Raw genomic sequence first — 54,030 nt, 5'->3', positions numbered from 1 at the left:
CGTGTCCTCCCCGCGCCCGCGGGGGTCAGCCGATCGCGGAGCGGCAGGCGCCGGCGTGGTTGCTGTCCTCCCCGCGCCCGCGGGGGTCAGCCGATCCTGACCAGGTTGTGGCCGGAGAGAATGACGTCCTCCCCGCGCCCGCGGGGGTCAGCCGGCCGCACTGAACGCGTCGTCGGGCGGGGGGCGGTCCTCCCCGCGCCCGCGGGGGTCAGCCGACGAGATGAGACAGATCGTCTCCCCGGACGGCGTCCTCCCCGCGCCCGCGGGGGTCAGCCGGTGCTCGTCACGCCGTGGTTGGGGCAGGGAGAGTCCTCCCCGCGCCCGCGGGGGTCAGCCGTTGTGCCGGGACTACGGATGCGACCACCCGCAGTCCTCCCCGCGCCCGCGGGGGTCAGCCGGTCAGCCCGGAGTAGATCTGCGCGGCGTCGGGGTCCTCCCCGCGCCCGCGGGGGTCAGCCGCTCGGCGGCGTCGGCCGCGCGGCCGTCTCGCAGTCCTCCCCGCGCCCGCGGGGGTCAGCCGGTCACCTTGGCCGAACACATGCCTGGGCTCGCGGTCCTCCCCGCGCCCGCGGGGGTCAGCCGGACAGCATCACCGACGCGGTGATCGTGGAGGAGTCCTCCCCGCGCCCGCGGGGGTCAGCCGAAGCCACCCAGGCGTAGCCATCCGTGACCACCGTCCTCCCCGCGCCCGCGGGGGTCAGCCGCCGTACTCCGGGGCAAGCGTGCCGGTAAGTGGGTCCTCCCCGCGCCCGCGGGGGTCAGCCGGCCGGCGGCGGGACCGGCCGCTGCCCGGGGACGTCCTCCCCGCGCCCGCGGGGGTCAGCCGTTGGTGAGCACGTAGAAGGTGTGGGTTCCCGAGTCCTCCCCGCGCCCGCGGGGGTCAGCCGGCGCGGACGCCGGGGGTGGTGAACAGGGTCGGGTCCTCCCCGCGCCCGCGGGGGTCAGCCGAATGTCGACGCCAGCAACCGCAGTCTTGGGCGGTCCTCCCCGCGCCCGCGGGGGTCAGCCGAGGCCGTACAGACCCAGGCACACGCGCGTGGCGTCCTCCCCGCGCCCGCGGGGGTCAGCCGAGGCGGGAGTGTGCTGTCAGCGGGTGTCGAGCGTCCTCCCCGCGCCCGCGGGGGTCAGCCGATGATCCAGCAGTCCAGCAGGTATTTGGCGTTGGTCCTCCCCGCGCCCGCGGGGGTCAGCCGGCAGAGGCCACCGACCAGCCGACGACTTTCGCGTCCTCCCCGCGCCCGCGGGGGTCAGCCGGGATGGGGCGAGGCGTGGCCCGTCCTCCGCGAGTCCTCCCCGCGGAGGCGGGGGTCAGCCGGCGGCGTGAGTGCGGCAGAAGGACGTGCGCACGTCCTCCCCGTCGGCCGCAGGAGTCAGCCGCCACAGGACCAGGGCCACCGCGTGGTGTGCGGGTCCTCCCTGCACCCGCAGGGCTGCTGCCTCGACGGCACCAGCCGGATCCGGGATCCTTCCAGGAGCACGGTCGCGTCGGGTCACTCGCGGAACCTCACTCTCTTGGGGAATGATGAGTCCTGGCCCGCTGCAGTCCACGTACAAGTCCTTCGAACAAACCGGGCCGCTAGTAGAAGGAAGAACAGCAATGCCAACCACTAGCCCCGGCCAGGGACATCTTCCGGACGATCTCAGTAGTGATCATCTGGACCTCTTGGCGCTATGCGCGCTGCGTTCGGAGAACACCTCGGTCGACTGGAACCTGATCGCGCGGACCTGCCAGAGCCCGGTCGGTGTCCAGGCACTTCTCGCAGGTGACATCCCCGAGGACTCCGTCGTCGCTCGTAAGAGCCTGCTCGTCCTGCGGGCCGCGCTGCCCGACCTCCACGACGCCCGAGGGCGCGTCGAGCTCGAGCTGAAGGCCGCCGCAGCCGCAGACGCCCGCCTCGTCACGGTCCTGGACGCCGCGTATCCCGCGAACCTGCGCCTGGTGCCCAACCTCCCGCCGTTCCTGTTCCACCGAGGACGGCTTTCCACCGACGATGCCCGCTCTGTCGCGGTCGTCGGGACCCGGGGCCCCACCGAGGACGGGCTGCGCCGCGCCGCCCGCATGGCACGGGAACTGGTCCAACACGATGTCGCCGTCTACTCAGGCCTGGCGAAGGGCATCGACACGGCCGCCCACACCGCTACCCTCGACGCCGGCGGCCGCACCGTCGCCGTCATGGGAACCGGCATCGCGGCAAAGGTCTACCCGGCCGAGAACCGGCCCCTGGCCGAGAACATCGTCCAGAGCGGCGGGGCGCTCCTGTCCCAGTTCTGGCCGACCTCGTCCCCCACGACCTGGACCTTCCCGAGGCGCAATGTGGTGACCTCCGGCTCCACCATGGGCAGCATCGTCATCGAGGCGTCCAGCACCTCCGGGGCGAAGATGCAGGCCCGCATTGCCGCCGAACACGGCAAGCAGGTCTTCCTCATCAAGTCACTCGCGACCAGGGAGGCATGGGCCGCCAAGATGATCGCCGACGGACGGGCGGTCGAGGTGACGGAACTGGACGACATCCTGCGGCGGCTCGCCACCGCGCAGCGGGCACAGCGCGCAGGTCAGCAGAGGCTCCAGCTCGCGCTGGCCGGCCTGTGACACATACCTCCGACCTGCCTGAACCGCTTGGCTTCCCCGCATGCCGCGAGTGCGCCTACCGCCTCGTCGGCACGGCGGAAGTGTGCGCGGCGTGCGCGACCAGGACGATCCGGCCGATCGCGGACGCGCACTGCCTCATATGCAGCCAGTCGCTGCGCGAACCGGGCGCGGTCTGTGGCAACCCGATCTGCACCTGGTCGCCCGAGGCACGAGCGTTCTCCCGTGTGAACGCGGTCGCCCTCCACACCGACCACCTCCGAACGAGCCTCGCCGCCCTCAAGTACAACGGCAGGACCGGCTGGGCCCTCATCTTCGGGAGGCTCATCGTCGGCTGGTTAGGCAACCACGCCGACGAGGTCGCTGACATCGACGTCATCATGGCCAACCCCAGCGCCCCCGACCGACAGCCTGTCCAGCATGTCGAAACCATCCTGAAAGCCGCCCGTACCGAGGACACGCTCGCCCGCTGGCCCTTCAACGACCCGGACGACCCCGGCCACCCCGTCCTGGTGAAGGCCCACCCGACGGCCAAGTCCGCCGGCCACAACTGGCAGGCGAAGATGACCGCGGCTCAGGAACACGCCGACGCCATCGAACTGCGGGGCGACGTCAAAGGGAAGCGGATCCTGCTCATCGACGACGTCCTCACCACCGGTTCCCAGTTTCACACCGTCGCCCGGTATCTCAGGAACAACTGCGGTGCCGAGGAAGTCCGCGGCCTCGTCCTCGCCCGGGTCCCCTACCGGACCTGACCCAGAAAGAGGTAGTCCTCCCCGAGCGGATCCACGCCGCACGGCCGAATTCCAGCCTCTCGAAACCCGGCCGACCACCAAACCGACCCACCGCGTCGGCCCATGTCTGCCACGATGAACGCTGCTCCTTGACACCTCAACAGGCCAGCTCGAATGTGCTCCTCGAAGACTGGTCAAGAAATGGCAAAACCCCGAGAATGCCGCAGGTCGCGAAGGGGTCCTCCCCGCAAGCGCGGGGGTCAGCCGGGACTGTCCGTGGCCAAGAAGCGGAGCACAACGTCCTCCCCGCAAGCGCGGGGGTCAGCCGACGGTGATTACGGGCCAGGTCGGTACGGTGCCGTCCTCCCCGCAAGCGCGGGGGTCAGCCGCCCACGCATATCCCGCTGTGGGCCTACTCGAAGTCCTCCCCGCAAGCGCGGGGGTCAGCCGCTCTCGAACAGGTCTTGGGCGAGGACGTGACTGTCCTCCCCGCAAGCGCGGGGGTCAGCCGCAGCGCGGAACGTCCTCCTGGTCGTTGAGCGAGTCCTCCCCGCAAGCGCGGGGGTCAGCCGTAGCCTGCGGCCGCCGTCAGCGCGCCGCCGGCGTCCTCCCCGCAAGCGCGGGGGTCAGCCGGCGCGGGCCACCGACATTTCCGCAGGTCAGAAGTCCTCCCCGCAAGCGCGGGGGTCAGCCGCCCCGAACCGCGACCGTCACCCTCTACCTCGTGTCCTCCCCGCAAGCGCGGGGGTCAGCCGCCCCGGCCGGTCCGGCACGGGGCGGGGTGGTCGTCCTCCCCGCAAGCGCGGGGTCAGCCGGTGAGGCCCCCGACGGCGGCCGTGATGGTGGCGTCCTCCCCGCAAGCGCGGGGGTCAGCCGGTCGACGGGGTAGGCGGCGCTGCTTGAGTAGTGTCCTCCCCGCAAGCGCGGGGGTCAGCCGTCCTGGTTGGTGGCGGCGGTCGCCCTGAGACGGTCCTCCCCGCGCAGGCGGGGGTCAGCCGTCCCACTGCGTCGTCCCGCACTCACGGAACCGGTCCTCCCCGCGCAGGCGGGGGTCAGCCCGTCAGCAGACTCTCCTCGCCGTCCTCCAACCCGTCCTCCCCGCGCAGGCGGGGGTCAGCCGGTGGTCGGGTCCGGAGCGGCCGAAGGTACCGGGTCCTCCCCGCGCAGGCGGGGGTCAGCCGTTGTAGCGGGTGCCGGCCGCGTTGTACAGCTCGTCCTCCCCGCGCAGGCGGGGGTCAGCCGCTCGCCACGTCGGACAAGAGCCGCAATGGTGGGTCCTCCCCGCGCAGGCGGGGGTCAGCCGGTAGCGGCCAGTGCTGTTCCGCAGCACCTTGCGTCCTCCCCGCGCAGGCGGGGGTCAGCCGGGACGGTTCACCGGCTGGCGCGCCGCCCCGCCGTCCTCCCCGCGCAGGCGGGGGTCAGCCGTTCACCGTGAACCAGGAGATGGACCTCGACCAGTCCTCCCCGCGAGCGCGGGGGTCAGCCGCGGCATCGGGGCCCGACCGTGTTCCCTGGGGCGTCGGGCGTCCGGGGCGGCTCAGAATTCGTCCGGGTCAAGGTCGGCCGGGTCAAGCCACCGCACGATCGGGGTGCTGCCGCCCTGGATGGTCAGGGTCTTCCCGATGGGCGTGCCGTCGGCCCGGACGGTGGTGCGCACCGACTGGGTGACGATGACGTCGCCGGTGTAGCCGAGGGCGTCCAGCTCTGCCTGCGTGGCGAAGCGGGAGGTGATCTCGGTGTTCTCCCGGACCGCGTCACCGGGCCGGGGCTGCCGGCCCTCGGCGGCGGCGCGGATCCGGGCGAAGGCCTCGCCAGCCGGGGTCCACTGCTGCTCGCCGATGGGGGCGGCGAGGGCGGCCATGGCTTCGGGGTTGTTGTGCGGGGTGAGGCGGTCGCGGTAGGTGGCGATTACCTCGGTGACGGCGTCGAGGGCGGCGGCGAGGTCCTGCTCGAACCGCTCGCGGTCGCCGGGCAGGCCGTACCTGCTGAGCCCGGTCCGGAGATCGTTCAGGGCGGCCGGCCGGGATGGGGTCGGGGCCTGGCGGTCGGGCTGGGTGGTCACCTGAGCCTCTTCCTGGGTGGCGGCCGCCGTGGCGGCGGGCTGCGGGTTCGACGGTAGCGGTCGGCGGGCTGCGAGGGGGTGGCCTGGGCGGTGGGGCGGTTTCGTGGGCGAGTTCGGCCTCGGCGTCGGCGAGCGGGCCAACGCGGTGAGGGCGGTGGTGCGGTAGGTGTCGAGGGCGTCCCGGGCGGTCTGCAGGTCGGATCCGAGGACGGCGGCCGGCTCCGACGGGGCGGGCGGCGGAGAGAAGTCGGTGCCGCGTAGCAGCTCGCGTTCGCCGGGCCCGAGCTCACCTGTGCCGGCGCTGCTGACGCAGTTCCTGCCACATGCGGGCAGTTGGGCTGTCTCTTGGTATGCGGCCTTCTCGCCATGCCTGTTCGAAGGCCTCCTCGACGGGGTCGCCGATGGGGTCGTCGACCGGCTCATGGCTGGAAGGGCTGTGGTACTCGCTTGGCGCGTACTCCAGGCCGTATCCGTAGTCGTTCTCGGGGCGCCATCCGATTTCGAGGGTGGTGAGTCTCTCTGGAGGCCAGCAGTCGTCGCAGACGATCAGGTCGGGGTTGTGGTTCCGGCCTTTCGCTGTCCCTGTCGAGCCGCACTCGTCGCACCGCTGCTTCCTGTGCATGCCTGGTCCTCCTGCTGTCGACGAGAGGGTGGTGGTTCTACCAGTCCGTCGTGAACCGGTGGGGTGCGGGGCCGGTTCGGTTCTTGGCCACGTGGACATCGACCCGTCGGTCGTCCGCGCGGCGGAGAAGGAGCACGGCGTCGGCGTCGTACTCAAGGGAGGCGGCCAGGCCGAGGTGGTCGACGGTCAGCGCCTCGGTCCTGCTGACGGGGTGCGTGACGTGGGCCATGACGACGACCGCCAGGTCGTGGCGGGTGGCGAGGAGCTTCAGCTGGCGGCCGATCTCGTCGGCCTCCTGAACGGCCGGGTCGCGCTTGTCCTCCGCGGGATCGTCCCAAGGGTCGTAGGAGTCCGGCTCGTATGCCGGCGGGTCCGGACGCAGGAGCGCGAAGTGGTCGACGACGACGACGTCCGGGCGCTGCCGAAGAGCGATGCGGGTGGTGACGATCTCGCGGATCCGCTCGGGCGTCATCACCGTCGGACGTTCGATGCGCAGGTTCGGGACGGCGTTGCGGGCGGGCAGTTCAGGGGCGAAAAGCAGGGTGCTGTGTCCGCTGCCGGCGGTGTGCAGCGCGAGCGCGATGCCTGCTGCCGCTTCCCGGTGCCCGCGGTGGGCGCCGATGCCCACCATCCGGCCGGGCCCGAGTTGTAGAACAGGGTCGAGGTGCGGCCACGGGGAGTGGAACCGGCGTTCGTCGAGTAGTTCGAAGGGGCTCCCAGCGAATCCTCGCTGCGTTGGTAGCCCTGCCACTGCCTCGTCGGTGCCCTGACGCTCGCTCACTGCTGTCTCCCAGCCCCTCACCCGCCCGATGACGGCACGTTATCCGAATCGTCATGTCCCGCGTTTGGGAACGGCTCGAGCTGCGTGCCACTCTGGTTCGATGAGCGAGAATCAGCGGTCCCAGAGCTACTCCGTCCCCACGGGGCGGCCGTTCCTGCTGAACGAGCTCAGGTCGAAGCTTGCGTCCATCGGCGACGCCGTAAGGGGCCTGTGGGTGGACGCGTACCCGGCGGAGTACGAGGTCGTCACCGACGACCTGTACGTTGCGTTCCGGGTCGCCAGCAACCTCGCCCCGCCCCGCAGCCGCACCGGCTGTCCTGTCCACCCCGACGGTGCCGTCGACCCCGAAGCACCGCAGGGCTGGACCCGCTGCCTGCTGTGCAACAGCGCCCGCCGCCGCGGCACACACCCGGCCAACGTTCCTCCGCCCGCACGCACCACCGGCCTCGGCTACCCTGTCCCCGACGGCCCCTACGACCTCACCCGCCTCCGCGAACAGATGAACACCGTCAACGACCTGTCCTACTCGCTGTCGCTGCGCTCCGCCGACACGGAGTTCGCCGAGGTCGCCGACGCCCTCCACGAGGCCTTCTGCATCGCCCGGGAGCTGTCCCGCCCGCGGAACACCTCGGGCTGCGAGATCCACCCCGGTGCGCCGACCGACCCCACCGCCGACAACGCCTGCGTGTTCTGCGCGGGCGCTGCACGCCGCCGGGCCGCCGAGCGGGACGGGATTCCTGTCATCGTGCCGCGGCCAGCCAGCCCGGTCCGGCGCGGACGCGGGCGGCCCGGGGCCCGCCGCCCGGTCTGAGGGACGCTGCCGGGGCCGGGGGGTCGCGTTTGAGTCCCCGCTCGGTGGGCCGGGCTGCAGCAAGCGGGCCGGGCTGCAGCGGTCCGGCGCCCGGCCGATTCGCGCGGGCGGCGGCCAGGCCCCGCTCAGGCCTCGCGGTCACTGGGCAGACCGTGCCTGCGGAGGCGGTGCGCAGTTCGTCGTTCTCAGCCGAGGTCGGCGGGAAGGTGGTCGTCGTCGGGACGGCGGGCGGCGGGAATGTGGAGACAGCGACTTGCAACCTCGCGGCCGTCGACCTCCAGCGAGAAGAAGCCGTTGACGTCGCATTGGCCGCACGCCGCGATCCGATCCCGTCGACGGGGTCCTTCCACCGCCTCCAGGACCCGACGGGCCGCACCAAGGGCTGCCGGCACGGCCATCCAGCGCGGCGGTTCGTACTCCGGGACGGGCTGGCGGCGCTCACGGGCGTCGTCCAGCTTCTTGCGGACCATGGTCACCGTCGCCGACGAGGCCTCTGCCGGCCCCATCCGTGCGTTGCGCTCCTTCCACCCCGCGGCCGAGTCCGCGGCGCGCCAGACGATCGCGATCATCTGCCCTGCGGTGTATCCGCCGGTGATCCCGTCGACGATCGTGTCGAAGAGCTCCACCTCGCGAGCTTCCGGTGCTGGCGGATAGCCGTACTTCTTCGTCAGCAGGGAGTTCAGGTAGTCGATGACGTGGGTGGCCTCGAGGGTGGTGACGAGTCGGGCAAGGGCGGCGATCTCAGTCGCCGACTGCTGTTGAGTGCCACTCAAGGTGAGCATCGGCTTGCCGCTCGGGATGAGCATGTGGGGTGACGAGAATGCCCGGTCGGTGGGATTCCGGCCGGGCGTTTGGTGTTCACGGTGTCACTGGGATGTTCATGGTGCCGTGCGCGGGGGTGGTTATTCGGCGGTGACTTCGGCGACGGCGGCTCTGGCGCTGGACTCGTCGACGATGGACTTCCCGTCGGCGTAGGCGGAGAGCAAGGCTTGAACGGCGAGGTTGTTGACCGCGCGGGGATAGCCGCGCGAGGTGTCGTGGATCAGGGTGATCGCGTCGTCGGAGAAGAGGGTGTCGGAGCGTCCGGCCAGGGCGAGGTGGTGGGCGAGGTAGGAGGGTGTCTCCTCGCTGGTCATCGGGGGCATGTTGTAGCGGATCGCGATGCGCTGGTCGAGGGCGGCGAGCATCCCGAGTTTGATCTTCCGGCGGAGGGTGGGCTGCCCGATGAGGAGGCAGGCCAGCGGGCTGGTGGAGTCCATGTCGTGGTTGGTCAGCATCCGCACCGCCTCCAGTTGCTCGTGGTCGAGGAGGTGGGCCTCGTCGATGATCAGGACGGGGACGCGGCCCCGTTCGGCGTGTTCGGTGGCCAGGGCGTCTGCGGCCTGCGGGATGAGCGTGGACTTGTGCGGGCGGGGAACGCCGCCGAGCGAGGTAACGATGGCGTGGTGGATACCGGCGACGCCGATGGCGGGGTTGGGCAGGTAGATGACGGTGTGTCTGGGGTGGTCCAGGCCGGCGAGGGCGGCGTGGATGGCGACGGTCTTCCCGGCGCCGACCTCGCCGGTGATCACTCCGAGGGCGCGTTCGCCGATGCACCAGGTGATGCGGGCGGCGGCCTGGGCGTGGGAGGAGTGGCGGTGCAGCATGCCCGGGGCCAGGTCCCGGCGGAACGGCATCTTGGTGAAACCGTAGAAGCCCTGGATCTTGTCTATCAACGTCCGTCCCTCTCCAGGTGGTTGATGAAGTCGTCCAGTTCCGCGGCCGCGGCCTGGGCCCGGTGGTGGAAGGTCACGGCCAGACGGAGCGCGCGGCTCTGCAGGGCTTTGGCCAGGTCCTGCTCGGTCTCGAGTTCGTCGATGCGGTCCTGGACCGGGTCGGCGTTGGTCACCGGTCCTCGCCGGGCCGGTCGGGCAGCAGGGCGGTGTAGTTGATCTCGCGGCCGAGTTCGGCGGTGCGGGCGGTGTCGATGAGGCGGAGGTAGTCGATGCCGGTCGTGGGTGCGGGCTCGGTTTCGGGGGTTTCGGGGCGAGCCTTGGGGTGCGCGTGCCGCGCGATGGTGTGCGGGATGGCCAGGCCGAAGGGCCGGCTCTGGAAGCGGACCTCGATCTCGGTCAGGTCGAACGGGTCGAAGACCAGCTCGACCCTGCGGCTCACCAGCGCCGCGTCGACGTTGTAGGTGTTGCCCAGCAGGGAGACGGTCGCGGTCTTGGTCACGGTGCGGTGCTCAGCCCAGCGGAACGCCTCCCGCAGCTGGGCGGGGGTGGGCTGGGGGAACGGAGCGCCGGCCGCGACCAGCGGGACCACGGCGACGGCGAGAGCGACCAGCACAAGGCGTTGAAGGAGCGGTTCGCGCGGGCGGCCGAACTCGGCGGCTTCCATGCCGAGCTGGAGGTGCGTGCCCCGGACGGCCGGCGCCGCACCGACGTCCTGGTCACCGGCGCGGACGGCAGGCAGATCGGCTTCGAGCCCCAGCTCTCCTACTCGACCGCCCCGGCGGTCCGCCGGCGCGACCTCGCCTCCCGCGACCAGGGCGTCACCCCGGTCTGGCATGTCCTCGACCCCAAAGCGCCGCTGATCGACTACGTGCACTGGAGCCGCACCGACAACCTGCCGCCCGAGGCGATCCTGAACGACCGCGACATGCTCGTGCGCGGAGGCGTTCGCGGCCTCGAGCTCGACAAGTGCGACCTCACCAACCCGTACCCGTGCCCGGTCCGCCGCCACGGACGCTGCGGCAACTGGCACCCGCGATGGGAACCGCGCGCCCGTCAGCTGGACGACCTGGTCCGCGACATCGCCGCCGGCGACTACGTTCCCCTCACCATCAAACAGAGCCAGCGCACCCTGCGGTTCTGGATATCGAACACCGACTTCGACCTCTTCACCGACAACGGCGGCCAGGAGGACCGGCCCGATCCCGCACCGAAGAAGAAGCGGATCCGGATTCCAGAACAACGGGACGCCGAATGCTCCAGGATCCGCGAGGAATCCGACGTCCGCTCCGCACCACAGCCACCCCGCGACTCGGGCGAGACCATCCGCTCGGCCGTCACCATCACCCGGACCACACCCCCGCCCCGCCCGGCCGCCGCGCGCCCGCCCAGCGAGTGCCCGACCATCGACATCACCTGGGACCAGGGTCAGGCCGCCGCTGCCCAGGCGGGCTGCAACCCCTGGGAACTGGGACCGTGCGCGGGCTGCGGAACACCCATCAACCGCTACGGACCCCGTCCCGCCCACGCCTGCGCCCCGTGCCGAGCCCGCTACGGTAGTCGCTGAACCCGAGCGCGATTCCTCGAGCGGCCCAGCGCCCGGCGAAGGGCCGGCCCGGGGACCGGAGGGCAGACGGTCGACGCCGGGCTATGCGCCTTCCGGCAGGGCCAGCGGGGTGGGCGTGGCACTGGGAGCACCGTTCGGTGCGGGCGTGATGGTCTCGCCGGTGTGGGCGTCGCGGATCGTCCAGATGTCCGGGTTGAGGCGGATCTCCTTGTGATTGCGGGCGTTGAAGAGCTTCAGGACGGGCGGAGGGCCGCCGTGCGCGTCGAGGACGACACCTCGGTAGGCGACACGGCGGTCTCGGTAGTCGCCGAGTTCCCAGGGGGTCTGCTCGTCGTCGTCGAGGGTGATCTCGCGACCGATCAGATCCTGCAGATGCAGTTCCACGTGGTCCGTCCTCCCGGGTTTCAGAGCGCTCCACCGGATCCGGCTCGCCGCGCCCGGACTCAATGTAGCGAGCCGATGACGCTCGGGTACACCGCATCCGGTTCCCGGTACTTCGCCTACAGCTCTGCGCGCGACGGATCGCCCGATGCAGCTGCCTCGGACGCCACCTGGTCACATCCAGATGTCGTTCTCGTCGTCGCCCAGTCTGCATCCGTGGAAGCAGTGCCAGCAGTCGCAGACGTGCTGGGCGTGCGCGGCCGCGAGCTGGTCGTGCTCGGCGCCCGGGTGTGCACGGAGTGCGGGCCACTCGCCGCTGGCACGCTCGGTGTCCACGGCGGCCTGGACTGCGGTGAGCATCTCGACCACCAGGCCGATGCGGTGGTCGACCAGGTCCGGGTGCTCGGGAAACCAGGGATCACGCGGTGCCAGCACGTGGCGCGGGCCGACGGGCCGGGTACGGCGGGACGGCGCCGGCCTTGGCCGCCCGGGCTGCGGCGAGGGCCGCGCGGTGGGATTCGCGGGAGCGGCGTGCTTGGTCTTCGTGGGCTGCTGCTTCTTCGGCTGCCCTGGCGTCGTTTCCCGGCCCGTGGACGTGTTCGGGTTCCTTCTGCCAGCCGTCGAAGCGCCGGTGGCTCATCATCTGTGCGTGTTCCTCCTCGCGGGCGGCTTCTCGGGCGAGGAGCTGGTCGCGCATCTGCTGGCGCAGTTGCCGGTAGGCGGTGTTGTCAGCGAGGGGGCGGGGCCGGTCGTCGGTGGGAGCGGTCTGGGCCGGGGTTCGCGGGCGGTCGTCGTCGGGGCCGGCCTGGTGGTGACCGACCCGGATGTCGATGGCCCGCACGCTGCCGGGCGGGAGGTGCTTGTCGAGGTCGGCGAGCACCTTCCGGGTGGTCAGGCGGAGTTTGGTGGCCCAGGCCGGGGAGTCGGCGACGACGCGCAGGGTGCGGGTGTCGGCGTTGAAGCCTGCAGGGGCCCAGTGGAGGGCGTTCTCGGTGCCGACGATGGCGGCCCAGCGGTCGCGCAGGGTGCCCCGTGCGGTGCCGAGGTCCCAGCCGTGGGCGCTGGCCATGGCCGGGATGATCGCGCCGAGGCTGGTGGCTTCGCGGGCGGCTCGGCCCTGGCGGGCGATTTCGCCGAGGGTGGGCTGCCTCCCTTTGACGGTGGCGTTTCCGTTCGCTCGGGCGGTGCGGCGGGCGGACTGCAGCACGATTCGGGCGAGGTCGGCTCCGCTGAGTCGCGGCTCCTGTTCGTGCTCCTGCTGGAGGTCGGGGGCCGAGTGGTCGGTGGTGAGGGTGCGGTCGGTCATCGGCCCCGCCCTCCGAGCTGGACGGTCGGGCTGGCCGCCAGGTAGGTGAACCGGCCGACCAGGTCGGCGCCGTAGCGGTCGATGGCGGTGTCGGGGTCGGCCTCCATCAGGGCGGCAGCGGCCTGCGGGTAGAAGCAGGCCTCACCGATGCTGGTCCCGGCCCTCTCGACCACCGGCTCGGCGTTCGGCTGCGGCATGAGGTCGAACAGGGCGGTGAGCTCCCGGAACTCCCGCAGCTCGGCGTTGTCCATCGGGTCGACCTGCGCGGCCGCCTCCCGCCAGAGCTGCTCGTTCAGCACGTGCTGCTCGGCCTCCTCACGCAGGGCGTGCGCGATCAGCGCGTGCGGCCGCTCTGGCCGCCAGAGCAGACCGCCGATGCTGGGGTACTGCGCGGCGACCTCTGCCAGCCAAGCCAGGGCGCGGTCCTCGGACCAGCCCCGGTTGGTCAGGTCGTTGCAGACCCACCGCAACTGGTCGTGGGAGGCCGCGCGGACCCACGGAAGCCGTCGGTACGCGAGACGCGCCAGGCTGTCCCCGGCCGCCATCATCGCTGCCGTGACGACCTGGCCCAGCACGGTGCGACGCCCCTGCCGGGAAGGCCGGGCGGGCTTCGCCGTCCGCTGCTCCCTGGTGATCGACTTCTTGACACGGGCCTCGCCCGTAGCTTTTGAATCACCCATGGAGGAAGAGCTGACGTAGGTGGTGGTACCACCCTCCATTGGGGTGCAACGCGAGGTGCCCGGGGGCTGCCGGGCACGGATGTGACGGGGCGTGCGGCGGGTGCGGCGGACCTTCTTCGCGGCCTTCCTGCCGAGCTCGGCGATGACCGACCGGCCCTCCGTCGAGATACCGGTCATCCGCCGCTCGACGCCCTCGCCCGCAGTCCGGATGCCGAGCGCCTGGTCGTAGCTGACCGGGATCAGGCGCTCGTACTCGCTGGCACGGCAGTCCACCCGGACCTGGCCGGGAATCATCGGCAGCCGGGTGCCGACCGAGCGCCAGGCCAGCAGCCCCGTCGCCCGGAGGATCTCCAGGTGGTATTGCACCGTCCGCCGACTGCACTGCATCGCGCGCATCAGGTGCGCGATGCCCGGCCGGCACGGAGTCAGCTCCGACAGGATCCGCGCCAGCCGCAGCGTCGTCTCGCTGAACTTCGGCCGCCGCGCCGGCGGAACGTACAGGCCGGCACCGTGCACCCAGTGCACGGCCTGCATCCAGCTGTAGCCGTCCAGCACGATCCGCCCGGCCGCCCCGGACAGCATCTGTTGCTCCCGCGGCACCCACACCATCCGGGTCGGGACCACTGCGGCGACGTCGGTCGGCTCCTGGCGCTGGCCGGGAACTCGCGGGGAGGCCGGATTTACACCCGAAAGCCCGTCCACGGCACCCCCGACACTCTCACCCGAATGAGTGATGTCCGTCACAGTCCCGGGATTGCGGGCGGCCGGTCTGACAACCGGTCCGACAACCGGTCCCCGGACGAATCCCATGGCAGACAGGGGGGAGGAGACTCTTCCTCCCTCCCCCCTGGCGTCCGGCGAGCTGAAACCCCTGGTGACGGGCTCCGCGACGGGGACACGACGGGACTGGAACAGGGCTGTGGCCTGCTGCAAAATGGCAGTGCTCCTTCTGTGCACACAAAACGGCAGAGGACCGGCCCGCATCAGCAGGACGGGTGAGCAAGACCCCCGCGAGGGGGTGAGAACCAATCGGCGACCTCCAGGTCTTTCTTCTGGGCGACGTGGGTTGGGTGCGGCCGAGGCCCCTGGAAAGGCCTCGACTGCGAGTACTGCGAAGGCCCTGGAAGGGGCCGGAGTAGTGCGGTACTGCGACCGGTTGGAAAGCCGGTGGTGGTGCAAAACGGCCTCTGCCAGGAGGCCGGTGGTGCGTCCCTCTTCCGAGGGGGTCGTGCGACGTGCATTGGATGTAGTGCCGCTGGTGGTCGGATGGAAAGTCCGTATCCAGCAAGCCCGCTCGACGGTCGGAAAGCCCGAGAGCAGGTAGATCAGGAAGGCCGTCATCCGGGTGGAAGCCCGGGGAGCGGCCGGCGGAGCCGGACCCGTAGGAAGGTCGGGCTCCGCGGACGAGGGCTAGGTCACGGAACACCCCCACCTTCGGGGGCCGCCGTGGCCGGCCACACATACAGAGACGGCACCCCGCCGGAGCGAGACTCGGGAGATCCCGGTCGACTCCACGGCGGGGTGCCGCGTGTATGAGGGGGTGCCACTGCGGGTACCCTCATCACGTCACCACCCTCTGCGTGGTTGACCGGGACGGGCCCCTGGCAGGGGGCGCCGATCCACTTGACCGCCGTCCGGTCCCTCGGGTCCGGACGGCGAAGTGCATTCTGGATCACTGTCGGGCCAAGCCTACCCGCAGGGGCGATGCGGACAGTAGCCGCCAGCTCACCGTGTCGATCTGACGAACCAGTGACCAGACGGCCCGACAGATCAGTGCTCACATCGGCTCCCGGAGGATCCGGAGCGCACCTTCGACCGAGAGACCACCGTCGTCCTTCGCATCCGTCCAGCGTCGAAGCGTCGCGGCAACCGCGCGTATTAGTTCGTCCGGCAGGCCCGCCTCGAGCAGGGTATCGGCGGCCTCCTCCATCTCCGGCGCCCACCGCCAGGCCCGGGACGCCGTCTTGGCGATGTAGGCGGTCTCGACCAGGTAGCTGCCAGCCCGCTTGCCGGCCACGTCCAGCAGCGCCTGGTCGACGCCGTGATGCTCAGCCAGGCCGTAGGACAGTGCAGCGAGCACCCTGCTGGCCTTCTGGTATGTGCTGTAGGAGACCTTCAGTGCCGAAGCCTGCCCGATCTCCTCGCCCAGCACCGGCGTCGACACCGCGGTGCCAGCGAACACCGTCGCCACCAAGGCGGCGGCGTCGGGAGATCCGGAAAGGAACAGCCGCGCGTGCTTGCCGCCGACGGGCGGGGAGCCGATCACGGAGCCGTCGAGCACCGCTCGCGCGCTGCGACCAACGAGGTCGGCGATCCGCTGGGACCGCTCGGGGCTGATCGCGTTGCCCTCGACGAACACCCCGGTGAACCCGATCCCGGCGACCTCGCGGGCGACGTCCTCGGCGGCGGCCGGCGGGCACAGGCTCAGCACGACCGCAGCCCGCTCCAGCACCTCACCCAGTTCGGGCACCGGCTCCAGCCCAGCCTCGGCGGCACGCCGTATGGTCGCCGCGCTGCGCCCGGCCGGGCACCACAGGACCTGGGTTCCGGTCGCTGCCGCGCTGGCCGCGACTGCCGCGCCCATGCTGCCCGGATGCAGTACGGCGAGGACAGGCTGGGCCTCCGTCACCGCGCACCTCCTACATGCGTGAGCGCCTCGACCGCGGTCGAGGCGACGAAGTCCGGCTCCACGCCGCCCGGCCAGTCCCGGCCGTGCGAGATCCAGACGGTGCGCAGCCCGGCCTTCCGGCCGCCAGCGACGTCGAGGTCGGCGTTGTCGCCGATCATCCACCCGCCCTGGAGAAGGTCTCGGCCGACGGAGGCGGCGGCGGTCTCGAAGATCTCGAGCGCCGGTTTCCGGATGCCGATCTCGCCGGAGATGCAGACGGCGTCGACCACGTCGGTGATGCCGGCGGCGGTGAGTTTGGCGTGCTGGATCTTCGCGCCGCCGTTGGTGACGACGACGACCTGGTGGCCGGCCTCCCGTACGGCGGTCAGGGCCTCGATCACGCCGGGGAACGGCGCCACCAGGGCGGCGAGCTCCGGCTCGTACCGCGACCAGAGCCCGCTGGGCGACTCCGGGAGGCCGAGCTCGGCGCACAGGCCCTCGATCACGTCCAGGTCCGCCCGGACCCGCATCGCCTCGAGCATCCGCTGCTCGACCTCCGCGCCCAGACCGTGCCCCGTGCAGTACCTGGACACCCAGGCCGTCACAGCGGCGAGCCTGTCGATCAGCGTGTCGTCGAAGTCCACCAGCACCAGCTCGCCGCGCGGCGTGGTGAGTGCCTGGCGGATCTGCTCGGCGGCGGCCTCCTGTCCGATCTCGTCGGTGCGGATGGTCAGGTCGAAGCTGAAGTCGGGGTTGGCGTCGAGGTCGGCCCGGGTCGCGTCCCACGCGTCCAGCCGTGCCGGAGTGTCCGCGTCGCCCCGGCCGGTCGATCGCGCCTCGGTAACCTCTCGAGGAGACCACAGCAGGACGGTCAGCCACTCGGCCGGGTAGCCGTTGAGCACCGCCCGCACCCCGTCGACCTGCCCCAGGTGCATCACTGGCACGCCGTGCGCAAACGCCTCGTCCAGGCCAGGACGATCCGTCACGTACACGCTGTCGTAGCGGGAGTTCTCGTACACGACCGCGACCGACGCCCGCAGCTCCTCGAGCTGCTCGGGAGTGCCCATCCGGTACCCGGCCGACCGGCCCGGCCCGACCTTCACCCGCGAGAACAGGGAAAATTCCGGGTCGATGTCGCTCAACGCCCTGGTGACCGTGTCCTTCCCGGATGCCGGCGGCCCGTACAGGATCACGCCGCGCATGGGTGCGGTGCTCATGCGTACACCTCCCGGATTGCCTGCCGGGCCTGGTCGGCGAGGCTGATTGCGGCGCCGAGCCGGTTGTCGACGACCAGGTGCGGCACGGCCGGCCGCAGGTCGACATCGATCGTCTGCAGGTACTCGTCCCACCGCCCCAGCTTCCAGGCATCCCGGGCCGCCGAGCGGAAACTGACGTACTCGCGCATCGACTCCGGGTCGCACTGGACCCAGATCGGCGCGACGTCGACGCCGAGCGACGCGCACCGGTTCGTGAGACGCCGCATCCAGCCCTCGTCCGTCATCTCGGCGATGAACGGCGCGGTCAGGACAGTGCTGATCCGGCAGCCGATGTTCGCCCAGGCCGCCTGCATCAGGCAGTCGTACTCAAGGTCACGCACCTGCTCGCGGTACAGATCGGTGTGCCGGTCGTGCGGATCGCCACCCAGCGAGACCAGCAGCCGCTCCACCAACGGCCTGGTCAACGGATCCTTGTCCAGCAACGGCCAGCCCGTCAGCTGAGTGAGGAACCGCGCGAACTCCGTTTTCCCGGAACCGGCATACCCGCCGACCAGGACCACGACCGGGCGGTGCGGGTCGCCCCCGGTGTGCCGGCGCTTCCAGGCGTCCAGGATCCGCTGCTGCACACCCATGTGGTTGGCCTCGTCGCTGCCAGCCGCGATCCGGTGAATCGCCCGCTCAACAGCGAGCACGTGCCCGCCGTTGTGCTCGTTGCTCGCAGGCGTGAGCCGGAAGGTGGTTTCCTCGCCCGGCAGTGCAGCGCGGAACCCGAGCTCGGGGTCGGTCGCCCGGTAGAGCAAGCAATAGGCCCGCCGGTAGTGCGGACCGGGGTAGACCTCGCCCTGCTCATGCTGCCACAGGGTCTGAGGATTGGCGGCCGGAATGCCCTTGAGCCTCGCCTCCTCGGCGACCTCCCGCAGCCTCTCCCCCGCCTTCTCCAACGTCAGCCCGTGCGCCTCCCGCTGCGCACGCAGCAGGTCAGGCCGCCATCCCGCGCGTCCCTTGGCCATGCCCCCACCCTCCAGTGTCACCATGCCCGGCAGCCTAGGGCTGACCAGCGAAAACCCGTGTGTACGCAGATGTGAATACGTATGTACGACGTTGTTGATGGAGCTGATGACGCAGCTGTGATTCCTCGTCAGATCTCCAGCCGCTGTGATGTATCCCATGAGAGACGAGACCTTGGAGCCACCACGGTGGTGTGACCTCTTGTGGTCAGCCGGCCATGCTCAGCGTCAGCAGATGATGCAGAGGCGTGGTGCTGACCGTCACAAAGACCGTGGCCTCCTGTGGATCGCGAGCAATACTCAGGATTCGGAAGGCCGGGGTGCCCTCTGTCATGCCGAGTGCTGCAGCTGCGGCCTGATCCATAGGCTCGGCAGAGATGGTGGTGTCGGTGCGCAGCACGTTCCAGCCGAGCCAGTCTGCGAAACGGACTCCGGCCGGGGGAGACATGCGAGTGGCGCCGACCGGAGCCAGCAGGGGAGGGACCCCTTCGTGACCCTCGGGCTGACGAGACGCCAGCTCGTAGGGCACGATGGTCAACTTGTGCTGAACCGGAACATCGTCTACCGAGCGGACCCGCGTGCGCTCCACGACGTCGGTGTCGGCGATCCCCCATGCAGCCATATGCGGCGGTGCGGGCAGTTGACGGACCAGGGTAGTGGCCTCGCTGGCCTCGCCGCCGGATGTCGGCTTCCAAATCGGCATGCTCAGGTCGGGGGGGCCGAAAGTGCCGAGGTGGGCTTCGGTGGTCGGGCCGGCGGTGACGACAGTGCCGCTACCCGGCTCAGTCCGGACCATGCCTAGAGCCGCCAGCTGGGCGTAGGCCGCAGCAACAGTCTGCTGACTTACGCTGCGCTCTTCCGCCAGCTTGCGCACGGCAGGGAGGCGCGTCCCGTGGCGGTAGCGTCCGGTCGAAATCCCTTCCCGGATCTCGGCCGCGATGGTGCTGGCGTTCAAGGCTCGTCTCCTATCAAGCGGCTGCTGAGCTGACAGGCTATCGCGTCAAGCAATGGACGTCATCATCTTGACGCCCGTCACGACATAATTGAACCATCTTGACACATGAGAGATGGGTCCCTATCTTCGATTGCAACGGGCCGGTTACGGTCCGCGACATTGGTGTCACCCGTCTTCGGGCGGTGGCGGTCACCTCGGTGACTGGGGTTGAGCCCGTAGCTCCCCCACGTCGGACGCCTACATAGCAACGCCGAACGATCTGAGCATCGTGCTGCGCTGCCTGTCCACCAGGACACCAACCGATCGGGTTGGGCCTGGCGGGCGGAGAGAGCAGCACCCGCGCTCCCCCGGACTCCCCTTCTCCCTGCCAGGAGGCCCCGATGCCCGCTCGCACCCGCACCAAGCGCCGCTCCCCGCTCCCCCCGCTGCAGCTCTCGACCCTGCTCCCCAGCCACTACAACCTCCGCCCGGACGAGGCGAACGCCGTGGCCTGCCCCGACTGCCAGACCTGGCAGCGGATCATGGGCGACCAGGGCAAGACCCGCACCATCCGCGACCACTACTCCACCGACCTGTCCGGCGCCGAACTGGACGCCGGCCAGCGCGACACCCGCTGCCCCTCCGCGCGCCGGATCGTCGAGATCGACGTCACGATCGCGCACTGGGCGCGGCAGATCGAGGAGGGAACCACGCAGGTCGCCGCCCGCCGGCCGACCACCCTGCTGCGGAAGGTTCCGACGCCGCAGCCGGTCGCGCTGCACCAGCTCAACCCCGCGCCGCCGACCGCCGACTCGGCCCGCACGAGGTTCGAGGCGCACCGCGCCCGGTGCGCGGACTGCATCGCCTCCAAGGCCTGCCCGACCGGTCTGCGGCTGGAGGGCGAGGCGCGGGTCCTGCGGTACCGGGAGCCGCAGCGCGCCGCGGCGCAGGCCCGCGCCGAGCAGGAGCAGCGCCTCGCCGAGCGCCGCCAGGCCGAGGACCGGCCGGAGCGCCGCCAGGCCGAGTGGTCGGGGGTGCTGCTGCCGGTATTCGTCGCCGACGCCCTGCGCCGCATCCCGCTGCACGGCGCGCGGTCCCCGATCCTCGGCGCGCAGGTGCCGGTCGGGGCCCGGCCGATCGCGAGGACCCGCACCGCGGACGAGGTGCTCGCCGCGAGCCCGCTGCGGACGCAGCGAGGCCGGTCCTCCACGCCGGGGTCGCTCTCCGTCTGACCCACCCGCCAGCACCAGCCGCCACGGCCGCCGCCCACCCCGTCGTGCTCGGGGGGTGGGCGGCGGCCGTGGCTGCTCGTGCAGTCAGATCGCAGGTGACGGCCCTCGGATTGCGCCCCCGGGGGCCGTCGTCGGTCGCGCACCACCAACCCGTAGAAGACGAGAGGAACACGACCGTGACGACCATTCTGGCATTCCCCGTCGACTCCACGCCGGTCACCGCCGGCACCCTCGACGACCTCTACACCCGCTACGCGTGCCGGCTCCTCGCGGCCGCGGGCGAGCGTCTCGCCGAGCTCGGCCCGGCCGCGGTCGAGCTGGACGAGGACGCCGTCCAGGACGTGTGGCTCCACGTCGCCGAGCACGGCCTGCCCGACCACCTCCGCGGCCTGGACGCGCTCCTCGCCGTCCTCGACCGCGTCGTGGCCCGGATCCGCGACCGGCGCCGCGAGCTCCCCGCCGGCCTCGCCCACCCCGCCCGCCGGACCGCCGCCCCGGTCGACCTCGACGTCCTCGCCGACACCATCGACGTGACGCCGACCCCGGCCCGCCCCCTCCACCCCGGCACCACGAGCTGCGCGTTCGACGGGCCCCTGCGCACCCTGCCCCTGGCGGGCTGACCCATGGCCGACACGCTCCTCGAGCTCCTCATCGCGAAGGCGGCCAGCAAGGCGGCCGCGCAGGCCGCGAAGGCCGGCGCCGCCGCGCTCAAGAAGGCCACCGGAGGCGCCAAGTGACGATCGCCGACCCCCTCCCCGCCCACCCCCACGGGCGATGCCCGGTGATTTGTGAGACCAGCTCCGCGCTGGCCGACGACCTCGGCCTCGCCGCCGTCAACGCCGAAGCCGGAGCAGCCGCCAGCCGGACGGCCGCCGCCGACCCGACCGCACCGCCCGCAGCGCGGTCGCGGGCGAAGGCCGCCGCCGCACTGCGGGCCGACGAGGCCGCCGGACTGCGGGCCGATGCCGCCGCGATCCGGGACGGCGCCGACCCCGCTTCGCTCGGCTACGCGGTCGCCGAGGTTCCGGGCACCGGCCAGTAGCTCCTCCCCCGACCACGCCACTGACCGCACTGCTTCTGCGAGCTCGCCCGTCGTCTCCGCCCCTCGACCCGGGTGCGGAGACGGCGGGGGGACGGCAGAAGCCGCCCGCCACATGCCGACAGCCCCGGGAGGGCAATCCCGGGGCCGTCATCGTCGCCTTGTAGGAGGCAACGCCTTGCTGAACAACATCATTGCACGACCCGCCGGCGCCGACGGAGACAGCGACCCGAACATGGACGAGGCCCTGCGCCGCGCCCGCCAGGGCGGAGGCAAGCGGTGAACACCACCGACCTCGCGCTCTGCCGCAGCTACATCGGCGGCGGCACCCCGGTCCCGCCGCCGCCCGCCAAGCCGAAGGGCAGCCGGCGATGATGACCACCTTCGGTACCGGCAGCGCGCCCGGCCTCACCGGCCAGGTCCCGATGCTCCCCGCGCCGCGCCCGGGCCTGTACCTGGCGAACCGGCCCGGCGGGATCACCGCCCACCTCACCGCCGACCGGGACACCGTGCAGACCGTGCGTGCCCTGGCCCTGACCGTCCTGATCGCCCACGGCGTCGACCTGGAGACCGCGGAGGCCGCCCGGCTGGTCCTGTCCGAGCTGATCGGCAACGCGGTCCGGGCCTGCGGCGAGCACGTCCCGCTCGTCGTCGAGGTCCACCGCTCCCGGGCGGCCGACGCGGTCGTCACGGTCCACGACCCGCTCGCCGACGCCGCCCCGCGCCGCACCGGCCACGCCCCGGACGACGACGAGGCGGAGTCCGGCCGCGGCCTGCTCCTCCTCGACATCCTCTCCCCCGGCTGGACCGTCCAGCCCTCCGCGATCGGCAAGAGCATCCGCTCCCGCATCCCGGCCGCCGGCTGACCAACACCCCCTCCCGCGCCCGCCGCACACCCGGACCCCGCAGGTCCCGGTGTGCGGCGGGCGCGCCCTCGACGCTCCCGGCCGGAGGCCATCCATGAAGCACTACGCCCGCACCTCCTCCCCCGCCCGCCGCGCCCACTACGAGGCCGCCACGTACCGGCGCTGGGTCGCCCGCCAGATCGGCCCGCGCCGCGTCGGCGGGCTCTACCGCGCCACCCGCTTCGACCCCGTCTACGAGGTCCTGGCCGTCGACCCGGGCCCGCGTACCGAGTGGCCGATCTGGCAGATCACCGTACGCACCCTCGGCGAGAGCCGGATCCGCACGCACTGCGCCGCGTGGGAGGGCGAGGTCGTCGCCGAGCCCGGCGAGCAGGCCCTGACCGCCTGGGCCGACCGCACGCTGGCCCAGCCCGCCGCCGACGGCGCGCTCCTGGAGCAGCGGCACGTCCTGGACGAGGCCGCCCACCCCGACTAGGTCGACGCGTTCCGGCGCCTCGCCGCCCGGGTCTGACCGTCGGCGGTTGCTGTCGTTTGCCGCCGCTCCCCGCCCCGGACCACCGGGTGCGGGGCGCGGCGGTGTTCGACGGTGCCCGACGAACAGGAGCACCGGCAGGCCGGGGTCGTCCCGGCCGCGACGAGGAGGCAGAACATGGCGCAGCAGGAGATCCGCAACTCGGCTGAGGTCGCGACTGTGGCCGGGGCCGTGGTTCAGATCGGCACGGCGACGGGCCCGATCAACGTCGGCAACGGGCCGCAGTACAACAGCACCAGCACCGGCCGCAGTGTGCATTTCCACGGCGACGGTGGCACCTACAGCGAGAGCACCGTCACCAGCATCCCGCTCGATCTGGTCTGACACGCCGCCACCGCACCGCACATCGCCGCCCCGCCCCGGACCTCCCGGGCGCGGGGCGGCGCCGTCCGGCGCGGTGCGGCGGCCCGGCCCCCGGACCTCGGGGAGCCGGGCCGCCCGCGCGCCCCGCTCGACACCCGCTGACCACCACACTTCGGCCCCCTTTTCGAGGAGAACCCGATGGACCAGAACACCGGCACCGCCTCCGCCCAGGTGCCCGTCGGCGCCGCGCCGTCGCAGGGCACCCACCACGGCACCCACCACTACGTGATGACGCTCCAGAAGCCGCTGCCCAACGGCGGCTACGCCGTCCGCTCCCTCTCGGGCACGTGCACGCCGGGCGCCGGGGCGAGCCGCTACGACCTCTACCTGTGGGTGATGGCGGAGATGGTCCGCGCCGCCCCGCAGCTCGCCGGCTCGAACGTCATGTTCTTCGACGTCCAGCCCAACCGGATCTGACCGCCGACGGTTGCTGTCGTTCGCCACCGCACCCCGCCCCCGCACCACCGGGGTGCGGGGCGCGGCGGCGTTCGACGGTGCCCGACGCCGCCCCGCCACGACCACGAGGAGGACCACGTGTTCCGTCTGATCCGCACCACCAGCCTGGCCGCCACCCGGCGTCGTCTGCTCGACGTCGAGGGCGAGCTGGAGGCCGCCGCCGCCTTCCTCGCCGCGCAGGCCGCCGGCTGGGAGCCGCTGCAGCCGCCCGTCGACGGCGACCTGGCCGCCGTCCTGCGCCACGTCGACACCGGCGTGCGCGGCGAGGCCGAGATCCACGCGGCCGACTTTGCCGAGCAGCACCTCGACCCCGAGAACACGCTCGGGCTGGCCATGCCGGAGCGGTGGACCGGCTACCCGGACGGCAGCGCCGTCCACTGCCTGGGCGCCGGCTACTGGCTGCACCACCACCCCGGCCACCGCGCGGCCGGCACCCTGCGCGCCACCCGCTACCCGGGCTACGCGCTGATCGTCCTGCTGCACAGCGGCTACCCGCAGGCCGAGCCGGTGACAAGCCTGGCCGCTCTGCTGGAGCTGCTCGGCGGCGACCGCATCCGCGACACCGGCAGCCGCTACGACAGCGACCTGCTGGTGGACCGCATGCGGTACCAGGCCAACACCCACGCCGCCGAGCGCCTGGCCGTTCCGGCCGGGACCGACACCACCACCACGAAGAAGTAAGGGAGGGGCAGTGAGCGACAGCGTGTACGTGAAGGAGCAGCGGCCGGCGGCGGCCGTGCGGATCGTGCTGGCCGGGTGGGAGATCGCGCTCCTGGTCCTGGTCCTGCTGCTGGGCGTGGCGATGGCCGGGATCGGCCTGGTCTCCTCCTACGCGGCCGTGGCCAAGGCCGCGGCCGACCACTGGGGCTGGGGCGAGCACGCCTGGATGCTCCCGGTCGCGGTCGACGTGTCGATCATCGGGTTCGGCCTAGGGCACCTGTTCCTGATCCGGTTCGAGCGCAAGGCGGCGTGGGTGCGGCTGCTGCCGGTCCTGCTGACCGCGCTGACGATCTGGCTGAACTGGAACACCGGCAACAACACCGGCGGCAAGGTCTCCCACGCCGGGGTCGTCATCGTCTGGGTCGGTTTCACCGAGTACGTCGCCCACCTCTACTCCGCGCACATCGCCAAGCTCAAGGGCATCACACGCGACGAGGTCCCTCCGTCGCGCTGGTTCCTCAGCCCCTACAGCACGGCGGTGATCGCCCGGCAGATGCGCCTGTGGGACCTGACCTACAGCCGGGCCCTGGAGCTCGCCCGGCAGCGCCGGGTGTACCAGCAGCGCCTCACGCAGCGTCACGGAAAGGGGTGGCGTTGGAAGGCCGACGCCGACGAGCGGATGCCCCTACGGATGGTCGCCTGGGGGATGACGGTCGAGGAGGCACTGAGCCAGCCCGGCCGGGACGCCGCAGCCGACGCCCTACGGGCCCACGAGGCCGGGGTACGGACGCGGGAGCTGGCCCTACGGGTCGCGGAGGAGGAGGCTACGGAAGCCCTCGCCGCCGTCGAGCGCCAAGCCGCGATCGCCGCCGCCACCTCCCGCGCCGAGGCCGCCCGCCTCCTCGCCGAGGCGGAGCGCACCCGGGCCGAGGAGGAAGCGCGTACGGCCGCCGACGCGGTGGTACGGAAGCACGCGCTGGAGGTACAGCTCCAGCAGGCGAAGGCCGACGCCGAGGCCGACGTGCTGCGCGCCGAGGCCGCCGCCGAGGCCGCGAAGGCCACCGCCCAGGCGGAGGCCGACGCGGCCGAGATCCGCACCCGCACCGAAGAGGCGCAGCTCAAGGCGCGGATCGGGCGGCAGAAGCTGGAGCACGAGGCGGCCGAGCAGGCCCACCAGGCGCAGGAGCGGGCGACCCGTCGCCAGGCCGAGGCGGTCGCGGAGCAGGCCCGGCTCCAGGCCGAGGCCGACACCGAGCAGGCCCGCCTCGCCGAGGCGAAGGCGCAGGCCGAGGAGGCCGCCGCCGAGGCCGCCCGTAAGGCGGCCGTAGCCCGGCGGGACGCGGCCGTAGCCCTGGAGACCGAGTCCGTGACCCTGGCCAACGCGAAGGCCACCGAGGCCGAGGGGGAGCGCCGCGCGGCCGAGGACAGGCGCCGCGCCGCACTCGCCGAGGCCGAGGCCGCCGAGCTCAAGCGGTCGATGGCCGTAGCCCTGGAGGCGGCGGCCGTGGCCCACGCGTCCGCGACCCGTAGCCCGGCCGAGCGCCAGGCGCTGGAGATCGCCGACCTCATCGAGCAGTTCGGCGAGGAGGTCGTCACGCTCAGCTACATCGAGGAGTCGTTCGGCGTCACCGGCGGCACCCGTCAGGACCGCCGTAACCGGGCCCGTCAGATCGTCGCCGAGCGCCGTACCCAGGCCGCCGCCGGCCGTGAGGACTACTCCGACGCGGCGTGACCCACGCCGCGCCGGGCCGGCAGCCCGCCCGGGCGCTCCACCGACAACCCGTCCCCGGGCTCGACCGCTGAACCTCGCCCCCGGCCTGCCGGGGGCGTTGCTACCGCCCCCCGTCCGGGCCTCCAACCACCTGACCCGCCCCCCGCAGGGCGAACGGCACATCACAGCACCATCCGCGTCCGGCTGCCCGTAGCCGCCCCCGACCACCCCACGCGGGTGGGTGCGGAGGCGGCCACGGCCGTCCGGCCGACACGTACCGACCCGGCCTCCCCGGCCGGAACCCGCCCCACGAAGGAGCCCCGTTGAGCCTCACCGCCTACCTGATCGGCCTGGTCCTGGCCCTGCTGGCCATCGCCGCGACCATCGCCACCCCCTTCCTGGTGGTCCACGCCCGCACCGAGCACGACCACGGCCCCGACTGCTGGTGGTGCCACCCCCGGCTGCGCCGCCGCTGACCCCCGCCCGTCCGCGTCCGGCTGTTCGTAGCCGTCCCCGACCACCTCGAACCGGGTGGGTGCGGGGGCGGTCACGGCCGTCCGGCCGACATAGCGGCCCGGCCGTCCGGCCGTCCCGTTCACCACCGCATCGCGTTTCCCCAGCTCAGAGGAGGAATGTCCCCATGACCGAGCAGTCGGTCTACAACGACCCCGCCTACGACATCACGTCCGTACCGTCTTGGAAGACGCCGCCGCTGCACGGCGCCTACGCCCCGGGCGCCCGCCTGTCCCCTCGCGCGAAGGCCGGCCTGGCCAGCGGCGCGATCGTGCTGGTCGCGACCGGCATGGTCTCGTGGTCCCACTACGCTTCGGCGTCCGCCGAGGCCGATGTCCGCAAGGCGCAGATCGCCCTGGACGCCTCCCGCGTCGACCTGGAGCGGCAGAAGCAGGACGCCTCGCTGGCGGCCGAGATGGCGAAGACCGGCGGGGTGGAGAGCGACGCGCAGCGGGCCCGCCGGGAGGCGGTCCAGGCGTGCGTGGCGAAGGCCGGCGGCGCGTACAACGCGATCGCCGACTGCGGGAAGGCGTTCCCGATGGCGACCTCGCCGGGCATGGTCAACACCGCCTCCGCCGCCGCCTCCGAGGGTGACAAGGACAGCCCGGTGCCGATGGCCGGCCTGGCCGTCCTGGGCGCCGTCGTGGCCGTCACCGGCTACGGCTGGGCGAAGAAGCGCCTCTTCCAGTAGTGACAACCCGTGACCTCCCTCCCCCCTCCCTCCCTGTCGAGAACGTCCCCACGGAACTCCTCCTGGCCGGTCAGAGGCCAGGGGGAGTTGCTTTCGGGGTCGGGAGGGAGGGGGGAGGGAGGTCACCTACAGTGAGGATCCTTGGCGATGGCGACGCCTCCCGCACCGCCCGTTCCGACCACACCACCCACCGTCCACCACTCCTCCCATCCCCCCGCGCCGTCCTCCGCCGAGGTCCCGCCGGCGGGCCACGGCCCGGTCCCCGCTGGTGCGACCGGTCCCGCCCCGGCGTCTCCGGAGCCCGCCCCGCCCGGCTCCCTCGCCCAGATGCTCACCCCGATCGCCCCGGCCCGTCCGGTCCCGATCGGCTCCACCACGACCCTCGGCCAGACCGCCGTGCCCGGCTCCGACGGCGCCGCGACGGGCGGGGACGCCAACAGCAAGAAGAGCGGCAAGGACGACGCCGCGAGCGTGGAGGGGCCGCTGTCCGCGCTGATGCGGTCGCTCGCCTCCCGGCTGGGCCGTACCGGCACCGCCACCACCGTCAAGCGCAGCCACGACGTCAAGGAGACCCGGGTCTCCGGCACCTCCACCAACACCACCAACGCCAACAAGTCCGACCGCACGGCCAAGAGCGAGAACAGCGCGCAGAGCCGCTCCAACCAGGACACCAAGTCGAGCCGGGACGTCAAGGTCGCTGACCTGAGCAACAAGACGTCGGCGCAGCAGGGCAAGACGAGCAGCGAGTCGAGGAAGGCCGCCAGCTTGGACGACAGGCGCGTCGACGCCCGCGACGCCAAGACATTGTCGGACGACAAGCGTGCTGACACCCGTGACGCCAAGACGTCGGCCACCAAGGCTGCGAAGACGTCGTCGGACGACAAGCGCGCCGACACGCGTGACGCCAAGACGTCGGCCACCAAGGCTGCGAAGACGTCGTCGGACGACAAGCGCGCCGACACGCGCGACGCCAAGAGTTCTGCGGCTAAGGACGCTAAGACCTCCAGCGCTGTGTCCGACACCAGGGCGGCCAAGAACGACGCCTCCTCCCGGACTGGCCAGGACGGCCGCACCAGCACCGGCGCGGAAACCAAGGCATCGAAGGGCTCCGACTCCAGGGCATCGACGGCCCCGGGGGCGTCGGGCGGCTTCGGACGGGGCGGCGGGAAGAGCGACAGGGAACCTGGTGCGGGCCGTGCCGGGAAGGACACGGCGGTCACGGATGCTCCTGCCCGGCCGGGCAAGGGCTCGAAGCCCGACGGCACGGATGGGCCGGCCGGTGTCGGTGTCCCCGTTCCGAAGCCGGGCGGTCCCGACCAGGCAGGTGCCAAGGCTGACAAGCAGAAGGAGGAGAAGAAGGGCGGGGCCGACCTGACGAAGCCGCAGGCCGGAACCGGGGCGGCCGGCCGGTCGGCGGGCGAGCCGCAGCCGGTTGAGCGTCCCCGCACGCAGTCCGCGCGGGAGGCCGGATACCGGGACGGGAACCGTGCGGCCGGTGCGGTCGGTCAGGCGCAGGCGTACCGGGACGGTGTGCGGGACGGCTGGTCCGACCGGCAGGCCGTGGACGAGGCCGAGCGTAAGAGGATGGACGAGGCCAAGATCCGCAACGCCCTCACTCTGAAGCCGCCGCCGAAGCCGCCGATGCAGTCGGCCGCCGGGTCGAGCGCCGACCTGGCCAAGAACGATGCGGGGGCCAAGGCCCCGGTGGTGCCGCCGAAGCCGACCACCGCGCCGGCCGTCCCCGCCCGGCCGAAGCCCGGTGTCGACCTGGCGAAGCCGCCGAAGCCGGGCGGCGGCGGCCCGGCCAAGGCGCCGGGCACGGAGGACACGGGGGCGCCGGCGGTGCCGCCGAAGCCGACGGCCGCGCCGGCCGTCCCCGCCCAGTCGAAGCCGGGGGCCGACCCGGCGCAACCGAAGCCGAGCCCGATCCCGAGCCCGATGGCCAGCACCACCGCGCTGGCGCAGGGATCCCCGTCGCCGGGGCAGGCCGCGGCCGATGCCGTCTCCGCCGCGATCCAGCCGGCCCCGCACACCCGGCCGGCCGACCCGGCCGCTTCGAGGAGGACGCAGTACCCGATGGCCGCCCCCACCACCTTCGCCGAGCCCGCCACGTTCATCGAGGTCACCCCCAGCACGGTCAGCTTCATCGCCGACGGCGAGCGGCGCGAGCTCGGCCGCAGCGAGGTACGGACCCTGAAGGGGTTCGAGAACCAGATGAGGGACCGGGCCGCCTACCTCAGGAAGGTCGCCGAGCAGAGCAGGACGGCGGTGGCCGTCGCGACCGAACACGCCCTCGCCGCCCAGAAGCTCCTGGAACGCACCAGGGGCGTCCAGGGCGGCGAGGGCCTGGTCCGCGTGCTGGAGCGTCTGGCCGAGCAGGCCGGTTCCCTGTGCGCCGCGGCCGAGGAGACCGAGCGCCGTGCGATCAGGGGCGCCGAAGAAGCCGGCGCGCTGGTCATCAACGCCGACACCCGGCACGGCCCCATCTACCAGGCGGTCGTCGACAGCCCGCTCACCAGTCCCGCCGAGCGGGAGTTCTACCAGGACCAGCAGGGAGGCTGACCGATGTCCGGAGCGAACAGGACCACCGGGAAGACCAAGGTGAGCATCGCCTACCGCGAGCTGAAGCGGGAGGTGAACACGCTGGCGAAGGCCGTCACCCGCGGGAGCGAGCAGCACCGCCAGCTCGCCACACACCTGGCCGAGGCCGCCAAGGACACCGGCCGCATCGCGGACAACATCACCGCCGTGAAGGTCGACACCGCCACGGTCGCCGAGACCCGCGAACTGTCCAAGACCATGCAGGGACTGGGAGAGAGCGCCGCCGGCTACGCAGGCCGGGCCGAGGACACCGCCCAGGCCGCCCGCGCGGCCGAGGGCGTCGCCACCACCACCCACGAGGGCATCCAGCAGGCCGCCGACCGTGCCCCCGTCGGCATGGCCGACCGCGGCTGGTACACCCAGGAATAGAGGAGCACACCGCGATGAGCACCGACACCACCCCCGCCGACCAGGCGGTGCGCAGCCCGACGGTCGAGCGGGCGGTCGCGGCCGTCGAGGTCGCTGCCCCGGCGCTGACCGCCGCGATCCTGCCCTTCCTCGACGGACAGGCCGCCGGCACCGTGTGCTGCCTGATGGCCGCCCCGACGGTGGTCGCGGGCGCGAACTTCGCCGGCCTCCTGTCGCCCGGGACGCTGGCGGCCGTGCCGGGCGGGGACATCCTGGCCGCGCACCGCCGGCCGATGTTCGTCTCCGCGGTGGCCACCGCCACGGCCGCGGCCACCGTCACCCTCCAGGGCCTGCCCGGCGCGGACGCCCTGCTCGCCGGGTGGATGACCCTGCCCTCCGTCACGGGCCTGGTCTCCGTCGCCTGGTGGGCCGCCGGCGGCTACACCGCGTTCGTGCTGCGCAAGGTGCTCGGCAACCGCCGCCGGCGCCGCGCCGCCACCCCCGTCCCGGCCGCCGCACAGCAGGCCCCGGCGGACCGGCTCACCCCGGCGCAGCGCGAGGTACTGGAGCGCTGGCACGCGCACATCTCCGGCAAGGAGGGCACCCACCCCGGGCAGCACCTGCAGCTCACCGCCCACGGCCCCGAGGCGTGGGAGGGCATCATCGAGGCGGCCCCCGGCCGTCCGGTCACCGTCACCGCGGAGACCCTCTCCGGGGTGTACCGGCTGCCGACGGCCTGGATCCGCATCACGGCGGGTCCGCACGAGTCGGCCCGGAACGTGCTGGTCCACACCGTCCAGCCGACCGAGCAGCAGGCGCAGCACGGGGAGTTGGAGAGCCTGTGGCTCCAGCGCGTCGGCAACAGGAGCGGCTGCATGCCGGGCACGCATCTGGAGGGCCTGGTCCATGATCCGGCCACCGGCGGCGTGGCGGCGTGGATCGTCGCCGACGAGGACACCGACGCGATCACCATGCCGGACATGGTCCGCATTGCCGGCGCCCTGCGTCGTACCACGTTGCTGGTGTCGGTCGAGTCGACGCAGGACCCGCGCCGGGCGATCCTGCGGCTGATGGACCGCTCCCCGCTGGAGACCGGCAAGGCACTCCCGGGGCCCGAGGCACTGCGCTCGAACCCGAACGGGTTCGTGCAGCTCGGCCTCGGCATCAGCGGCAGGCCCTCGCGTCTGCAGCTGTTCGACCCCCAGGGCGGCGCCCGCCACGCGCTGGTCGCCGGCGTCACCGGCTCCGGCAAGGGCGGTGTCCTGCAGCTGTTGTGCCTGAGCTACCACGTCAACGGGATCGCGATCATCTACGCCGACCCCAAGGGCAGCAGCAACCCGGACGTGGAGGACATGGCCGCGTTCGCGGGCACCGGCAAGGACGGCGCGATGGGCGCCCTGCGCCTGGCCTACGCGATCCTGCTGCACCGCATCGCCCAGTCGCAGGCTTTGCGGATGAAGAACTTCACCGCGACCGAGGAGATGCCGTTCATCGCCGTCGTCCTCGACGAGTTCGCCCAGCTCCTCTCCGAGAAGTCCGAGTACATGAAGGAGGCCGCCTTCGTCGTCGCGGCCCTGGCCGAGCAGGGCCGTTCGCTGGGCATGGCCATGGTGCTGTGCGGCCAGATTCTCAACCTCGACAAGATGGGCAGCGATACGTCGATCCGCGACAACATCTTCTACGGCGGGGCCTTGGTGCTCCTGCGTTCCGACGGGGCGCAGAAGCACAGGGTGGACCTGCCCGACAGCTTCGACGGCATCGACCCGTCGAGGATCCCCGCGTACTGGCGGACCGGCACCGACAGCCTCATCTACGACCCGAGCATCCCCGAGGACGACCCGTCCCGGACGTTCGGTGTCGGGTACGTCGTCGGGCCGGACGAGCGGGCGGAGATGATGCGGGCCTGGATCCTGGAGTCCGCCGCCGGCCTCTGGGACGAAGACGCCATCGCCTACCCGGCGGACTTCCCCGGCTGGGACGACCGCGACGAGATCGCCACCGTCCCCGTCGGCCCCGCCGCCGAGGACGGCGTCGACGGGGGCGGCGCGTCGTGGGCGCCCGGGCCCGCGCCGGCCTTCACCAAGGAACCCACCGCGAAGGACAAGATCCTCGCGGTCCTGGAGGAGTGGCGCGACCCGGCCGGCCTCGACGTCACCTACCTGCACATCGACCAGATCATCGACATGACCCAGGTCGCGAAGAAGACGGTCGAGAACAAGCTCACCGAACTCACCAAGAGCGGCGCGGTCGTCCGCAACACGCAGGCGTCCGGCGAGTACGGCCTGCCCCTGGCCGCCGATGCCAGCGAGTCGGTCGAGGCGTAGCCCGGCACTGCCCGCCCCGTTCTTCGCCCGCCCGGCCACCACGGCCGGGCGGGCGGCCGCGCACCCACACCACGCAGCCCCCGGCCGTCCGACCGAGGGCCTCTCACCCATGCCCCCAAGGAGGCACCCCGTCATGGCGCACACCCACCTGCTCCTCGGCACCACCGGCTCCGGCAAGACCCACACCCTCCAGCGGCTCGCCGCCGACCCCACCACGACCACTCGGGCCATCGAGCCCGCCCGCCACGCCACCCTGACCACCGTCGCCGACCTGTGCGCCGACTTCGACGACGCCGAGCAGATCCTCGACCAGGTCCTCGACCTCGCCCGCCGCCGCGCGCAGGCCTGCGTCGCCACGGGCAGCGAGGCCCACACCCCGACCGAGGACCAGCCGCGGATCCTGCTGCTCATCGGCGAGGCCGACCACCTCCTGCGTCGGCAGCCCGGCCTGGCCGACCGGCTCCAGGAGATCGTCACCACCGGTAGGCCGCTGGCGATCGAGACCGCCGTCGCCGCCAGCAACCTGTTCTTGGACGTGTGGCCGCTCGACCTGCGCGCCCAGTTGCTCGCCGGCGACATCACCATCCACGGCACCCCCGACCGGCACAGCGGTGACCTGCTGCGCGAGCGCATCGCCGACGGCACCGCCACCCTCCTGCCCCACCACACCCGCTCCCGCACCGCCGACTCCGCCGGCTTCGGCGGCTGACCGCTCCCGGCCCCTCCGAGGACCGGCGGCCCCACCCCGGATCCCGGCCACCACGGCCCGGCCCGGGGCGGGGCCGCCGGCCCCAGAAGGCGCCGCGGCGCCCGCACCGACCTACCCCACCTGCCGCCGACCCCGATCGGAGACCCGCCCACCGTGCTCGCCACCCGCCTCACCGACGCCGCCCTACGCGTCCTCGCCACCACCGCCAGCGCCTGGGAGGCCACCACCCCCCTGCGCCAGCGGGCCGCCACCACCTGGCGCACCCGCACCAGCCCCGCCCAACGCGCCGGACAGATCACCGCCACCGCGCTGGCCGCCGTCCTCGTCGCGTCCCTGACCATCACCCTCGTCACCACCGCGCTCCGCCTCGCCGCCGCCGCCGTGGCCGACCTCGCCCGCGGCTGCGCCCAGGCCGCCGCCTACCTGTGGCACAGCGACACGGCCGACGGCATCCGCGACGTCCTCCAGGTCCCGCTCGGCGCCGTCGCCGCCTGGCTGCGCCAGAACGCAGCCGGCCTGCCCGCCACCCCGGGCCAGGTGGGCGGCGCCGCCCTGGTCCTCGCGTTGGTCCTGTTCGTCGCGGCCCGGCGCGGCTCCACCGCCGCCCGCGCCGGCTGGGCCCTCCTCGGCGCCGCCGCCTGCGCGGCGACCTGGCAGACCGGCCCCGGAAGCGGGCGCACCGCGGCCGCCGCCATTACCGCCGGCGTCTGGCTGCTGTTCGCTCCGGCCGCGTACGCGGGCCGGTGGTGGAAGACCGAGCGCCGCACCCGCCTGCTCCTGAGCCCCGCCGTCGAAGAGGCCCTCGCTCAGCTCGCCGCCGTCCACACCCGGCCGGACACCACCCCGGCCCCGGCCTCGCAACCGGCTGCCCGGCCGGCGCCGCTGCCCCGCCTGAGCCCGCTGAAGAACCTGGCCGCCCTCAAGGCCCCCAGCCTGGCCGCCGGCGGCTTCCGCTGCCGCCACTGCGACCAGCCCCTCGCCTGGGCCGCCACCGAGGACGACCCCGAGCGGACCTGGCGCACCCCGGACGGCACCACCACCTGCCCCGGCGCACCCACGACCCCCGCCCTGCACCACGCCCTCTGACCTTCCGGACGGCCGGCCCCGCCCCCGGCCGCGCCCCGCCCGCCCCGCCGAACACCCGGCCGGGGCGGGCGGGGCGCGTCCGGGGGCGGGGCCGGCCGTCCGGCCGACCCGCGATCCACCTGGAGGACGTCGTGAACGCCACCGTGACCGTCACCGCCGACCCGGCCGGCCCCGAGGAGATGGGCGCCGCCGCGGTCACCGCCATCACCGAGACCCTCAAGGCCGCCGCCGCGAAGCGCCCGCCGGTCGACCGCCGGGCGCCGTGGCGGATCGAGGGCACCCCCTACAGCGCCGCCCGTCTCACCGTCGGCGACCTCGCCGCCCGCATCACGCGCCTGCCCGACCACCTGCTGGTCGTCTGCGGCGTCCCGCAGTGGAACCGCCGCGCCGCTGGCCGCTGCGCTCCGCCACCTGGGACGGCGCCCTGGTCCTGCACACCACCGCGCCCGACCCCGACCCGAACACCCCGGCCCTCGACCTCCACCTGCCCGCCCCCACCCCCGCCGACGGCGAAGCGCCGCCCGCACAGCCCGCCGTCGCCCGCCGCACGGGCCTGGCCGGAGTGCTGACGGTCGGCGACCTCGCCGCCGTCCTGGCCGGCCTACCCGACCACGCCCCGGTCATGGCCCTGGTGCCCGGCTACGTCGGCACCACCGAACTCGTTCTGGAGCGCGCCGACGACTACGGCGACTGCCTGCTCCTCGACACCGACTACCCCGACTGCATGCCCTTCGGCCCGGACGACGCGGACGACGAGGGCTGACCGGCTCCGTCCCGCCCGACAACACACCACCGCCACCCCGGAAGGCACCACCGTGAAGCTTCGTCTGCCCGTCTCCGCCCTCACCGACGCCGTCTCCTACACCGCCAAGGCCCTGCCCTCCCGCGCGCCGGTCCCGGTCATGCTCGGCATGCTCCTGGCCACCGGTGACGGAGGCCTGCGCCTGTCCGCCTGCGACGGCGAGGTCTACACCTCCGCCACCGTCTCCGCCGAGATCGCCGACGACGGCACCGCCCTGGTCCCCGGCCGGCTCCTGAACGACATCTGCTCCCGCCTGCCCAAGGGAGCCGACGTCGACCTCGAACTCGTCGACAACGGCGCCCGCCTCGCCGTCGGCTGCCGCGCCGCCCGCTTCACTCTGCCGGTTCTCCCCGTCGAGGAGTACCCCGCCGTGCTCCCCCTGCCCGACGCCGTTGCCACCGTGCAGGCCGGCGTCCTTGCCGACGCCGTCGCCCAGGTCGCCGTCGCCGCCTCCACTGATACCTCTCTCCCGACGCTGACCGGCATCAAGGTCCGACTGGACGGCAGCATGCTCCACCTGGACTCCACCGACCGCTACCGCATGACCCACAAGGAACTCACCGTCCAGCCCACCGGCGTCCTGCCCACTCCCGCCCCGAAGCGCGGCGGGAAGAAGAACGGCGACGACCAGGCGGCGGTGCTGGTGCCGGCCAAGGCCCTCGCCGAGGCCGCGAAGGCGCTGGAGGGCGAGCACACCCTCACCCTCCACTGGTCCGAGGGCCTGCTCGGCCTGTCCATCCCGGGCGGGCGCACCTACATGACCCGCCTTCTCGACGGCGAGTTCCCGACGATGGGCGGCTTCTTCGCCGGCGAATGGCCCATCACGCTGCGCCTGCCCGTGGCGGAGGCCGTCGACGCGATCCAGCGCGTCGCGCTGGTCGCCACCCGCAACACCCCCGTGCGCCTGGTCGTCGAGCGCGGCGGTGAGCAGCTGCGCGTCGAGGCTGGCTCGGGTGACGACGCGCAGGCCAGCGACCGCATCCCCGCCCACGCCACCGGCACCGACGGCGCCGAGGGCCTGGTCATCGCCTTCAACCCGGCCTTCCTGGCCGATGCCCTCAAGGCGCTCGGCACCAGCGAGGCCGACCTCCACGTGCGCGACCCGCACAAGCCCGCGTACCTGGCCGGCCGCCTCGGCGACGGCCCCGACGCCACCTACCAGCACCTGGTCATGCCCGTGCGCCTCTCCGGCTGACCACGCCCTCTTCCCGTCCTTGCCGGCCCGGCCGCACACCCCGCGGCCGGGCCGGCCCTCTTCATTGCTGCCCGGAGGAACCCGCTGTGCACGACCCCTGGCACGCCGACAAGCCCGTCAACGCGAGGTGGCTCGACCTCGCTGACCAAGGCCTACTCGACTACGACCGCGACCGCTACCGCATCCACGGCGTCCCCAACAACGTCGTCGAACTCATCTGGGGCGGCCTGCTCACCGACCACCCCGACGGCCCCCGCCTCACCGACACCGGCCGCGCCCGCCTCGCCGCCGAGCGCGCCCGCGACAACCCGGATACCGGCGCCCGGGAGTCCGACGCCATGCCCCCGCAGGCCGCCGCGTGGGTGCGGGAGAACGTCTGGCCCGCGAGCTGGCTGCGCAACTACCAGCACATCCCCGGCCCGTTTACGGACTGCGCCTGCCACCGGCCGCCGTCCGTCGAGTGCCAGGCCGGCCGCCACGGCGAATGCCGCCACGACGGCCGCCCGATCCGCGAGACCGTCATCCAGGCCGGCCCGAACCGCCACGCCCACCACTGCGAGCCCCACCAGCACGCGTCCCCGGACCTGCGCTCCGGCGTCAACGACCTCGCGTGGGTCTGGCTCGCCGGACCGCCCTGCCGAGAGCTCTGCCGTTGCGCGTGCCACCACGAGAAGCCGCTGATCCAGCAGGCCCGGGGCGAGACCCGGCCGGGCTGGTGGTGGGTGAACTGCTGCGGGCGGATCGTCACCCGCCGGGCGCTGAGCGACGACGCGTGGTGCCGCACCGCCGCCGACGCCCAGGCCCTCGCGGACTGGCACATCGCCAGCGAGAAAGGCCCCGCACCCGCCGACTCCCCCGGCCTGCCCGACCTCGCCCCCACCCGTACGGAGCGCGAGCAGCTCGCCTTCTTCTGAACCAGCCCGCCCTGCCCACCGCCGAAGAGCCACCGCCGTGCGCCCTAGCTGCCGAACGTGGAGGCCGAGTCCCGGCCTCGACGGCGGCCGCGCTCTCACCTGAACCGCGCTACCGACATCACCGCCTGTACCCATCGACTGGAAGGACCCCGCCCGATGCCCTGGGCCATATCCCGTGACGAGCGCCTCGCCAGGCTCCGCCAGACTCTGGCCGAGAAGGGAGCCGTCCAGAACACCCTGGTGCCCGGCACCCCCGCCCACACCGGACTGCAGCAGGAGATCGACGCGATCTGGGCCGAGATCAAGGTGCTCGAGGGCTCCTGGAGCCTCAACCCGAAGGCCGTCCTCATCGGTCTGCTGGTCATCATCGTGATCCTGTGGCGCCTGGCCACCTGATCACCCGGAAGCACATATGCAGCGGGGGCCCGCCACGACCGTGGCGGGCCCACCGCGAAGGAGACGCGCGTCAGGAGAAGTCGATCGGCGGCAGGTCAGCCGGCACGTCCGGCCCGTAGTCCCGCCGCATCGCCAACCGCTCCGCCTCGATCTGCGCGGCCATCGCGTCGTTCTCCTCCCGGAGGATCTGCGTATACACCACCCCGGCGGCCGGCTCCAGTGACAGGCCGGCCGCCACGCGGGCCTCGAGGTCCCGGGCGAGATGCCCGGCCAGGCGCCCCATCGGATGCAGGTACTGGCCGGTCAGGTCGTGCAGCTCCAGCAGTTCCACCACCGCCCGCAGCTCGCCGGCGCGCAGCGGCAGCATCACCACCTCCTCGGTGTCGTCCCGCAGGTACTCCCGCACCCGCGCGTGAAGAGCCCCCTGCTGTCGGTTGGCGAACCGCTGCTGCCACGGCTCACTGACGGTGGGGGAGAGATAGTGGGCGAGGCGATCGGCCAGGCCGGGCCCGCCGCCGGAGACGGCGTAGTAGGGGCGTTCGGCGCTGCCGGCACTCGCCGGGTCCAGCAGCACGGCCGACAGGAACGACATCAGCCTGGCCGGGGGCGGCACCTGGCCGTCGCTCAGCCACCGGACCCCGGCCGTCAGCTCCTTGCGTGGCCGCGACGGGTCACCGGTGAAGAAGAACCAGCCGGACACACAGTCCCATCCCAGGCCGCACAGGCCATCCGGCACCACCCGCTGGCCGATCGTGAGGTTCACCAACACGACGGCGGAGGGCTCCTGATCCCCGGAGCCGTGGACGGCGTGCACCGCCGCCGGGACGCCGTCCTCGGTCAGCGCCAGCGCCACATCGACGGCGTAGTGGCCCACACCGTGCCGAATCCGCTCAGACTCCTCGCTCACAACCACTCCCACCGCGTCGACCGGCTCTGCCGCACCAAGCGCTCCACAGTGACACACCCTCTCGCCACTCACCTGACCAGGAGACCGAGATGAACGAGACCTTCGAGACTGTCGCCGCCGCCGTCCTCGCCCGCTGACACCCACCCGGCACCCGGAAGGCCAGTCCATGAACCACACCACCACAGAAGACCTACTCGGCCCGGTCGAGCCCGGCGACCTGGTCGTGATGATCGGGGCCAGCGGCTCGGGCAAGTCGACCTTGCTGCGCTCCTTGCCCGCGCACCAGATCGTCAGCCTGGACCGGCTCCGCGCCCTCGCATCCGAGCCCGGCGACCAGGACAGCACGCCCGACGCCGTCCTGCTCCAGCACCAGATCCTCGCGATGCGCCTACGCCGTGCCAAGACGGTGGTCGTGGACAACACCTCGGTCGAGGCGCAGCACCGCCTGCAACTGGTGGAGTTGGCGCACCAGCACGGCCGCCGTGTGGTCGCGGCCTGGGTGGACGCTCCGCTTCGGACCTGTCTCGCCCGAAACGCCTCGCGCCCGGACCACCAGCGCGTACCGGAGGCGGTCGTGCGCTGGCAGCACCGCATGGTCCGCTCCGCCCGCGGGCTGCTCGCCGGCGAGGGCTTCGACGAGATCCGCCACCACCGCACCGCCTGACCGGACCATCACTCCGCTCACCACCGCGCCCCGCCCGCCGGCCCGCCAGGCCGGAGCAGCGGGGCGCGGTGGTGAGCGGCGCGGCCGCCCGGGCCCGCACCCGCAAGCGGCGCGGAGCCACCCTTCGGGCCCTGGACCTGACCCACCACCAGCCACCGCACCACCCACCGGAAGGAACCCCCGGAATGACCGAGCAGACCACCGACCTGCGGACCCGCGCGCTGCGCGCCCTTCTCGACCTCGCCGACCCGGCTGCCACCGTCGCTGCCGGAGCCGCAGCCGGCCTCACCGCCTACCGCGCCCTGGCGGCCCGCCCCGCCGAGACCCGCACCACCCTGGCACTCGCCGCAGCCGCCCTCACCGCCGTGCTCGCCGACCAGCACACCCACCACCTCCTGGCCCCGCTCCGGACCCGCCTCGGCATCACGCGCCACCCCGCGCCGACCACCGCGGTGCCGTCGCTGGCGCAGCTCGCCCAGGACTCCACCGCCAACTTGGCGGCGAGGGCGGCCGGCGGCGCGATCCACCTCGACCACGGCTCCGGCTGCCTCACCAGGCCGCAGAACTGGGTGGGGCGACCGGACGGCACGGCCAGGTGCGAGCTCACCCCCGGCGCGTACCTGCTTTACCAGCCGTCCGGTACGGACAGCGGACTCGCCGAGTACGCCGGTCGCCCGCGTTACTACGAGCTGGTCGCCGACGGTGAGTACCGCGTCGTCGTTACCACCGTCACCCAGCTCGCCGATCTCCTCCAGCGCCACGCCGACGGCCGCCCGCTCGACGGCAGCGACGAGGACGACCCGTGGGCCCCGGCCCCCGACCGGGACGCCGCCACCTCCCGGGCCTCCCGCACGAACGACGACGACCAGGACGACGACCGCGACCAGGAGGCCGACGCCTGGGCCGACGGGACCCTCTAGCACCACCCCGGCCGGCTACCCCGGCAGTCGGCCCACCTCTTCCACACCCGCACCGACCCGCCGCCCACCGCGCCACCCACCCGGTCCGGCCCGCACCGCGCGGGCCGGACCGACCCGTCGAAGGAGCCACCCCATGACCGCCGTCGCCCCGATCGCCCTGCGCGGCTTGTTCGCCACCGACCCCGACCAGAGGCTGCGCCCCGGCACCCCCACGACCGACTGGGAGCTGTGGCTCACCGGCCCGAACACCCTGCTGACGATGCCCGACCTCGTCACCGCCCTGATGGCTTCCGCCGAACACAACGCTCTCGCGGCCGACATCGACGACGGCTCCCCGCTCCAGCCGGTGTCCTACGCGGTCGTGCTCTTCCGCGGCTACGCCTGGCGGCGCGAGGGCGCGGCCCGCTCGGACGCCGGTGTCGCCGTCCCGTCGCTGTGCTGGACCGCCACGTGCGGCATCTGCGGCGACACCCCCGAGGACGAGTTCATCCCCCACCACACCAGCCCCGAGGCCGCCGCCGACGACTCGGCCGGCAGCCGCGAGTGGGGGCAGTTGCCCGACGGGCGGCTGGTCCGCGACCGGGACGACGACGCCCACGACACCGCCCGCGCCCAGGCCGCCGACGCCGACGCCGTGCCGGACGAGAACCAGCTCACCTGCCTGTAGACCCCGGCCCACTCGACGGAGGACCACATGCACCGACCCGTCATCACCCCCCGCCCCGACAGCCCCGCCAGCCAAGCCGTCGGCTTCGACCTGGACGGCACTCTCGCCGTAGACCAGGGGTGGCAGGGCGGCCGTATCGGCCTGCCCCAGCCCGGCGCCATCGACGCGCTGCGTGCCGTCGCCCAGCAGCGCGCAGTCTTCGTATTCACCGCCCGGCCGCTTCGGTGGCTGCCGGAGATCGCGGACTGGGTCACCTGGTACAGCGGGCTGGACGCCTTCGTCGACCCTGCCGAGGGCAGGGCTTACTGGACCGCCCGCGGGACGGTGCTCGTGACCAGCACCAAGCTTGGTGCGGCCTGCTACGTCGACGACCGCGCCGTCCACCACGCCGGCGACTGGGGCGACACTCTTGCCACTGTCGCCCGGGTCGTCGGCCTGGACCGCGCTGTCGGGGCCGTCCCGGCCTGATCTGAGCACCACGAAGGGCCCGCCTCCCAGCAACTTAGGTTCTAGCGGTCCTCGCAACACTCATGATCATGGGAGTTGCGAGGACCGCTAGAACCTAAGCAGGAGAGCGGGCCCCTCTGCGTTTCAGGACCGTCATGACGGATGAAGCCGGCCGCGAGGGAGGCGGGCCGTCAGCTGCCGGGGACCGGCGTTCACGGGTGGGGTGGTGTAAACGCCGTTTACCCCTGGAGTGCGAAAGGGACGGACACGCGGTCCTGGATGTGCCTAAACCACCCAGGCGCCACTATGGTGACGCCATGGCATCTCAAAACTCTGGGAGTGATCGGGAAAAGGTGGCGTCGAAGCTTCCTGTGTCCCTCCGTCAGGAACTCAAGACCCGAGCGGCCCAGCTCGGCATCGACATGCAGGACGCCGTCGCCCAGGCAGTGGAGCAGTGGCGCGCCCGTCCCGCCGACGACAACCCGAACATCGACACGTCCGGGGCCGAGAGCTGGAACACATGGCTGCCCGCAGGCCTGTACGACGCCTTTAAAGCCGACTGCACCGCCCGGGACATCTCCTTCGTCCAAGGTCTCGCCCAAGCTCTCCGTGTGTGGATCGACTCCCACACCGCCTCACTTGCAGAGCTGACGATCCCGCAGTACACGCGGCGGATCGTCGTCTGCAATCAGAAGGGAGGCGTCGGCAAGACCACTATCGCCGCCGGCGTGGGCCAGGCCATAGCGCTCGGCCTGCCCGCTACCACCGGCGCCTCCAAGCTGCCGGCACTGCCAGGCCTTCGCACCCTTCTTGTGGACTACGATCCGCAGGGCCACCTCACCTCCCAGCTCGGCGTCAAGCAGGTCCCCCCGGGCGAGGAGAGCCTGGTGACTCACATGGTCGACCGCGACCGCGTCGCCGGATCCCTGCTCGACCAGGTCGTCGCGATCGAGCAGGACCACTTCGAAGGGCGGCTGAGCCTGCTGCCCTCCAGCTTTGACGCGTTCCTCCTCGACTCCCGTCTCGGTTCCGTCCGTGGCCCCCGCGAGACCAGCCTCCAGCGCGCCCTCGCCCCGCTCGAGGATCACTTCGATGTCATCGTGATCGACGCTCCCCCGAACCTCGGGCTGGCGATGGACGCCGGCCTCTACTACGGCCACCGCCGCAAGAACGAGTCGGCCGGAGTCTCCGGGGTCCTCATCCCCGTCGAGGCCGAGGACTCCTCCGCAGACGCCTACGCCATGCTCGACAGCCAGATCCGCACCATCAGCCTCGACTACGAGGTCGACATCGACCGGCTCGGTCTCGTCGTCAACAAGTTCGACAAGCGCAAGGGCTACGTCGCCACCCATTCCCTCGAGAATTGGCAGTCCCTCGGCACACCCTCCGTTCTATCCGTCGTTCCGGACCTCAAGGAGCAGCGCGAGGCCGTCCACCTGAAGCAGCCCCTCCTCATGTACGCCCCCACAGCAACTCAGGCCCAGCGCATGCGCGAGATCCGACGGAGGCTGGCATGAGTATCGCCAAGAAGCTCCAGGGTGGTGGAGGATCCTTCGGGGCGCTGGCCCAGGGCGGCGCTCGCGGAGGCGAGGTGCTGGCGCGCAGCGAGGCGCTCGACGCGACCGGGCGGGTACGGCGCGCCTCGTCGGCTCCCGTGTCGGCGATCGTCTTCAACCCGCTCAACCCGCGGAGGACGATCGACGACGAGACGATCGCCGAGCTGGCGGAGAGCTTGAGCCGGCAGCAGATCGTCCCCGTTACGGTGGTCAGCCGAGGTGCCTTCCTCGACGCGCATCCGGGCCAGGTCGACGCGATTGGGGAAGCGGACTTCGTCGCGCTCGATGGGAACCGGCGTCTGCTCGCCGCGCAGCGGGCCGGCCTTGAGACCCTCCGTGTGGATCTCAACGACGACCTGGTGTCCACCGCGGCGGACATGGTCGAGGCTGCGTTGATCGCCAACGCGCACCGTGAGGACGTGTCGCCATTGGAGGAGGCTCAGGCGATCGAGCAGCTCCTGAGCACCGTGTATGACGGCAACCAGGCTGCCGTGGCGAGGAAGCTCGGCAAGTCGAAGGCTTGGGTGGGGCAGCGTCTGGCTCTGCTGCACTTGTCCACGGAGCTCCAGGAGCAGGCGGGGACCGGTGAGCTGGGCATCGAGGATGCCCGCCGGATCGGTGCCGATGCGCGGGCTGGGAAGCTGACCGCGGCCGAGCAGCTGGAGCGGGCGGAGGCGGCGAAGAAGGCCACTGCCGACAGGCAGGCGGCCAAGGCCGCGGCGAAGGCCGCGCGTGCGGTCCGGGGGTCGGTCGGCGAGAAGGCCTCCGCTGTGAGCACGCTGGCGCCTGCTGCCCGAGGAGCGGACAAGGGCGAGCATGGGAATGACGTAAACGCCGTTTACCCGCCGATCCCCGCGGGGCCGTCGCAGGGCGACTCACAGGATTCGGTCACGGACGTAAACGCCGTTTACACCCCGAGCGTGCCGGACCAGCGGGACGCCGCCATCGATGAGGTGCCGACGGTCACGGTCTTCCTGGTCCCGGCCGACCCCCGGGCGAGTGCACAGTCGATTCTCGACGCGATGGACCGCCGACAGGCGGTCCAGGTGGCCTCGGAGCTACTCGAGCTCCTGAAGCGTCAGACCGTGCCTCAGGCAGACTGACCCATCTCCATCACCTCGACGCGTTCGTGAGCGGCGCCCGGCTGAAGGCCGGGCGCCGCTCACGTTTGGCCCAGGCCCAGAGGCGCCGAACCTCCTCGTGTACGTCGGGACCGGTCCCTGGCGGGCCATCAGAACGAGAGCGGTGCGTGCGACCGTGCGGCTACTCCAGGAATTCCACACCCACGCCACGCCTGACCACGGCCTGATCGAGATCTACAACTCCGACGGCTACCTCACGGACTCCGACGCTTCCAGCCGCAGCCGGAAGAGCGCCGTCGCCGGCACCGGACCGCAGATCTACCTTCACAGCCCGTAGGGCACCGCCGCGGCGGATATCCTCCCGCGGGTGTGAGGCGGTCCCGCCCCAGCCGACGACACCTGAGGCCCGGAAGGTCAGGAACGGCTGCCTCCGGAGGTGCTCGCCGCCAGGGTGGTCATCCACGCCTTCGGCCCCCAGCTCCCCGGACGCATCGAGCTGCCCCAGCCCGGCCTCCATGACGCCAGACCCTTCCGGACGGGACGGCAGGCCGACGCCGACCAGGAGGCCGACCTCCTCGCACAGCTCGGAGCCAGGCAGGGCCGGTCAGACTCCGACACGGTATTCACCACCCACGGGCAAGTCTTGGAAGGCTACCGGCTGGACCTGTGCGGACCGCAGACTCTGAGCCCGACGCCGACTGGTTCGTGCCTCCCGCGCCGGCGTACCGCCGTGCACCGCACCGTGCCGGTGGACGTGCAGCCGGCGCAGGCCGGCGAGCCGGCGGCTGCACGTCGGGCGCCCGGCAGAGCCCAGAATGTCTACCACCCATTTAAAAGGTTATTTGTGTTCCTGATGCTGGGTGTGGAATGGTGCTCGGCGTGAAAATCACGATCACCGTTGAGGACCCGACCCCCGAGGTGCTGGAGAAGCTCCTGGCCCTCGCCTCCGCCCCCGGCGCCGAGGTGTCCGCCGAGCCGGACGACCGATGGACCGTGGAACGGGCCCGTGCCTACTACCAGCGTCTGCCGCCCCGCGCGCAGGCGATCCTGCTCAAGGTCGTGGCGAACGGCGGCGGCTGCCAGGCTGACGACCTACGGGGGGACGGCAGAAGCCTCCGCGGGTCCACCGGAGCCTTCCGGCGCGTTCTCACCGAAGGCGCCAGGACCGGCCTGTGGCCGGACACCCTGCCGGTGCCCGTGCAGTCGGTCCTCGTCGGCGGACAGCTCCAACGGATCGAGACACCCGCCGGCGCCACCAGCCCTCACCCGGTCTTCGAGGCCGCTCTACAGGATCTGCTTCCGTAGGGGACCAGGATCTTGGCGTCGTCGAGGAGGTACACGCCGCCGCCTGCGGCGATGACGGTGAGCGGCTGCTCGGTCGGCGCGATCGTCATGTGGTCGACCAGCGGGCCGCCGCGGCCTCGCGGGGCGACCTTCGCGCCCGGCGCCGTCGCCCCCGCCGCGCCCGGCACCATCGCCGTCGGCGGTGGAGAGCGGCCGGGTGCCGTCGCCGCGCTGGCGTAGCCGCAGGCGCGGGACCGGCCGCAGTCCGGCAACTTGGAGAGGGCCGGCCCGCGGCTGCCGAACCCCGGGCGGAAGCGGCGAGCCAGCTACGGCGCCCCCCCGCTTGCTGGGCTCCCCGTGGGATCACGGCCGCCTGAAACGACGGCCGGATATCGCCGAAAGCCCGATCCCCGCGCCGCTACGGGAAGGCCGGCCAGCTCTCTCTACACTGCCCCGTGGGCGAGTCAACCCGTCCGGCCAGCCACGAAGCCGGACGACGAGCGCCTCCGTCCTGTCGAACTCGGCTGGGATGCTGGCGCGATGGACGACGAGGCGCTGATGCGGGGCAGGGTCTACGGGGCTGGTCACCTCGGTTCGGGCGTTGTGCCCTACTATCGTCCGCAGTGTTCCGCTATCTCCAGGCCCGGGGTTGAGACATCCCCGGCGTAGCCCAGATCGGGAGCTCCTCTGTGAACAGCGACGCCGTCAACCGCCTTCCGGCACGGGTCTTTCGACTCATCGTCACTGGCGGCGGGACCGGCGGCCACACGTACCCGGCTCTCACCGCGGTCCGCGCGCTACAGGCCAGGCTCGCAGCGTCGGGCCGGGGCCTGGATGTTCTGTGGGTCGGTACTGCCGACGGTCTGGAGGCCCGGGTCGCTGCGAGCGAAGGGATCAGGTTCGCCGAGGTGGCGACCGGCAAGATCCGGCGGTCCAGCAATCCGCTCAAGATGGTCTCCGCCGCGAACATCCGGGACATGGGACGGGTTCCGCTCGGCGCGGTGCAGGCCCGCAGGATCGTTGCCGACTTTGCCCCGGACGTCGTGCTGGCGACGGGCGGCTACGTGGCGGTGCCGGTGAGCCTGGCGGCCCGGTTGTGCCATCGTCCGCTGGTGATTCATGAGCAGACGGTGCGTCTGGGCCTGGCGAATCGGCAGCTCGCCCGCCACGCGACGCGGTTCGCGGTGTCGTCGGAGTCGACGTTGTCGCTGCTGACGGAGTCGGTCCGAGCGGTCGCGGTGGTCACGGGCAACCCGGTGCGGCCGGAGGTGCTGACGGGACACCCCGAGAAGGCGATTCAGGTGCTCGGGCTGCACGGCTTCGACCGCTCCCTCCCGACGGTCTACGTCACCGGTGGCGCGCAGGGCTCGGCGCAGATCAACGCCCTGGTGCGGGACGTCATGCCGTGGCTGCTGGAGCGGGCGAACGTGGTCCACCAGTGCGGGCCGGCCAACGTGGCGGGGCTGGAGCCGGCCGTTCGGGCGCTGCCCGGTGCGCTGGCGGCCCGCTACCTGCTGACCGGATACGTCGGGCCGGAGCTTCCCGACGTCCTGGCGCTGGCCGACGTGGTGCTCTCGCGCAGCGGGGCGGGCACGATCGCCGAGCTGACGGCGCTGGGCAAGGCGGCCGTGTTCGTTCCCCTCGCGTCCTCGGCGGGTAACGAGCAGGCCCACAATGCCCGTCACCTCGCGGACGCCGGCGCTGCGGTTGCGCTGCTGGGCGAGGTGACGGCTGAGGGTCTGCGGCAGGTGGTCGAGCCGCTGCTGACGGATCCCGTTCGGCGCGCCGCGACGGCCGAGCGGGCCCGGGCGTACGGTCGCCCGGATGCAGCCGAGCGGCTCGTGGACGTCGTTCTGGACGCGGCCGCTGCCGGCCGCTGAGCACGGTTGAAGCCCTCGGCGCGGGTGTACCTCGGGCTTCAACGGTTTCACCGCTCAGGCATTGCGTGTGGACTGCGCCCTCACATCGTCACCGGCAACCCGGTCCGTCCAGAGCTGTGCACCAGAGATCCTCGCGCCGCCGGCCACAAGCCGGCCTGCACGGTTTCGACCCCACGCTGCTGGAGGCAGCGAATCCCGAAACACTGCGCACCGTTGTGGGCCCCCTGCTGTCCCAAGCCGAACTGCACGCCGTGATGGCCCAGGCCGCTCGTTCCCTGGGCCACCACGACACTGCCCGGCGGCTGACGGATGTGGTCCTGCCAGCAGCCGCCGGGCACCCCCGGAATCAGCTGCCAATGGCCGCGCCTCACCGCTGAGCCCCCGCAACCGCCAGCGACTCCTTGAGGGACTCCACCACGCCCACGGCCTCGTCCTCGCTCATGTGCGGGTGGAACGGCAGGCTCATGATCTCCCCCGCGATCCGCTCGGTCACGGGCAGCTCGCGGTACCAGGACGAGAACGCCCGCTGCTGGTGGTTGGGTGGGTAGTGCACCCCCACACCGATCCCCCGGGCACGCATCTCCTCGAACACCGCCTCCCGGTACGGCACCCGCACCACGCACAGGTGCGGCACGGAGTTGTCCACGTCGACGTCGACCAGCTTCACGCTGCTCAGATCGGCCAGCGTCGCCCGGTAGGCCCGCCACAGCTTCTTGCGGTCGGCCTGCGCCTGGTCGAAGTTCGCCAGCTGCACGTTACCGATCGCCGCGTTGATGGACGACATCTGCTGGCGGAACCCGAACCGCTCCACGGAGTAGGACGTGGTCACCGCGCGCCGGGCCTGAGATTCCACGATCCCCAGCCCGCGCAGGCTCCGCGCCAGCTGCGCCTCCTGGGCGTTGCGCGGCACGATCATGCCGCCCTGGCCGCACGTCAGGTTCTTGATCGGCCCGAAGCTGAAACACGTCAGGTCGCCCGTCGCGCCGACCCGCACGTCCCCGCGGAAGGAGCCGAAGGCGTGCGCGGCGTCCTCGATCACCGCGATTCCGCGTTCCTGGAGCGTGTCGGCGATGGAGGACAGGTCGATGGCCCGGCCGCCGAACAGCACCGGCATGACGGCGGTGGTAGCGCGGGTGAGAGCCCCGAGGATCTCCTCCGGCTCCACGCACAGGGCGTCGGGGTTCACGTCCACGAAGTGCGGGTTCGCCCCGCACGCGAGGATCGCCTGGATCGTCGCGCAGAACGTCAGCGACGGCACGACGACCTCGCTCCCCGGGCCGACGCCCGCCGCGACCAGGGCGATGTGCAGGGCGGCGGTGCCGGTGGTCACGGCGACGGTCTCCGGCACCCCGAGGAACGCCGCGACGTTCTTCTCGAAGGTCTCCGTCACGTCGGTGTGCCCGTACTGGCCGCTGAGCAGCACGGCGGCCATCGCTTCGGCCTCCCCGCCTAACAGGAACGGGCTGGCGTTGCGTGCGGCGTCGGGCCGCGAAGGGGTGCTCACGATACCTCCCGGATCGGTCGGACGATCGGTCGCAGCAGTGAGACCGCCCTGTCCAGGGCCGGGGACACATCCGCGGGCGACGGTCCGGCGGCGGTGATCATGCCGATCTTGTGGCCGGATGCGTCCAGTCTCGCGAGACCGCGCACCTGATCGCCTGGGCGGTGCGCGGCATCACCCCGCCCCAGCTCGCGAGCCGCGTCGTCCGGCCCCGTCGAGGCCCCACCCCGACGGGCCCGCAGCTCGGTGCCTCCGACCGTGCGGCCTTCCTCGATCACCTGCGCCGAACCGCCGAGACCGCCGCCACCGCCAGCGACCGCGCCACGGCATGCTGCGCTCGCGCACCGTCGACGTCCACTGCATGGATGCTCCGCACGACGGTACCGCGCGGCGTGCTCGCCCCGGGGCAAGTCCAGGGTGATGTGGAAGTCTCGGAGCGGGACTCAGGCACGTGCTGGCAGGAGCGCGTAGTCGTCGGTCTCCTGCGGAACCGCCGTCAGGTGTGGGCGGGCCTCGCGGGGGCCTTGATGCCGGTGACGGACAGGCCGGTCAGAGAGTCGAGGCCCGCTTCCGCGAGGGCGTTGCGGGCCGAGTCGTGGAGGGCGATCGCGGCGAGGTGCTGCAGGACCTGCGTATCCCGCCCGAAGGCGGGATACGCAGGTCCGGGCTCCCGCCTCCGCCGAGGTCAGGGGGACCTGTGCTCGTAGGGCCCGGTGACGGGCAGCCCCTGGCGGAGGTGGTTCGAGAGGGCGCGGAAACGATCGCGCTCCTCGGCCGGGTCGGCGGGCAGCGGCAGCCGGAAAGCCGTCAACAGGTCGAACCTGTGCAGGTTCACGGCCGCGTTGACCAGCCGGCCGTAGCCCTCGGCGGCGCCGATCGCGCTCCGGTAGGTGAGGACGGCCGCGAGCAGGAACGCCACGGCCAGGAGCGTCCACCGGCTGGGCGGGAGGATGACCGCCGAGAGGCCCCCCATCAGGGCGAGTGCCGCGGCCATCCGACAGGTGGTGTCCAGCTGGTCACGGGCGTCGTCCACGAGCGTCGCCGTCGACTCGGGGAGGAGCGCGTACAGCTCCGGCCATGCGGCCACCACGTCGAGGCCGTAGGTGTCGGCGGGCCGGTCCTCGGCCGCGCGGAGTGTGTTCCCGAGACCGGTCGGCATGAGCCGGTCCGGCGAACGCGGCAGCCTAGCCAGGCGGGCAGCGGCCGTGGCCATTGCCGACAGGTCTCCGGGGCGGGGGTCGACCCTCTGCTGCAGTGCGTCCAGCCGCTCCCAGCGCCGCCGCCAGCGGGCGACGAGCGGACGCCCCAGGACCGCGCCCGGGCCCCGCATCAGCGGATAACCCTCCAGCCAGCGGACCAACTGCCGCTGGAGCGGCTGCAGGACGAGCGCCGCGACGGTCACGCCCAGGAACAGCAGGACCCACTCACCGGGCACGAGCGACTTGAGCGAGCCGACCAGCCTCTCCCTGCTGGGCATGTGCGAGGGCGCGCCGGAGGCGAGCTCCGCCAGCACGGTTAGCAGGACGGCCAGCGTGGGGAGGGTGCCGGTGATCGAGAAGCGGCGTCCGTGGTCCTGGAGCAGACCGGGCGGCATGATGCCGCTCATCCGACCACCGCCAGGGTCCGTTCGGGATGCACCGGGCAGCGGGGCGCCCGGAGCGGATGGAGGATCATCGCGAGACGGTAGGAGCAGTCCGCCGCTGGGCAGCACATGGTGATCATCTCGTAGCGCACGTCACCCGGCAGGGCCGCGTGGTCGGAGGCCCCGTAGTCGCGCGTGCTCAACGCGGGCGGCGGAAGGCTGTAGGCGTCCCGGCGATGGAGCAGGCCGAGCGGTTTCGCGCCGGCGAGGACCGTCACCGCCGGTCGGTCGTCGTCCGCGTCGAAGTAGCGCAGGACGGCGGCCAGCACACGTGTCGCGTCCCGGTCGCCGTCCAGCAGGACGCCGGGGTGCGGGTTGGGCTGCGGCAGGGGCCGCAGCAGCGCGATGATCTCCGCAGCGTCGGTCATCGGTGCTCCCTCACGAGCTGGTCGAGTCGGACCGGTCCCGGGTCCCCCTGGCAGACGAACGCTGCCCAGTAGACGGGGTGCGGGTACTTGAGGCGCTGCGCCCGCCGGGCCGCCGACAGCGCCTCCAGCACGCCCGCACCGGCCATGAGCCGGGCGTAGAACTCCTCCATCAGCTCGCGCGTCTGCTTGTCGGGCACCTTCCACAGACTCATCACCAGGCTCCGGGCGCCGGCGAGCGAGACCCCCCGCCGCATCCCGAACACCCCGTCGCCGGTGCGGGTCTCGCCGAGCGCGGTGTCGCACGCCGAGAGCACGACCAGCCTGGTCGCGCCCAGGTTGGTGGCCGCCAGGTCGGCCGCGGTGACCACGCCGTTTCCCGCCGCGGGCGGCGGCTCCCCTCCGGCGAGCCACGTGTTAGCCCCGGCCAGTGCCAGGCCCGACCGCAGCATCGGATCGTCCAGTCCCTCACCGGACAGGCGCCGGAACGGGCCGGCCGGCTCGGCTGTGAAGTCGATCGGGGTGGCCAGGACCCCGTCGAGCGTCATCATCCGTCGCCCGGGGTCGGTCGGCCGCAGGACGTCCCCGGCCCGGATCTCCGCAGGATCCACCGTCTCCGGCTGGACGGCCGGCAGGAAGAACCCGTGGGTGGCGATGTGGAGCACCGCCGGGCCGCGCGCCCCCGTGACACCGCCCTTCACCGCGTCGCCGCCCAGCAGGGGCACTACGCCGAGCAGCCCAGCCACGTGCTCGGCCTCGGCGCGGGCGGCTGGCAGCCGGCCGAAGACGGGTACGGCGCCCTGCGGCGGCCGGTCGGCCGAGGCGCTCAGGTTGAGGTCCGGATCGGCCACGACGAGCGGAGGGCCGGCGGGGGCCAGGGGCGCGCCGAGGCGCAGGACGTCCCGCGCCGTCGGTAGGTAGCTGACGGCGTACTTGTCCATGACCAGGCGGTCACCGTCGAGCGGGACGGCCTCGAACGGGAGCCGGTTCAGTTCGCCGTCCGGAGCGATCAGGACGGCGCGCACGCCCGTGAGCTGTGGCAGCAGCGGCTCGACGACCGCCTCCCGGAGCGCGGACAGGACGGCGGCGTCGGTCGCCCTCAGACCGCTGAAGGCCGCGACCGCGTCGACGGCCAGAGCGTCGATCGCCTCGGCCGCACCGAGTGGGACGAGCACGGGGTCCGCGTCCCGGCGCAGGACGAGGGCCGCGTAGCGGTGTTCGCCGACGAGGGCGTTCGTCCGGTCGTTGGCCGCGTAGTCGTACGAGGCGTAGCGCCGCAGGTCGACCAGGGCGCTGTCGGAGGGCAGCGCCTCCGCGATCCGACGCCATGACAGCGCGAACGCCTCGCCGTCGGATCCGCCAAGGACGCGGGCCGAGATCTCGGATTCGATGGCTTCCAGACGGAACCGGTCCGCGACCAGGCCCTCCGCGTGGTCGCGCTCCATGCCAGCAGGCGGACCGGCCAGCATCCTGCTCCCGATGGCGGCGTCCAGGCCCGTGGCGTCGCGCCGGAGTTCGTCGAGCCGGGGGTCGTCGAGCAGGTGGGCGGCGCCAGCCCACGACCCGATCTCGCGTCGGACCAGGTCGGCCGTGGTCGCGAGCCCGGTGCGGTTCAGCAGGACGTCGGCCGCCAGCTCCGCGACCGCGAGGTCCCCCGCGCAGGAGGAGACGGCGATGTCCAGCAGCTGATGCGTTCGGTGCTGGGCGCGCGAGGCCGCCGCGAGCCACTCGCGCTGCGAACCGGTTCGGAGGACCGACCACAGCCGGGCGTCCTCGACGGCGAGTCCCTCCCGGAATGCCGAGACCGCCGAGGTGGCGTCGCCCAGTGCCAGTCGCGCTTCCGCGAGGTTGAAGAGGCTGTCCGCGAGACCGGACCTCTCGCCCTCGTCCGCCCGGACCGCGTCTACCGCCTGCTGGTAGAGGGCGGCCGCCTCACTGTCCCGGTGTGCCTTGAAGGCCACCCGGCCGCGGTTGTTCAACAGCGACCCGTGCTGCTGTGGCGGGGTCTCCTCCGTCACGAGCCTGGCGGCCTCGGCCAGAAGCGCTCCGGCCTCGTCGAGACGCCCCTCCTGCTCCCGCAGGGCACCGAGGTTGGAGAGGATCCGGAGCCTGAGCTGCGGGAGCCGCTCGGGGAGCCCGTCCAGGATCCCGAGTGCGTGCTCGTAGTGCTGCTCCGCGGCGCCGAGCGCGCCCCGCGTCTGGTAGGTGTGGCCGAGCGCCGCGACCGCCTCGGCGACCGACTGCCGCCTCCCGAGGGCCGAGTACAGGCCGATCGCCTCCTGGAACGCCCGCTCCGAGCCGAGGATGTCGCCTCGGCCACGGTGGACGACACCGAGGGAGAAGAGCGCGTCCGCCACGGCCGCCGCGTCCGTCGTCGGGGTGAGCCAAACCGGCTCGCCGGGGGATTCGAGGCTCAGGCTGGTGAGCTGGGAAGCCCTTTCGAGGTGGTGCGCGGCTCCGGGTGCATCGGAGAACGCCAGCAGCAGCCGCCCGAGCCGAAGGTGCGCCGCGATGCGCAGCGGGCGGCCGTCAGCGAGGTGCTCCGCCCACGCCACGGCGCTGCTCCAGTGCCGTACGGCCGCGTCGCCCTCACCCAGTCGCGCGGACAACTCGCCCAGCACGTAGTGGGCCGCGGCGCGCTGGGAGGAGTCCTCGGCGTCGTTCGGGCCATCCCCGGGCAGGCCGCCGGCCACTTCCTCGTACAGGGCCCGGGCCGCGTCGACGGCGCCCGCCGCGAGCTCCAGGCGTGCCGAGTCGTTCAGCGCCAGCACGAGGTCCGGGTGCCGCCCGGGCAAGTATCCGCGCCGCGCCAGGAGGATGTACTCCGCCATCTCCCGGGCCAGGTCGTCCTGTCCGACCCGCTCGGCGAAGAGCATGACCGTGGTCGCCCGCTCCACGATTGGCGGGCCGTCGCCCTGGACGACCCGCAGGAAGGCCCACATCGTGCGGGCGAGCGACAGTATCGCGCCGAGCTCACCCGCGCGGAACCCGGCGAATATCAAATCGTCCGCAGTGGTGAGGAGTTCGACGTCGGGTGCGCGCCTCAGCCGTTCCTCTAGAACCGCCGCCGCCCGGGCGAGGTCCCCCCCGGCCCTGAACGCCGCGGCGTCGTCCAGCACCCGCTGCTTGTCCCGAGCATCGTCCGCGCCCACCGCACCCCCCTCGCAGGCAGGACTCGTGCGGCATCCGGAGCCCCGTGGCAACGAGGCTAGAGGAGATCCGACGATCCGTCAGCCGTTCGCGTCCCCTCAGCCGCTGGCGATCCTGCGCCCGGTGATCTCGTCCGCCCGCACACGCACCCAGAGCGGCCACTCCCTCCGGCCCACGGCCCGCGCAGCTCCGACAGCCGCCGCACCTCGCCGGCGTTGGTCACGTGCCGTGCCTCCCCCGGATCAGCACGCTCCAGCCCCGGCTGAGCCGGTCGTCGAGGCGGCTCGCGGGCCGGCCGGTGACGACCAGGGCCGTTACGGTGCCTGCCGTCCGTATCTTCCGGAGGCCTGGGCGGCGACGAACGCCAACGTCCCGGTTTAAGAAGTGATCTCATTTGGTGATTCTGCGGTTGCAGATGAGGGTGGCGGCGATGGTGGCGAAGGCCGCGAAGTGGGTGCCCTTGCGTTCGTAGCGGCGGTGGAGTCGGCGGAAGCCGCCGAGCCAGGCGACGGTCCTTT

General features: G+C 72.6%; 55 protein-coding genes, 1 pseudogene and 3 CRISPR repeat arrays. Of the genes and pseudogenes, 35 read left to right on the top strand and 21 right to left on the bottom strand.

What is annotated here, in order from left to right; genetic code table 11:
* Positions 1-3 precede the first annotated feature (3 nt).
* Positions 4-1,315: direct repeats of the CRISPR family, unit length 29 nt; unit sequence GTCCTCCCCGCGCCCGCGGGGGTCAGCCG.
* A gap of 282 nt (positions 1,316-1,597) precedes the next feature.
* Positions 1,598-2,590 (top strand): DNA-processing protein DprA, encoded by a 993-nt coding sequence (locus PUR61_RS03340; RefSeq protein WP_329875424.1) that lies wholly within the window; start codon positions 1,598-1,600, stop codon positions 2,588-2,590.
* Positions 2,591-2,814: 224 nt separating this feature from the next.
* On the top strand, positions 2,815-3,342 hold the full coding sequence (locus PUR61_RS03335) for a ComF family protein (protein WP_329875422.1): 528 nt from the start codon (positions 2,815-2,817) through the stop codon (positions 3,340-3,342).
* A gap of 217 nt (positions 3,343-3,559) precedes the next feature.
* Positions 3,560-4,076: direct repeats of the CRISPR family, unit length 29 nt; unit sequence GTCCTCCCCGCAAGCGCGGGGGTCAGCCG.
* Positions 4,077-4,167: 91 nt separating this feature from the next.
* Positions 4,168-4,807: a CRISPR direct-repeat array (repeat unit 29 nt; unit sequence GTCCTCCCCGCAAGCGCGGGGGTCAGCCG).
* A 51-nt stretch (positions 4,808-4,858) separates the two neighbouring features.
* Here the strand turns inward: PUR61_RS03335 and PUR61_RS03330 are convergent.
* The 3 genes from PUR61_RS03330 to PUR61_RS03320 form a co-directional block, all read right to left on the bottom strand.
* The gene (locus PUR61_RS03330) at positions 4,859-5,383 is read right to left on the bottom strand and encodes a hypothetical protein (protein WP_329875420.1); all 525 of its coding nucleotides are present in this window, start codon (positions 5,381-5,383) and stop codon (positions 4,859-4,861) included.
* Positions 5,384-5,669: 286 nt separating this feature from the next.
* Positions 5,670-6,005 (bottom strand): hypothetical protein, encoded by a 336-nt coding sequence (locus tag PUR61_RS03325; RefSeq protein WP_329875418.1) that lies wholly within the window; start codon positions 6,003-6,005, stop codon positions 5,670-5,672.
* Positions 6,006-6,042: 37 nt separating this feature from the next.
* On the bottom strand, positions 6,043-6,636 hold the full coding sequence (locus PUR61_RS03320; RefSeq protein WP_329875416.1) for a DnaB-like helicase C-terminal domain-containing protein: 594 nt from the start codon (positions 6,634-6,636) through the stop codon (positions 6,043-6,045).
* A 250-nt stretch (positions 6,637-6,886) separates the two neighbouring features.
* On the opposite strand from PUR61_RS03320, the gene PUR61_RS03315 reads away from it, so the two are divergent.
* Complete coding sequence (locus PUR61_RS03315) at positions 6,887-7,597, top strand: hypothetical protein (RefSeq protein ID WP_329875414.1); 711 nt, start codon at positions 6,887-6,889, stop codon at positions 7,595-7,597.
* Positions 7,598-7,782: 185 nt separating this feature from the next.
* Here the strand turns inward: PUR61_RS03315 and PUR61_RS03310 are convergent, their stop codons facing one another.
* From PUR61_RS03310 to PUR61_RS03295, 4 genes are all read right to left on the bottom strand, one after another.
* Positions 7,783-8,403, bottom strand: a complete 621-nt coding sequence (locus PUR61_RS03310) for a hypothetical protein (RefSeq protein ID WP_329875412.1) — start codon at positions 8,401-8,403, stop codon at positions 7,783-7,785.
* Positions 8,404-8,499: 96 nt separating this feature from the next.
* Positions 8,500-9,312: an ExeA family protein gene (locus PUR61_RS03305; protein ID WP_329875409.1), complete on the bottom strand. Its 813-nt coding sequence runs from the start codon at positions 9,310-9,312 to the stop codon at positions 8,500-8,502.
* Positions 9,309-9,485 carry a hypothetical protein gene (locus PUR61_RS03300; protein ID WP_329875407.1) on the bottom strand — a complete coding sequence of 59 codons (177 nt, stop codon included), beginning with the start codon at positions 9,483-9,485 and terminating at the stop codon, positions 9,309-9,311. Before PUR61_RS03300 ends, PUR61_RS03305 begins: the two co-directional genes overlap by 4 nt.
* Positions 9,482-9,811: a Mu transposase C-terminal domain-containing protein gene (locus PUR61_RS03295; RefSeq protein ID WP_329875405.1), complete on the bottom strand. Its 330-nt coding sequence runs from the start codon at positions 9,809-9,811 to the stop codon at positions 9,482-9,484. The genes PUR61_RS03300 and PUR61_RS03295 overlap by 4 nt, the downstream gene beginning before the upstream one ends.
* Before the next feature lie 6 nt (positions 9,812-9,817).
* On the opposite strand from PUR61_RS03295, the gene PUR61_RS03290 reads away from it, so the two are divergent.
* On the top strand, positions 9,818-10,876 hold the full coding sequence (locus tag PUR61_RS03290) for a competence protein CoiA family protein (protein WP_329875403.1): 1,059 nt from the start codon (positions 9,818-9,820) through the stop codon (positions 10,874-10,876).
* An 81-nt stretch (positions 10,877-10,957) separates the two neighbouring features.
* On the opposite strand, the gene PUR61_RS03285 is transcribed toward PUR61_RS03290, so the two are convergent.
* The 8 genes from PUR61_RS03285 to PUR61_RS03250 form a co-directional block, all read right to left on the bottom strand.
* Positions 10,958-11,260 carry a hypothetical protein gene (locus PUR61_RS03285; protein WP_329875401.1) on the bottom strand — a complete coding sequence of 101 codons (303 nt, stop codon included), beginning with the start codon at positions 11,258-11,260 and terminating at the stop codon, positions 10,958-10,960.
* Between the two features lie 171 nt (positions 11,261-11,431).
* Positions 11,432-11,692: a hypothetical protein gene (locus PUR61_RS03280; RefSeq protein ID WP_329875399.1), complete on the bottom strand. Its 261-nt coding sequence runs from the start codon at positions 11,690-11,692 to the stop codon at positions 11,432-11,434.
* A complete protein-coding gene (locus tag PUR61_RS03275; protein ID WP_329875397.1) occupies positions 11,676-12,563 on the bottom strand; it encodes a DciA family protein in 888 nt (295 codons plus the stop codon). The genes PUR61_RS03280 and PUR61_RS03275 overlap by 17 nt, the downstream gene beginning before the upstream one ends.
* Positions 12,560-13,825 carry a hypothetical protein gene (locus PUR61_RS03270; protein WP_329875395.1) on the bottom strand — a complete coding sequence of 422 codons (1,266 nt, stop codon included), beginning with the start codon at positions 13,823-13,825 and terminating at the stop codon, positions 12,560-12,562. Before PUR61_RS03270 ends, PUR61_RS03275 begins: the two co-directional genes overlap by 4 nt.
* 1,195 nt (positions 13,826-15,020) lie before the next feature.
* Positions 15,021-15,872 (bottom strand): NAD(P)-dependent oxidoreductase, encoded by an 852-nt coding sequence (locus PUR61_RS03265; protein WP_329875393.1) that lies wholly within the window; start codon positions 15,870-15,872, stop codon positions 15,021-15,023.
* The gene (locus PUR61_RS03260; protein WP_329875391.1) at positions 15,869-17,068 is read right to left on the bottom strand and encodes an HAD family hydrolase; all 1,200 of its coding nucleotides are present in this window, start codon (positions 17,066-17,068) and stop codon (positions 15,869-15,871) included. The genes PUR61_RS03265 and PUR61_RS03260 overlap by 4 nt, the downstream gene beginning before the upstream one ends.
* On the bottom strand, positions 17,065-18,078 hold the full coding sequence (locus tag PUR61_RS03255) for an AAA family ATPase (RefSeq protein WP_443035112.1): 1,014 nt from the start codon (positions 18,076-18,078) through the stop codon (positions 17,065-17,067). Before PUR61_RS03255 ends, PUR61_RS03260 begins: the two co-directional genes overlap by 4 nt.
* A 205-nt stretch (positions 18,079-18,283) precedes the next feature.
* A complete protein-coding gene (locus PUR61_RS03250; RefSeq protein ID WP_329875387.1) occupies positions 18,284-19,030 on the bottom strand; it encodes a GntR family transcriptional regulator in 747 nt (248 codons plus the stop codon).
* Between the two features lie 380 nt (positions 19,031-19,410).
* Between PUR61_RS03250 and PUR61_RS03245 the strand changes: the two genes are divergently transcribed.
* The 21 genes from PUR61_RS03245 (at position 19,411) to PUR61_RS03145 (ending at position 37,447) form a co-directional block, all read left to right on the top strand.
* A complete protein-coding gene (locus tag PUR61_RS03245) occupies positions 19,411-20,241 on the top strand; it encodes a hypothetical protein (RefSeq protein WP_329875385.1) in 831 nt (276 codons plus the stop codon).
* 176 nt (positions 20,242-20,417) lie between these two features.
* A complete protein-coding gene (locus PUR61_RS03240) occupies positions 20,418-20,861 on the top strand; it encodes a hypothetical protein (protein WP_329875383.1) in 444 nt (147 codons plus the stop codon).
* 161 nt (positions 20,862-21,022) lie between these two features.
* Entirely contained in the window at positions 21,023-21,283 is a 261-nt protein-coding gene (locus PUR61_RS03235) for a hypothetical protein (protein ID WP_329875381.1), read from the top strand.
* A gap of 368 nt (positions 21,284-21,651) precedes the next feature.
* Entirely contained in the window at positions 21,652-22,146 is a 495-nt protein-coding gene (locus tag PUR61_RS03230) for an ATP-binding protein (protein ID WP_329875379.1), read from the top strand.
* A gap of 94 nt (positions 22,147-22,240) precedes the next feature.
* Positions 22,241-22,621: a hypothetical protein gene (locus tag PUR61_RS03225; RefSeq protein WP_329875377.1), complete on the top strand. Its 381-nt coding sequence runs from the start codon at positions 22,241-22,243 to the stop codon at positions 22,619-22,621.
* A 174-nt stretch (positions 22,622-22,795) separates the two neighbouring features.
* On the top strand, positions 22,796-23,002 hold the full coding sequence (locus PUR61_RS03220; RefSeq protein WP_329875375.1) for a hypothetical protein: 207 nt from the start codon (positions 22,796-22,798) through the stop codon (positions 23,000-23,002).
* A 177-nt stretch (positions 23,003-23,179) separates the two neighbouring features.
* Positions 23,180-23,458 (top strand): hypothetical protein, encoded by a 279-nt coding sequence (locus tag PUR61_RS03215; protein ID WP_329875374.1) that lies wholly within the window; start codon positions 23,180-23,182, stop codon positions 23,456-23,458.
* Positions 23,459-23,575: 117 nt separating this feature from the next.
* Entirely contained in the window at positions 23,576-24,178 is a 603-nt protein-coding gene (locus PUR61_RS03210; RefSeq protein WP_329875372.1) for a hypothetical protein, read from the top strand.
* Between the two features lie 10 nt (positions 24,179-24,188).
* Positions 24,189-25,889: a DUF2637 domain-containing protein gene (locus tag PUR61_RS03205; protein ID WP_329875370.1), complete on the top strand. Its 1,701-nt coding sequence runs from the start codon at positions 24,189-24,191 to the stop codon at positions 25,887-25,889.
* 302 nt (positions 25,890-26,191) lie between these two features.
* Positions 26,192-26,344, top strand: coding sequence for a hypothetical protein (locus PUR61_RS03200; protein ID WP_329875368.1), 153 nt, complete (start codon positions 26,192-26,194; stop codon positions 26,342-26,344).
* A gap of 164 nt (positions 26,345-26,508) precedes the next feature.
* Positions 26,509-27,072 carry a hypothetical protein gene (locus tag PUR61_RS03195; protein ID WP_329875366.1) on the top strand — a complete coding sequence of 188 codons (564 nt, stop codon included), beginning with the start codon at positions 26,509-26,511 and terminating at the stop codon, positions 27,070-27,072.
* A 147-nt stretch (positions 27,073-27,219) separates the two neighbouring features.
* Positions 27,220-29,634 (top strand): hypothetical protein, encoded by a 2,415-nt coding sequence (locus tag PUR61_RS03190; RefSeq protein ID WP_329875364.1) that lies wholly within the window; start codon positions 27,220-27,222, stop codon positions 29,632-29,634.
* 3 nt (positions 29,635-29,637) lie between these two features.
* Complete coding sequence (locus PUR61_RS03185; protein ID WP_329875362.1) at positions 29,638-30,042, top strand: hypothetical protein; 405 nt, start codon at positions 29,638-29,640, stop codon at positions 30,040-30,042.
* Between the two features lie 14 nt (positions 30,043-30,056).
* Positions 30,057-32,345: a hypothetical protein gene (locus PUR61_RS03180; RefSeq protein WP_329875360.1), complete on the top strand. Its 2,289-nt coding sequence runs from the start codon at positions 30,057-30,059 to the stop codon at positions 32,343-32,345.
* Between the two features lie 133 nt (positions 32,346-32,478).
* Positions 32,479-33,054 (top strand): ATP-binding protein, encoded by a 576-nt coding sequence (locus tag PUR61_RS03175; RefSeq protein WP_329875359.1) that lies wholly within the window; start codon positions 32,479-32,481, stop codon positions 33,052-33,054.
* Between the two features lie 153 nt (positions 33,055-33,207).
* Positions 33,208-34,140, top strand: a complete 933-nt coding sequence (locus tag PUR61_RS03170) for a hypothetical protein (RefSeq protein ID WP_329875357.1) — start codon at positions 33,208-33,210, stop codon at positions 34,138-34,140.
* Between the two features lie 131 nt (positions 34,141-34,271).
* Positions 34,272-34,709, top strand: a complete 438-nt coding sequence (locus tag PUR61_RS03165; protein WP_329875356.1) for a hypothetical protein — start codon at positions 34,272-34,274, stop codon at positions 34,707-34,709.
* Positions 34,703-34,903 carry a hypothetical protein gene (locus tag PUR61_RS03160; protein ID WP_329875354.1) on the top strand — a complete coding sequence of 67 codons (201 nt, stop codon included), beginning with the start codon at positions 34,703-34,705 and terminating at the stop codon, positions 34,901-34,903. The genes PUR61_RS03165 and PUR61_RS03160 overlap by 7 nt, the downstream gene beginning before the upstream one ends.
* A 52-nt stretch (positions 34,904-34,955) precedes the next feature.
* A complete protein-coding gene (gene dnaN / locus PUR61_RS03155; RefSeq protein WP_329875352.1) occupies positions 34,956-36,137 on the top strand; it encodes a DNA polymerase III subunit beta in 1,182 nt (393 codons plus the stop codon).
* Between the two features lie 86 nt (positions 36,138-36,223).
* Positions 36,224-37,051: a hypothetical protein gene (locus PUR61_RS03150; RefSeq protein WP_329875351.1), complete on the top strand. Its 828-nt coding sequence runs from the start codon at positions 36,224-36,226 to the stop codon at positions 37,049-37,051.
* Positions 37,052-37,207: 156 nt separating this feature from the next.
* Positions 37,208-37,447, top strand: coding sequence for a hypothetical protein (locus PUR61_RS03145; protein WP_329875350.1), 240 nt, complete (start codon positions 37,208-37,210; stop codon positions 37,445-37,447).
* Positions 37,448-37,517: 70 nt separating this feature from the next.
* Here the strand turns inward: PUR61_RS03145 and PUR61_RS03140 are convergent, their stop codons facing one another.
* Complete coding sequence (locus tag PUR61_RS03140; protein ID WP_329875349.1) at positions 37,518-38,354, bottom strand: hypothetical protein; 837 nt, start codon at positions 38,352-38,354, stop codon at positions 37,518-37,520.
* Between the two features lie 166 nt (positions 38,355-38,520).
* On the opposite strand from PUR61_RS03140, the gene PUR61_RS03135 reads away from it, so the two are divergent.
* The 10 genes from PUR61_RS03135 to PUR61_RS03090 all read left to right on the top strand — a co-directional run bounded on the left by PUR61_RS03135 (position 38,521) and on the right by PUR61_RS03090 (position 46,854).
* Positions 38,521-39,018 carry an AAA family ATPase gene (locus PUR61_RS03135; RefSeq protein WP_329875348.1) on the top strand — a complete coding sequence of 166 codons (498 nt, stop codon included), beginning with the start codon at positions 38,521-38,523 and terminating at the stop codon, positions 39,016-39,018.
* Between the two features lie 185 nt (positions 39,019-39,203).
* Positions 39,204-39,938, top strand: coding sequence for a hypothetical protein (locus PUR61_RS03130; protein WP_329875347.1), 735 nt, complete (start codon positions 39,204-39,206; stop codon positions 39,936-39,938).
* A 133-nt stretch (positions 39,939-40,071) separates the two neighbouring features.
* A complete protein-coding gene (locus PUR61_RS03125; protein ID WP_329875346.1) occupies positions 40,072-40,605 on the top strand; it encodes a hypothetical protein in 534 nt (177 codons plus the stop codon).
* A gap of 27 nt (positions 40,606-40,632) precedes the next feature.
* Complete coding sequence (locus PUR61_RS03120; protein WP_329875344.1) at positions 40,633-41,073, top strand: hypothetical protein; 441 nt, start codon at positions 40,633-40,635, stop codon at positions 41,071-41,073.
* Positions 41,074-41,369: 296 nt separating this feature from the next.
* Positions 41,370-42,569 carry a ParA family protein gene (locus tag PUR61_RS03115; protein WP_329875342.1) on the top strand — a complete coding sequence of 400 codons (1,200 nt, stop codon included), beginning with the start codon at positions 41,370-41,372 and terminating at the stop codon, positions 42,567-42,569.
* Entirely contained in the window at positions 42,566-43,711 is a 1,146-nt protein-coding gene (locus tag PUR61_RS03110; RefSeq protein ID WP_329875340.1) for a ParB/RepB/Spo0J family partition protein, read from the top strand. The genes PUR61_RS03115 and PUR61_RS03110 overlap by 4 nt, the downstream gene beginning before the upstream one ends.
* Positions 43,712-43,853: 142 nt before the next feature.
* Entirely contained in the window at positions 43,854-44,027 is a 174-nt protein-coding gene (locus tag PUR61_RS03105) for a hypothetical protein (RefSeq protein WP_329875338.1), read from the top strand.
* A 542-nt stretch (positions 44,028-44,569) separates the two neighbouring features.
* Positions 44,570-44,995: a hypothetical protein gene (locus tag PUR61_RS03100; protein ID WP_329875336.1), complete on the top strand. Its 426-nt coding sequence runs from the start codon at positions 44,570-44,572 to the stop codon at positions 44,993-44,995.
* A 51-nt stretch (positions 44,996-45,046) separates the two neighbouring features.
* Positions 45,047-45,214, top strand: a complete 168-nt coding sequence (locus PUR61_RS03095) for a hypothetical protein (RefSeq protein ID WP_329875334.1) — start codon at positions 45,047-45,049, stop codon at positions 45,212-45,214.
* 449 nt (positions 45,215-45,663) lie between these two features.
* Entirely contained in the window at positions 45,664-46,854 is a 1,191-nt protein-coding gene (locus PUR61_RS03090; RefSeq protein ID WP_329875332.1) for a UDP-N-acetylglucosamine--N-acetylmuramyl-(pentapeptide) pyrophosphoryl-undecaprenol N-acetylglucosamine transferase, read from the top strand.
* Positions 46,855-47,221: 367 nt separating this feature from the next.
* On the opposite strand, the gene PUR61_RS03085 is transcribed toward PUR61_RS03090, so the two are convergent.
* From PUR61_RS03085 to PUR61_RS03065, 5 genes and pseudogenes are all read right to left on the bottom strand, one after another.
* A complete protein-coding gene (locus PUR61_RS03085) occupies positions 47,222-48,358 on the bottom strand; it encodes a DegT/DnrJ/EryC1/StrS family aminotransferase (RefSeq protein ID WP_329875330.1) in 1,137 nt (378 codons plus the stop codon).
* Positions 48,359-49,040: 682 nt separating this feature from the next.
* Positions 49,041-49,961: a hypothetical protein gene (locus PUR61_RS03080; RefSeq protein WP_329875329.1), complete on the bottom strand. Its 921-nt coding sequence runs from the start codon at positions 49,959-49,961 to the stop codon at positions 49,041-49,043.
* Positions 49,958-50,365, bottom strand: a complete 408-nt coding sequence (locus tag PUR61_RS03075) for a hypothetical protein (protein WP_329875327.1) — start codon at positions 50,363-50,365, stop codon at positions 49,958-49,960. Before PUR61_RS03075 ends, PUR61_RS03080 begins: the two co-directional genes overlap by 4 nt.
* Positions 50,362-53,514: a CHAT domain-containing tetratricopeptide repeat protein gene (locus tag PUR61_RS03070; RefSeq protein WP_329875325.1), complete on the bottom strand. Its 3,153-nt coding sequence runs from the start codon at positions 53,512-53,514 to the stop codon at positions 50,362-50,364. Before PUR61_RS03070 ends, PUR61_RS03075 begins: the two co-directional genes overlap by 4 nt.
* 388 nt (positions 53,515-53,902) lie before the next feature.
* A pseudogene (locus PUR61_RS03065) lies at positions 53,903-54,030 on the bottom strand (IS5/IS1182 family transposase); the annotation flags it as partial.

This window comes from Streptomyces sp. BE20 (assembly GCF_036322525.1).
Lineage (GTDB): Bacteria > Actinomycetota > Actinomycetes > Streptomycetales > Streptomycetaceae > Kitasatospora.
This window is presented reverse-complemented; position numbering and strand designations above follow the sequence as displayed.

Coding starts and splice junctions, on each gene's coding strand:
- PUR61_RS03075 (WP_329875327.1), bottom strand. CDS start 50,365: ATGACCGACGCTGCGGAGATCATCGCGCTGCTGCGGCCCCTGCCGCAG.
- PUR61_RS03260 (WP_329875391.1), bottom strand. CDS start 17,068: ATGAGCACCGCACCCATGCGCGGCGTGATCCTGTACGGGCCGCCGGCA.
- PUR61_RS03315 (WP_329875414.1), top strand. CDS start 6,887: ATGAGCGAGAATCAGCGGTCCCAGAGCTACTCCGTCCCCACGGGGCGG.
- PUR61_RS03220 (WP_329875375.1), top strand. CDS start 22,796: ATGGCGCAGCAGGAGATCCGCAACTCGGCTGAGGTCGCGACTGTGGCC.
- PUR61_RS03115 (WP_329875342.1), top strand. CDS start 41,370: ATGGCATCTCAAAACTCTGGGAGTGATCGGGAAAAGGTGGCGTCGAAG.
- PUR61_RS03320 (WP_329875416.1), bottom strand. CDS start 6,636: ATGGTGGGCATCGGCGCCCACCGCGGGCACCGGGAAGCGGCAGCAGGC.
- PUR61_RS03270 (WP_329875395.1), bottom strand. CDS start 13,825: ATGCTGTCCGGGGCGGCCGGGCGGATCGTGCTGGACGGCTACAGCTGG.
- PUR61_RS03180 (WP_329875360.1), top strand. CDS start 30,057: ATGAGCACCGACACCACCCCCGCCGACCAGGCGGTGCGCAGCCCGACG.
- PUR61_RS03175 (WP_329875359.1), top strand. CDS start 32,479: ATGGCGCACACCCACCTGCTCCTCGGCACCACCGGCTCCGGCAAGACC.
- PUR61_RS03110 (WP_329875340.1), top strand. CDS start 42,566: ATGAGTATCGCCAAGAAGCTCCAGGGTGGTGGAGGATCCTTCGGGGCG.
- PUR61_RS03255 (WP_443035112.1), bottom strand. CDS start 18,078: ATGGCCAAGGGACGCGCGGGATGGCGGCCTGACCTGCTGCGTGCGCAG.
- PUR61_RS03145 (WP_329875350.1), top strand. CDS start 37,208: ATGCCCTGGGCCATATCCCGTGACGAGCGCCTCGCCAGGCTCCGCCAG.
- PUR61_RS03275 (WP_329875397.1), bottom strand. CDS start 12,563: ATGACCGACCGCACCCTCACCACCGACCACTCGGCCCCCGACCTCCAG.
- PUR61_RS03190 (WP_329875364.1), top strand. CDS start 27,220: ATGGCGACGCCTCCCGCACCGCCCGTTCCGACCACACCACCCACCGTC.
- PUR61_RS03130 (WP_329875347.1), top strand. CDS start 39,204: ATGACCGAGCAGACCACCGACCTGCGGACCCGCGCGCTGCGCGCCCTT.
- PUR61_RS03185 (WP_329875362.1), top strand. CDS start 29,638: ATGTCCGGAGCGAACAGGACCACCGGGAAGACCAAGGTGAGCATCGCC.
- PUR61_RS03245 (WP_329875385.1), top strand. CDS start 19,411: ATGCCCGCTCGCACCCGCACCAAGCGCCGCTCCCCGCTCCCCCCGCTG.
- PUR61_RS03230 (WP_329875379.1), top strand. CDS start 21,652: ATGATGACCACCTTCGGTACCGGCAGCGCGCCCGGCCTCACCGGCCAG.
- PUR61_RS03120 (WP_329875344.1), top strand. CDS start 40,633: ATGCACCGACCCGTCATCACCCCCCGCCCCGACAGCCCCGCCAGCCAA.
- PUR61_RS03080 (WP_329875329.1), bottom strand. CDS start 49,961: ATGAGCGGCATCATGCCGCCCGGTCTGCTCCAGGACCACGGACGCCGC.
- PUR61_RS03225 (WP_329875377.1), top strand. CDS start 22,241: ATGAAGCACTACGCCCGCACCTCCTCCCCCGCCCGCCGCGCCCACTAC.
- PUR61_RS03095 (WP_329875334.1), top strand. CDS start 45,047: ATGACGGTGAGCGGCTGCTCGGTCGGCGCGATCGTCATGTGGTCGACC.
- PUR61_RS03135 (WP_329875348.1), top strand. CDS start 38,521: ATGAACCACACCACCACAGAAGACCTACTCGGCCCGGTCGAGCCCGGC.
- PUR61_RS03310 (WP_329875412.1), bottom strand. CDS start 8,403: ATGCTCATCCCGAGCGGCAAGCCGATGCTCACCTTGAGTGGCACTCAA.
- PUR61_RS03125 (WP_329875346.1), top strand. CDS start 40,072: ATGACCGCCGTCGCCCCGATCGCCCTGCGCGGCTTGTTCGCCACCGAC.
- PUR61_RS03195 (WP_329875366.1), top strand. CDS start 26,509: ATGACCGAGCAGTCGGTCTACAACGACCCCGCCTACGACATCACGTCC.
- PUR61_RS03215 (WP_329875374.1), top strand. CDS start 23,180: ATGGACCAGAACACCGGCACCGCCTCCGCCCAGGTGCCCGTCGGCGCC.
- PUR61_RS03325 (WP_329875418.1), bottom strand. CDS start 6,005: ATGCACAGGAAGCAGCGGTGCGACGAGTGCGGCTCGACAGGGACAGCG.
- PUR61_RS03340 (WP_329875424.1), top strand. CDS start 1,598: ATGCCAACCACTAGCCCCGGCCAGGGACATCTTCCGGACGATCTCAGT.